54 protein-coding genes are annotated in these 53,096 nt (G+C 71.3%); 26 read left to right on the top strand and 28 right to left on the bottom strand.

What is annotated here, in order from left to right:
* Positions 1-92 precede the first annotated feature (92 nt).
* Positions 93-998, bottom strand: coding sequence for a branched-chain amino acid aminotransferase (locus WD341_RS03870; RefSeq protein ID WP_368424106.1), 906 nt, complete (start codon positions 996-998; stop codon positions 93-95).
* A 196-nt stretch (positions 999-1,194) separates the two neighbouring features.
* On the opposite strand from WD341_RS03870, the gene WD341_RS03865 reads away from it, so the two are divergent.
* The 5 genes from WD341_RS03865 to WD341_RS03845 all read left to right on the top strand — a co-directional run bounded on the left by WD341_RS03865 (position 1,195) and on the right by WD341_RS03845 (position 5,209).
* Entirely contained in the window at positions 1,195-1,716 is a 522-nt protein-coding gene (locus tag WD341_RS03865) for a MarR family winged helix-turn-helix transcriptional regulator (RefSeq protein ID WP_368424105.1), read from the top strand.
* 8 nt (positions 1,717-1,724) lie between these two features.
* A complete protein-coding gene (locus WD341_RS03860) occupies positions 1,725-2,435 on the top strand; it encodes a response regulator (RefSeq protein ID WP_368424104.1) in 711 nt (236 codons plus the stop codon).
* A gap of 36 nt (positions 2,436-2,471) precedes the next feature.
* Positions 2,472-3,923 (top strand): ATP-binding protein, encoded by a 1,452-nt coding sequence (locus WD341_RS03855; protein ID WP_368424103.1) that lies wholly within the window; start codon positions 2,472-2,474, stop codon positions 3,921-3,923.
* A gap of 222 nt (positions 3,924-4,145) precedes the next feature.
* Complete coding sequence (locus tag WD341_RS03850; protein ID WP_368424102.1) at positions 4,146-4,520, top strand: hypothetical protein; 375 nt, start codon at positions 4,146-4,148, stop codon at positions 4,518-4,520.
* Positions 4,521-4,630: 110 nt separating this feature from the next.
* Positions 4,631-5,209 carry a hypothetical protein gene (locus WD341_RS03845; RefSeq protein WP_368424101.1) on the top strand — a complete coding sequence of 193 codons (579 nt, stop codon included), beginning with the start codon at positions 4,631-4,633 and terminating at the stop codon, positions 5,207-5,209.
* Between the two features lie 22 nt (positions 5,210-5,231).
* Here WD341_RS03845 and WD341_RS03840 read toward each other — a convergent pair whose 3' ends face one another.
* The 7 genes from WD341_RS03840 to pdxH form a co-directional block, all read right to left on the bottom strand.
* Complete coding sequence (locus tag WD341_RS03840; protein ID WP_368424100.1) at positions 5,232-7,037, bottom strand: SLC13 family permease; 1,806 nt, start codon at positions 7,035-7,037, stop codon at positions 5,232-5,234.
* Between the two features lie 12 nt (positions 7,038-7,049).
* Positions 7,050-7,808, bottom strand: coding sequence for an SDR family NAD(P)-dependent oxidoreductase (locus WD341_RS03835; protein ID WP_368424099.1), 759 nt, complete (start codon positions 7,806-7,808; stop codon positions 7,050-7,052).
* Between the two features lie 67 nt (positions 7,809-7,875).
* On the bottom strand, positions 7,876-8,265 hold the full coding sequence (locus WD341_RS03830; RefSeq protein WP_368424098.1) for a hypothetical protein: 390 nt from the start codon (positions 8,263-8,265) through the stop codon (positions 7,876-7,878).
* Positions 8,262-8,582, bottom strand: coding sequence for a hypothetical protein (locus WD341_RS03825; RefSeq protein ID WP_368424097.1), 321 nt, complete (start codon positions 8,580-8,582; stop codon positions 8,262-8,264). Before WD341_RS03825 ends, WD341_RS03830 begins: the two co-directional genes overlap by 4 nt.
* A 65-nt stretch (positions 8,583-8,647) precedes the next feature.
* On the bottom strand, positions 8,648-9,517 hold the full coding sequence (locus tag WD341_RS03820) for a universal stress protein (RefSeq protein WP_368424096.1): 870 nt from the start codon (positions 9,515-9,517) through the stop codon (positions 8,648-8,650).
* A 150-nt stretch (positions 9,518-9,667) separates the two neighbouring features.
* Positions 9,668-10,618 (bottom strand): cation diffusion facilitator family transporter, encoded by a 951-nt coding sequence (locus tag WD341_RS03815; protein ID WP_368424095.1) that lies wholly within the window; start codon positions 10,616-10,618, stop codon positions 9,668-9,670.
* 42 nt (positions 10,619-10,660) lie between these two features.
* Positions 10,661-11,251, bottom strand: coding sequence for a pyridoxamine 5'-phosphate oxidase (gene pdxH, locus WD341_RS03810; RefSeq protein WP_368424094.1), 591 nt, complete (start codon positions 11,249-11,251; stop codon positions 10,661-10,663).
* A gap of 176 nt (positions 11,252-11,427) precedes the next feature.
* On the opposite strand from pdxH, the gene WD341_RS03805 reads away from it, so the two are divergent.
* From WD341_RS03805 to WD341_RS03795, 3 genes are all read left to right on the top strand, one after another.
* Positions 11,428-11,916 carry an RT0821/Lpp0805 family surface protein gene (locus tag WD341_RS03805; RefSeq protein ID WP_368424093.1) on the top strand — a complete coding sequence of 163 codons (489 nt, stop codon included), beginning with the start codon at positions 11,428-11,430 and terminating at the stop codon, positions 11,914-11,916.
* Between the two features lie 138 nt (positions 11,917-12,054).
* The gene (locus tag WD341_RS03800) at positions 12,055-12,975 is read left to right on the top strand and encodes a DnaJ C-terminal domain-containing protein (RefSeq protein ID WP_368424092.1); all 921 of its coding nucleotides are present in this window, start codon (positions 12,055-12,057) and stop codon (positions 12,973-12,975) included.
* A gap of 19 nt (positions 12,976-12,994) precedes the next feature.
* A complete protein-coding gene (locus tag WD341_RS03795) occupies positions 12,995-13,342 on the top strand; it encodes a chaperone modulator CbpM (protein ID WP_368424091.1) in 348 nt (115 codons plus the stop codon).
* A gap of 22 nt (positions 13,343-13,364) precedes the next feature.
* Here WD341_RS03795 and WD341_RS03790 read toward each other — a convergent pair whose 3' ends face one another.
* The gene (locus WD341_RS03790; protein WP_368424090.1) at positions 13,365-14,690 is read right to left on the bottom strand and encodes a YihY family inner membrane protein; all 1,326 of its coding nucleotides are present in this window, start codon (positions 14,688-14,690) and stop codon (positions 13,365-13,367) included.
* Between the two features lie 214 nt (positions 14,691-14,904).
* Between WD341_RS03790 and fabI the strand changes: the two genes are divergently transcribed.
* From fabI to WD341_RS03775, 3 genes are read left to right on the top strand one after another with little or no spacing between them, the layout of a single operon-like run.
* The gene (fabI, locus tag WD341_RS03785) at positions 14,905-15,744 is read left to right on the top strand and encodes an enoyl-ACP reductase FabI (protein WP_368424089.1); all 840 of its coding nucleotides are present in this window, start codon (positions 14,905-14,907) and stop codon (positions 15,742-15,744) included.
* A 5-nt stretch (positions 15,745-15,749) separates the two neighbouring features.
* Complete coding sequence (aroC, locus tag WD341_RS03780) at positions 15,750-16,841, top strand: chorismate synthase (protein ID WP_368424088.1); 1,092 nt, start codon at positions 15,750-15,752, stop codon at positions 16,839-16,841.
* 3 nt (positions 16,842-16,844) lie between these two features.
* Positions 16,845-17,327, top strand: a complete 483-nt coding sequence (locus WD341_RS03775) for an N-acetyltransferase family protein (protein ID WP_368424087.1) — start codon at positions 16,845-16,847, stop codon at positions 17,325-17,327.
* 3 nt (positions 17,328-17,330) lie between these two features.
* On the opposite strand, the gene WD341_RS03770 is transcribed toward WD341_RS03775, so the two are convergent.
* The 4 genes from WD341_RS03770 to WD341_RS03755 form a co-directional block, all read right to left on the bottom strand.
* Complete coding sequence (locus tag WD341_RS03770; RefSeq protein ID WP_368424086.1) at positions 17,331-18,644, bottom strand: class I SAM-dependent RNA methyltransferase; 1,314 nt, start codon at positions 18,642-18,644, stop codon at positions 17,331-17,333.
* Between the two features lie 63 nt (positions 18,645-18,707).
* The gene (locus WD341_RS03765) at positions 18,708-19,655 is read right to left on the bottom strand and encodes an ABC transporter permease (protein ID WP_368424085.1); all 948 of its coding nucleotides are present in this window, start codon (positions 19,653-19,655) and stop codon (positions 18,708-18,710) included.
* 24 nt (positions 19,656-19,679) lie between these two features.
* Positions 19,680-20,735, bottom strand: a complete 1,056-nt coding sequence (locus WD341_RS03760) for a glycine betaine/L-proline ABC transporter ATP-binding protein (RefSeq protein WP_368424084.1) — start codon at positions 20,733-20,735, stop codon at positions 19,680-19,682.
* A 51-nt stretch (positions 20,736-20,786) separates the two neighbouring features.
* On the bottom strand, positions 20,787-21,929 hold the full coding sequence (locus tag WD341_RS03755) for a TauD/TfdA family dioxygenase (protein WP_368424083.1): 1,143 nt from the start codon (positions 21,927-21,929) through the stop codon (positions 20,787-20,789).
* Positions 21,930-22,032: 103 nt separating this feature from the next.
* On the opposite strand from WD341_RS03755, the gene gcvA reads away from it, so the two are divergent.
* Positions 22,033-22,944: a transcriptional regulator GcvA gene (gene gcvA, locus WD341_RS03750; RefSeq protein WP_368424082.1), complete on the top strand. Its 912-nt coding sequence runs from the start codon at positions 22,033-22,035 to the stop codon at positions 22,942-22,944.
* A gap of 28 nt (positions 22,945-22,972) precedes the next feature.
* Here gcvA and proX read toward each other — a convergent pair whose 3' ends face one another.
* On the bottom strand, positions 22,973-23,995 hold the full coding sequence (gene proX, locus WD341_RS03745) for a glycine betaine/L-proline ABC transporter substrate-binding protein ProX (protein ID WP_368424081.1): 1,023 nt from the start codon (positions 23,993-23,995) through the stop codon (positions 22,973-22,975).
* Between the two features lie 268 nt (positions 23,996-24,263).
* Here proX and WD341_RS03740 point away from each other — a divergent pair, with 268 nt between their 5' ends.
* Positions 24,264-24,845, top strand: a complete 582-nt coding sequence (locus WD341_RS03740) for a peroxidase-related enzyme (protein WP_368424080.1) — start codon at positions 24,264-24,266, stop codon at positions 24,843-24,845.
* A gap of 17 nt (positions 24,846-24,862) precedes the next feature.
* The gene (gene sppA / locus WD341_RS03735) at positions 24,863-26,674 is read left to right on the top strand and encodes a signal peptide peptidase SppA (RefSeq protein WP_368424079.1); all 1,812 of its coding nucleotides are present in this window, start codon (positions 24,863-24,865) and stop codon (positions 26,672-26,674) included.
* Between the two features lie 3 nt (positions 26,675-26,677).
* On the opposite strand, the gene WD341_RS03730 is transcribed toward sppA, so the two are convergent.
* The 6 genes from WD341_RS03730 to WD341_RS03705 all read right to left on the bottom strand — a co-directional run bounded on the left by WD341_RS03730 (position 26,678) and on the right by WD341_RS03705 (position 33,343).
* On the bottom strand, positions 26,678-27,412 hold the full coding sequence (locus tag WD341_RS03730) for a TlyA family RNA methyltransferase (protein WP_368424078.1): 735 nt from the start codon (positions 27,410-27,412) through the stop codon (positions 26,678-26,680).
* 106 nt (positions 27,413-27,518) lie between these two features.
* On the bottom strand, positions 27,519-28,907 hold the full coding sequence (locus WD341_RS03725) for an MATE family efflux transporter (protein WP_368424077.1): 1,389 nt from the start codon (positions 28,905-28,907) through the stop codon (positions 27,519-27,521).
* A gap of 263 nt (positions 28,908-29,170) precedes the next feature.
* Positions 29,171-31,102: a 1-deoxy-D-xylulose-5-phosphate synthase gene (gene dxs, locus WD341_RS03720; RefSeq protein WP_368424076.1), complete on the bottom strand. Its 1,932-nt coding sequence runs from the start codon at positions 31,100-31,102 to the stop codon at positions 29,171-29,173.
* A gap of 80 nt (positions 31,103-31,182) precedes the next feature.
* A complete protein-coding gene (locus WD341_RS03715; protein ID WP_368424075.1) occupies positions 31,183-32,076 on the bottom strand; it encodes a polyprenyl synthetase family protein in 894 nt (297 codons plus the stop codon).
* 15 nt (positions 32,077-32,091) lie between these two features.
* Positions 32,092-32,349, bottom strand: coding sequence for an exodeoxyribonuclease VII small subunit (locus tag WD341_RS03710; RefSeq protein ID WP_368424074.1), 258 nt, complete (start codon positions 32,347-32,349; stop codon positions 32,092-32,094).
* 61 nt (positions 32,350-32,410) lie between these two features.
* A complete protein-coding gene (locus WD341_RS03705) occupies positions 32,411-33,343 on the bottom strand; it encodes a histone deacetylase family protein (protein WP_368424073.1) in 933 nt (310 codons plus the stop codon).
* A gap of 208 nt (positions 33,344-33,551) precedes the next feature.
* Between WD341_RS03705 and WD341_RS03700 the strand changes: the two genes are divergently transcribed.
* Positions 33,552-34,712 carry a 2'-deoxycytidine 5'-triphosphate deaminase gene (locus WD341_RS03700; protein WP_368424072.1) on the top strand — a complete coding sequence of 387 codons (1,161 nt, stop codon included), beginning with the start codon at positions 33,552-33,554 and terminating at the stop codon, positions 34,710-34,712.
* A 40-nt stretch (positions 34,713-34,752) separates the two neighbouring features.
* On the opposite strand, the gene WD341_RS03695 is transcribed toward WD341_RS03700, so the two are convergent.
* Together WD341_RS03695 and WD341_RS03690 are read right to left on the bottom strand one after the other, a co-directional pair.
* Complete coding sequence (locus WD341_RS03695; protein WP_368424071.1) at positions 34,753-34,980, bottom strand: sulfurtransferase TusA family protein; 228 nt, start codon at positions 34,978-34,980, stop codon at positions 34,753-34,755.
* Positions 34,977-35,399: a DUF423 domain-containing protein gene (locus WD341_RS03690; protein WP_368424070.1), complete on the bottom strand. Its 423-nt coding sequence runs from the start codon at positions 35,397-35,399 to the stop codon at positions 34,977-34,979. The genes WD341_RS03695 and WD341_RS03690 overlap by 4 nt, the downstream gene beginning before the upstream one ends.
* 272 nt (positions 35,400-35,671) lie before the next feature.
* Here WD341_RS03690 and WD341_RS03685 point away from each other — a divergent pair, with 272 nt between their 5' ends.
* Genes WD341_RS03685 through queG form a run of 5 tightly spaced genes read left to right on the top strand, consistent with a single transcriptional unit; the run spans position 35,672 to position 40,133 of the window.
* On the top strand, positions 35,672-36,028 hold the full coding sequence (locus tag WD341_RS03685) for a helix-turn-helix domain-containing protein (protein ID WP_368424069.1): 357 nt from the start codon (positions 35,672-35,674) through the stop codon (positions 36,026-36,028).
* 42 nt (positions 36,029-36,070) lie between these two features.
* A complete protein-coding gene (locus tag WD341_RS03680) occupies positions 36,071-36,733 on the top strand; it encodes a hypothetical protein (RefSeq protein ID WP_368424068.1) in 663 nt (220 codons plus the stop codon).
* Between the two features lie 40 nt (positions 36,734-36,773).
* Positions 36,774-37,829, top strand: coding sequence for a tRNA preQ1(34) S-adenosylmethionine ribosyltransferase-isomerase QueA (queA, locus tag WD341_RS03675; RefSeq protein WP_368424067.1), 1,056 nt, complete (start codon positions 36,774-36,776; stop codon positions 37,827-37,829).
* The gene (gene tgt / locus WD341_RS03670; RefSeq protein ID WP_368424066.1) at positions 37,826-38,989 is read left to right on the top strand and encodes a tRNA guanosine(34) transglycosylase Tgt; all 1,164 of its coding nucleotides are present in this window, start codon (positions 37,826-37,828) and stop codon (positions 38,987-38,989) included. Before queA ends, tgt begins: the two co-directional genes overlap by 4 nt.
* Positions 38,990-39,011: 22 nt before the next feature.
* Positions 39,012-40,133, top strand: a complete 1,122-nt coding sequence (gene queG / locus WD341_RS03665) for a tRNA epoxyqueuosine(34) reductase QueG (protein WP_368424065.1) — start codon at positions 39,012-39,014, stop codon at positions 40,131-40,133.
* Positions 40,134-40,142: 9 nt separating this feature from the next.
* On the opposite strand, the gene WD341_RS03660 is transcribed toward queG, so the two are convergent.
* From WD341_RS03660 to WD341_RS03650, 3 genes are all read right to left on the bottom strand, one after another.
* Entirely contained in the window at positions 40,143-40,463 is a 321-nt protein-coding gene (locus WD341_RS03660; protein WP_368424064.1) for a hypothetical protein, read from the bottom strand.
* Between the two features lie 73 nt (positions 40,464-40,536).
* Positions 40,537-40,914, bottom strand: a complete 378-nt coding sequence (locus tag WD341_RS03655; RefSeq protein ID WP_368424063.1) for a response regulator — start codon at positions 40,912-40,914, stop codon at positions 40,537-40,539.
* Positions 40,911-43,343, bottom strand: coding sequence for a PAS-domain containing protein (locus WD341_RS03650; protein ID WP_368424062.1), 2,433 nt, complete (start codon positions 43,341-43,343; stop codon positions 40,911-40,913). The genes WD341_RS03655 and WD341_RS03650 overlap by 4 nt, the downstream gene beginning before the upstream one ends.
* Positions 43,344-43,537: 194 nt before the next feature.
* Here WD341_RS03650 and WD341_RS03645 point away from each other — a divergent pair, with 194 nt between their 5' ends.
* Positions 43,538-43,885, top strand: a complete 348-nt coding sequence (locus WD341_RS03645; protein ID WP_368424061.1) for a DUF1491 family protein — start codon at positions 43,538-43,540, stop codon at positions 43,883-43,885.
* Between the two features lie 29 nt (positions 43,886-43,914).
* On the opposite strand, the gene WD341_RS03640 is transcribed toward WD341_RS03645, so the two are convergent.
* The 3 genes from WD341_RS03640 to WD341_RS03630 form a co-directional block, all read right to left on the bottom strand.
* Positions 43,915-45,135, bottom strand: coding sequence for a polyhydroxyalkanoate depolymerase (locus tag WD341_RS03640; protein WP_368424060.1), 1,221 nt, complete (start codon positions 45,133-45,135; stop codon positions 43,915-43,917).
* 261 nt (positions 45,136-45,396) lie between these two features.
* On the bottom strand, positions 45,397-46,194 hold the full coding sequence (locus WD341_RS03635) for an Asp/Glu racemase (RefSeq protein WP_368424059.1): 798 nt from the start codon (positions 46,192-46,194) through the stop codon (positions 45,397-45,399).
* A gap of 22 nt (positions 46,195-46,216) precedes the next feature.
* Entirely contained in the window at positions 46,217-47,476 is a 1,260-nt protein-coding gene (locus WD341_RS03630) for a D-amino acid dehydrogenase (RefSeq protein ID WP_368424058.1), read from the bottom strand.
* A gap of 219 nt (positions 47,477-47,695) precedes the next feature.
* On the opposite strand from WD341_RS03630, the gene WD341_RS03625 reads away from it, so the two are divergent.
* The 5 genes from WD341_RS03625 to WD341_RS03605 form a co-directional block, all read left to right on the top strand.
* On the top strand, positions 47,696-49,168 hold the full coding sequence (locus WD341_RS03625; protein WP_368424057.1) for a DegQ family serine endoprotease: 1,473 nt from the start codon (positions 47,696-47,698) through the stop codon (positions 49,166-49,168).
* A gap of 119 nt (positions 49,169-49,287) precedes the next feature.
* Positions 49,288-49,965 carry a winged helix-turn-helix domain-containing protein gene (locus WD341_RS03620; RefSeq protein ID WP_368424056.1) on the top strand — a complete coding sequence of 226 codons (678 nt, stop codon included), beginning with the start codon at positions 49,288-49,290 and terminating at the stop codon, positions 49,963-49,965.
* Positions 49,962-51,374, top strand: coding sequence for an ATP-binding protein (locus WD341_RS03615; protein ID WP_368424055.1), 1,413 nt, complete (start codon positions 49,962-49,964; stop codon positions 51,372-51,374). Before WD341_RS03620 ends, WD341_RS03615 begins: the two co-directional genes overlap by 4 nt.
* A 108-nt stretch (positions 51,375-51,482) precedes the next feature.
* Positions 51,483-52,841 (top strand): Re/Si-specific NAD(P)(+) transhydrogenase subunit alpha, encoded by a 1,359-nt coding sequence (locus tag WD341_RS03610; protein WP_368424054.1) that lies wholly within the window; start codon positions 51,483-51,485, stop codon positions 52,839-52,841.
* The coding region (locus WD341_RS03605; protein WP_368424053.1) for a proton-translocating transhydrogenase family protein at positions 52,831-53,096 on the top strand (266 nt) is incomplete at its 3' end. The genes WD341_RS03610 and WD341_RS03605, both read left to right, overlap by 11 nt.

Genomic DNA, 53,096 nt, shown 5'->3' with positions numbered 1-53,096 from the left:
TCTGAGTGTCCACCATGTCTCCGGACACCTGTCCACCATGTCTCCAGGCTGGACACTTGTCGAACCATGAAGCGCCACGGCGGTCGGGCGGGCTACGCCGCGCTGACCGCCGCCGCCGCCGCCTTCTTGTGGCTGCGCTTGACCAGGGCGTCGTAGGCCTCGACCAGGTCGAGCGTGATCTCGGCCGGCGTGAAGCGGTACTCGCCGATCTCGCGCACCGGCGTCACCTCGGCGGCGGTGCCGGTGATGAAGACCTCCTGGGTCTGGCCCAGCTCCTCCGGCTGGAGCGCCCGCTCGACGACCTCGTAGCCGTGCTGGCGGGCCAGCTCGATCACCGTGCGGCGGGTGATGCCGTCGAGGAAGCAGTCGGGCGTCGGCGTATGGATCCGGCCGTCCTGGACCAGGAAGACGTTGGCGCCGGTCGCCTCGGCGATCTGGCCGCGCCAGTCGAGCATCAGGGCGTCGTTGTAGCCCTGGGCCTCGGCGGCGTGCTTGGAGAGCGTGCAGATCATGTAGAGGCCGGCGGCCTTGGAATGGACCGGCGCCGTCCTGGGGTCGGGCCGGCGGTAGGGCGCGAACATCATGCGGATGCCCTGCATGCGCGCTTCCGGGGAGTAGTAGGCCGGCCACTCCCAGGTCGCGATCGCCAGGTGGATCGCGTTCTTCTGCGCCGACACGCCCATCATCTCGCTGCCGCGCCAGGCGATCGGGCGGACGTAGCCGTCGACGATGCCGTTGCGGGACAGCAGCTCGTCGGTCGCCCGGTCGATCTCCGCCACGCTGAAGGGAATCTCGAAGCCGAGGATGCGCGCAGAGCCGTGCAGCCGCTCGTGATGCTCGGTCATCTTGAAGACCGTGCCGTTGTAGGCGCGCTCGCCCTCGAACACGGCGCTGGCGTAGTGCAGGCCGTGAGTCAGGACATGGACCTTGGCGTCACGCCAAGGCACGAACTGGCCGTCCAGCCAGATGAGTCCGTCGCGGTCGTCGAAAGGAAGCATGGAATTGGCGGGTCCTCCGGCCCTATAAGTCTTTGCATCGTCTGGTCCGCGGACCGGCGACGCCGGGGTCAAGCTACGCGCTCGGGTCGGGCCAGGCCAGGAGTCTCCGCGGTTCGTTGCGAGAAAACGTCCAGGCTTGTAACTTTCTGTCCGATCCAGCCCGATGAACGTAACGACCTTAGCGAAATAAGTCAACATGACTGACATAAAAACCGCTGCCAATCCGCTTTTCCTGCGCGAGGAGGAACTGCGCCAGGGCATCGAGATGCTGTTTTTTGCCTACCGCGACTTCACCGCGGAGGCCGACCGGATCCTCGCCGAGTTCGACTTCGGGCGCGCCCACCACCGGGTCATCTATTTCGTCGGCCGCAACCCCGGGCTGGCCGTCAGCGAGCTGCTCGAGATCCTGCAGATCACCAAGCAGAGCCTCAGCCGCGTGCTCGGCCAACTGGTCCGCGAGGGCTTCGTCGAGCAGCGCGCCGGCACCGCCGACCGGCGCCGGCGCCACCTGCACCTGACCGCCCGAGGCTACGAGCTGGAGCGCCGCCTGACCGAGACCCAGGCCCTGCGCTTCGCGCACGCCTACCGGGCGGCCGGCGCCGAGGCGGTGGAGGGCTTCCGCACGGTCCTCCAGGGCCTGATCAACGAGCGCGACCGCAGCCGCTTCGAGAGCCGGACCGGCGAGCGCCCCGGCGCGCGGCGGCTCCGGGGCGGCTGAGCCAGCCGGTGCCCGAGGAAAGCCCCGCCCACATCCTGGTCGTCGACGACGACACGCGGCTGCGCGACCTGCTACGCCGCTTCCTGAGCGACCGCGGCTACCTGGTGCTGGAGGCCGCCGACGCAGCCGAGGCGCGGGCCCGCCTGGCCAGCTTCGAGGTCGACCTGATCGTGCTCGACATCATGATGCCCGGCGAGACCGGCCTGGAGCTCACCCAGTCGCTGCGCCAGGACCGGCAGGTGCCGATCCTGCTGCTGACCGCCATGGACGAGGTCGAGAGCCGCATCGCCGGCTTCGAGAGCGGTGCCGACGATTACCTGCCCAAGCCCTTCGAGCCGCGCGAGCTGCTGCTGCGCATCCAGGCGATCCTGCGCCGCACCGTAAGCCAGCCGCCGGCGGAGCCGCCGCGCCCGCAGAGCCTGCGCCTCGGCCGCTTCGTCTTCGACCTGGCGCGCGAGGAACTGCGCGAGGAGCGCAGCGACGGACCCCGCTACGTCCGCCTGACCGCCGCCGAAACCTTGCTCTTGAGCGCGCTGGCGCGACGGCCCAGAGTGGCCATCGGCCGGGAGGCCCTGGCCGCGGAGAGCCCGGACATCGGCAACCAGCGCACGATCGATGTGCAGATGACCAGGCTGCGCCGCAAGATCGAGGACGATCCCAAGTATCCGCGCTACTTGCAGACGGTGCGCGGCATCGGCTACGCGCTGATCCCCGACTAGCGGGCCCGAGCCCGCCATGAGGACCGAAACCCCGAGATGCCGAACGCCGAGGACAGGCTGCGCGAGGGCGAGCGAGGCGCCGACCGCCCGACAGACCGCTCGGCAGACCGCTCGGCGGACCGCCTCGGCGAGACGACGGGGCTGGCCGCCGACCTGCTGACCCTGCGCCCGCCGCGGCCCTGGCCGCGCCGCCTGCTGCCGCGCAGCCTGCTCGGCCGCTCGCTGCTGATCATCCTGCTGCCGCTGGTGTTCCTGCAGATCATCTCAAGTTGGATCTTCTACGACCGCCACTACGACCAGATCACCCGGCGACTGTCGCAGTACCTCGCCGGCGACGTGGGCGCGGTCGTGCAGATGATCCGTGAGGCGACCGACGAGAACGAACTCGAGGAGGTCTACGAGTTCGCCTACCGCCGGCTGTGGTTGCGGGTGCGCCTGCTCGACACCGACACCCTCAGCCAACCGAGCCGGCCCTGGATCCCGACGATTCTCGACGAGAAGCTGACCAACGCGCTGGAGGAGCGGCTCGACCACGCCTTCGTCATCGACACCCATAGCCTGCCACGCGACGTCTGGATCGAGGTCGACCTGGGCAACGACATCCTCTACGTGCTGGTCCCGCGCGAGCGGCTGTTCAGCGAGACCTCCTACATCTTCATCATGTGGATGGTCGGCACCTCGATCATCCTGTTCGTCGTCGCGCTGCTGTTCATGCGCAACCAGATCAAGCCGATCCGCCGCCTGGCCCAGGTCTCCGAGCTGTTCGGCAAGGGCATCGAGGTCAGCGACTTCAAGCCGGAGGGCGCCACCGAGGTCCGCCAGGCCTCGATCGCCTTCCTGCGCATGCGCGAGCGCATCCGCCGGCAGATCGAGCAGCGCACCGCGATGCTGGCCGGTGTCAGCCACGACCTGCGCACGCCCCTGACGCGGATGAAGCTGGAGCTGGCGCTGCTCGGCGAGGGCGGCGAGGTCGAGGCGCTGAACCACGACGTCGCCCAGATGGAGCGGATGATCGACGGCTATCTCGCCTTCGCCCGCGGCGAGAGCACCGAACAGCCGCGGCCGCTCGACCTGGGCGACCTGCTGCGCCAGGTCGCCGCCCAGGCTCGGCGCGACGGTGGCCGGGTTGACCTGCACGTCGAGGAACGGCTGCCGGCCGTACTGCGCCGCGAGGCCATGCGCCGCTGCCTGGCCAACCTGATCAACAACGCCCAGCGCTACGGCGGCGAGGTCACGGTCACCGCCGGCCGGCGGCGCGACGGCGTCGAGATTCTGGTCGACGACAACGGCGGGGGCATCCCGCCGGAGCTGCGCGAGGAGGTCTTCAAGCCCTTCTTCCGGATCGAGCGGTCGCGCAATCCCGAGACCGGCGGCACCGGCCTCGGCCTGACCATCGCCCGAGACGTGGTCCGCAGCCACGGCGGCGAGCTGACCCTGGAGGAAGCGCCCGCCGGCGGCCTGCGTGCCCGCATCTGGCTGCCGCAGTAGCGCCGGACGCCGCGGATCGCCCAGGCGACCTCGCGCAGGAGCCCTGCGAAAAACGCAGGACCAACACGCCGCAATCGCGCTGTTCGCGGACCCTCGCTCGGCGAAATCATCGCTCCTGAAGGACGGTGCGGGCGCCCGCCGCGGCGCGCGTTCCGGCCCGGCGGCACAGGCCGCCGGCCGCTCTGGAAGGGGCCCGGTCCTCGGGTGGAGTCCCGTCACGAGATGCTGCTCCTGTCCGGCGTGCTGCTCTTCTGCGGCGCCATGATCGCGCTCGTCTGGTCCTATGAGGTCAACCGGCGAGTGCCGATGCCCCGCTGGGCGCGTGTTGAATTGATCTGGGAGACCCTGCTGGCCACGGCGATCGGCGCGGCCATGGTCGGGATTCTGTTGCTGGTCAAGTACGTCCCGCGGCTGCGCGACCCCGCGGCCCTGGCGTCGCTCGAGCTGCTGGCGGCCCTGGTGGCGCTGGGCGCAACGATGGTCCTGGCCTGGTACCTGCTCCGCCCGCTTCGGCGCCGGCGCGCCGCGGCCCGGCAGCACGAGGCCCCTGCCCGGCCCGGAAACCTGCCCGGGCACCCGCCGCAGGCGGCCGCCTGAGCCCGCCGGCACCGGGCCGTTTCACGCCGACCTCGACGCCGGCTGGACTTGCCGGCCGCCGCTTCCTACCTTTCTGCAGTGGCGGGTGCACGCCCGAGAGGAAGCGGCAGATGTATCGCGACAACTCACTGATGCCGAGCGAGGCGGTCCGGCTGCTGGCGCTCGGCCTGCTCGCCGCCGGCCCGCGCAACTACGGGGCGCTGGCCAGCGAGATCCGCGACTTCGTCGGGCATCTGGTCGGGCCGTCGCTCGAGCTGGTCGCGCAGCCGCTCGAGCTGCTGCGCGTCGAGGGGCTGTGCGAGCCGCTCGACGCCCAGCTCGCGCCCGGCGACCAGCAGCTGCGAATCACCGAGAGCGGCCGCACGGAGCTGCGCCGTCTGCTCGGTTCCAACGTGCGTGCACAGGTCAACGACCTCAACAAGCTGATCGTCGCGATCAAGATGCGCTTCCTCTACCTCCTGCCGGAGGCCGAGCGCCAAGCCCAGGTCGAGATCCTGCTCGAGCTGTTCGAGCGCGAGCTGCTGCGCCTGGTCGAGCTGCGCCAGCAGCGCGACGGCGACCGCAGCGAGCTGGCGGCCTGGCTGGACCTGGAGATCGCCCAGACGCGCGCGCGCCTCGCCTGGTTCGACGAGCTGCGCGGCCGGGTCGCCGGCCGCGCCGGGGCCGAGGAACCGCCCCGGCGCGCCTGAGCCCCCTGCCTCGGCCGGGGCTTCAGAGCGGCCAGACCACCAGGATCGCGGGCACGGCGACGACGCAGATCAGCAGCTCGAGCGGCAGTCCCATGCGCCAGTAGTCGCCGAAGCGGTAGCCGCCCGGCCCCAGGATCAGCGCGTTGTTCTGGTGGCCGACCGGCGTCAGGAAGGCGCAGGAGGCGCCGACCGCGACGGCCATCAGGAAGGCGTCGGGATTGGTCTCCAGGCGCCCGGCCAGGGCGATGGCGACCGGGGCCATGACGATCGCCGTCGCCGCGTTGTTCAGGATGTCCGACAGGGTCATGGTGACGACCAGGACCAGGGTCAGCACCAGCCAGGGCGGCCAGCTGCCGCCGACCAGGAGGATCACGTCGGCGAGCGACCCGGTGGCGCCGGTCGTCTGCAGCGCCGCGCCGACCGGCATCAGCGCGCCCAGCAACACGATCACCGGCCAGTCGATGCCGTCGTAGAGGCGGCTCGGCGCGACCAGCCCCGACACCGCCATGGCGACGAGCGCGACCCCGAGCGTCACCGCGATCGGCGCGAGACCCAGGCTCGCCGCCAGCACCGCCGCGACGAAGAGGCCTACGACCCAGGGACCGTGGCCCTTCAGCCCGAAGGTCAGGCCGCGCTCCGCCAGCGGCAGCAGGCCGAGCTGCAGCTGGGCCTCGTCCAGGTCCGCCGTCGCGCCATGCAGCAGCAGCACGTCGCCGGCGCCGAAGCGGAAGTCGCGGACCCGGCCGCGATAGGCGCGGCCTTGGCGCGAGACGCCGAGCAGGTTGATCCGGTAGCGGGCGACAAAGCGCATCTGCGCTGCGCTGCGCCCGATGCAGCGGCTCCCGGTCTGGATCAGCGCTTCGCGCAGTTCGGTCTCGTCGCCCTCCAGCAGGCCCGCCTTGCCGCGGCCTTCGCCGAGCCTTAGGCCGAGCTTGTCGACTGCCTGGTCGATCGCCTCGGGGCCGCCTTCGACGAGCAGCCGGTCGGAGGCGCGGATGTCGGCCGAGCGCGGCACCGGCGACAGCCGCTTGCCCCGGCGCAGCCGGCCGACGACCAGCAGGTCGCTGTCGCCGAGAGCTTCGTAGAACTCTGCCAGCGTCATACCCGCGGCGGCGCTCTCCTTCGGCACCCGGACCTCGGACAGGTAGCTCTCCAGGTCGAAGAGGTCGCTGCCGCCGTTCGTGTCCGGCCGGTTCGGGACCAGCCGCCAGCCCAGGACCGCCACGAAGACGACGCCGACCAGCGCGACGATGCCGCCGACCGGGGTGAAATCGAACATCGAGAAGGGCGCGTCCAGATATTCCGCCCGGATGCCCGAGACGATCAGGTTGGGCGGGGTGCCGATCAGGGTCAGCAGGCCGCCCAGGATGGTCGCGAAGGACAGCGGCATCAGCACCGCGGCTACCGGCCGCTTCGCCTTCTTCGCCGTGTCGATCGCCATCGGCATGAGCAATGCCAGCGTGCCGACGTTGTTCATGAAGCCCGACAGCAGGGCCCCGACCGCCCCGAGCACGCCGACGTGGCTGCTGGTCCGCTTGGCGAAGCGCAGCACCGTGGCGGCGAGGGACTCGGTGGCACCGGTCGCTGCCAGCACGCGCGAGGCGACGAGAACCAGGGCGACGGTGATGGTGGCCGGGTGGCCGAAGCCGGCGAAGGCCTGGCCGGCCGGCACCAGTCCGAGCAGCACCGCGAGCATCAGAATGCCGAAGGCGACGATGTCGTAGCGGACCCGCCCCCAGACGAGCAGCGCGACCAGCAGGCCGAGCAGGCCGAACAGCAGAACCTGGTCGCCGGGCAAGGACAGGTCGGGCAAGGTGATCTCGGGCATCCTGGAGCGCGGCTAGAACAGGTGCTGGCCGCCGGTCACGAAGACCTCGGTGCCGGTCACGTAGCCGAAGTCCGGCGTGCAGAGCCGAAAGACGGCGCCGGCGACCTCCTCCGGCGTGCCCATTCGGCGCATCGGGATGCGCGGGATCAGGGCCTCGTACTCGGGGCCGATCATAGCCGTCTCGATCTCGCCCGGGGCGACCGCGTTCACGCGCACGCCGAACTCCGCGAACTCGACCGCCATCTCCCGGGTCAGCGCCGAAAGTGCCGCCTTCGAGGTCGAATAGGCCGATCCGGCGAAGGGGTGGATGGCGTGGCCGGCGATCGAAGTGATGTTGACGACCGATCCCTGGCCGCGGCGCAGCGGTACCGCGAAGCCGCGGGCGAGCGCCAGGGGCGCGAAGAAGTTCAGCTCGAAGACCTGCCGCCAGCCCTCGATCTCGCCGTTCAGGATGCCGAGCCGCTCCTTGTAGGGCGTCTTCAGCGAGATCGCCGCGTTGTTGACCAGGGCGTGCACGGGCTGCTCGCCGATGATGGCCAGGGCCTGGCTCACGAAATCCTCGACGCCGGCCGGATCGGCCAGGTCCACCGTGATGTGGTGGGTCCAGTTCGGGTCGGCCTTGCAGTGCGGCGGGATGCCCTCGCGCGAGCAGGTGATGATGCGCCAGCCCTCGTCGGAAAAGCGCTGCACGGTGGCGTGCCCGATTCCCCGGCTGGCGCCGGTCAGGATCACGGTCTGGCTCTGCTCGGTCGTCGGCACGTGGGCGGTCATGGCCGGCGCACTCTAGCGGATCGCGGGCGCCCCGTCGCGGTCGCTGCGAGCGCTTCGCAGGACTCTTCTAGCGCGGCAGCGGGTGCAGCTGCGCCGAACGCACGGCGACGACCTGGAAGGTATGGAGTTCACCCTCGGGCTCCTTGATCGAGACGTACTCGCCCTCGACGAACCTGTGCTTGTCGAAGCGATAGCCGGCCTCCAGCCCGTCCGGGTCGCCCTCGATGTCGTAATGAAAAGCCCAGGAGCCCCGCGTGTGCATAAGATGCCCGAACTCATCCTCCTCGCCCTCCCAGAAGCGCCAGACGCGGCACTCGTCGCGGCGCCGGCGGTATTCTTCCGCGTCGATGTGCCCCTCCGCGTCGAGCGGCGCGACGAACTCGTAGCCGTGCCGGTCGCTGCCAAGCGGGTGCTCGGGGGTGCGGGCCAGCTCGAGGCGGATGTTCCGAAGGGTCATGGGGCTCTCTTTGTCAGGGGCGAAGGCTGCCGACCCGCCACGGCGGGATACTTGTCGACAAGACCGGGATGGGTCCGGATGAAATGCCGCAGCACCATCCGAAGTTTCCACGCGTGCTCGCCGTCGCCGCGCGCTTCGGCGGCCGCGATGTCGTCGAGGATGATCCGCTTCAGGCAGGAGGCGCCGTCCGGGCAGCCCACGAGATACTGGGCCATCTCCACGGCGACGATCTCGGGCACGTGCTCGTGCTCCATGATCGCCTCGATCTCCTCCTCCGTGAGGTCGCAGAGGGCGATGCAGTCGTCCAGGGTCAGCATTGCGGTCTCCCTCCCCGGTCCGCCGTCGCCCAGACCGGGACGGGCCAGGGCGGGCGGGCCGGTTGTCAGTGGGCCAGCAGGACCGGCACCTCGGCGTTGGACAGCACCTCTCGCGTCGCCCCGCCGAGCACGAACTCGCGCAGGCGGCTATGCCCGTAGGCGCCCATGACCAGCAGGTCGGCGTCGAGCTCGGCGCACTGGGCGAGCAGCTCGTTGCCGGCGTGGCGCTGCGGCTCGACGCGCCGGACACGAGCCTCGATACCGTGCAGCAGCAGGTAGTCGGCCAGACGCGCCGGGTCCGGCGCGTTCCGGCCGGACTCGGCGAGCGACACAACGGTCACCGACTCGGCCCCGGCGAGCAGCGGCAGGGCGGCGCTGACCGCGCGGGTCGCCTCGCGGGTCGCGTTCCAGGCGATCGCGACCTTGCGGCCGGCGAAGCTCTCGCCGCCCGGCGGCACGACCAGCACGGGCCGGGCCGTCTCGAACAGGCCGGCCTCGAGCGCGGGCGCGTAGGCCCCATCCTGCCCCGGGTCGGGGCGGGCGACGACGATCAGGTCGGCGAGCAGGCCGCGCGCCGCCGTCTCGCTGTCCTCGCGCCCGACGAGGCTGCGCCAGGCGGCGCGGAAGCCGCCGGCGAGCGGCTTGTCACCGGCCTCGACCGGGGCCAGGTCGACCGCCCGGCAGGCCTCGTCGTAGAAGCGCCGGGCGCGATCGGCGTTGGCCTGGGCGCTGGCCTCGAGCTCGCGCGAGACATCGTCGATCAAGGCACCGGACATGCCCTCGCCGACCAGCGGCAGTGACATGTTCGGGTCGGGCTTGACGTGCAGGACCTCGAGATAGGCATCGTAGCGGCGGCCCAGCGCGAAGGCGGCGCGAAGCTGGCTCTCGCCGGCCGGCGTGCCGTCCAGGACGGCCAGGATCGAACGATAGGTCATCGGCGGGCTCCTCTCGCACCGTTTGGCGCCGTCATCATCGGTTATCGCCAAGGAACCACTATGACCTGCATCAAGTGCCCTTGCACGCGCCGACGATAGTCCCGCCGCAAGGCCGGCCGCGCAAGGGGGGCGCTGCGCCGGGCCGCGACGTCAGCTGTAGACCGGCGTATCCTCCGACAGTACGTAGGGGTCCTGGTGGATCGTCACCTCCGCGTGCGGGAAGGCGGTCTGCAGTTCGGCCTCGACCGCCTCGGCGATAGCGTGGGCGCGGTAGAGCTTCATGCCGCCGTCGACCTCCAGGTGTAGCTGGATGAAGGTCGTGCGCCCCGAAGCGCGGGTCTTGAGGTCGTGGACGCCCAGCACCTCGCTGTGCCGGCGCACCAGCTCGATGATGCGCTGCCGCTCCTCGTCGGGCAGCTCCCGGTCCATCAGCATGTTGTAGGCATCCAGGCCGATCCCGAAGGCGCTGCGCAGGATGTAGGCGGCGATCGCCAGGGCGAGCAGCGGGTCGGCGTAGGTCAGGCCGTAGCGGCTGGTCAGCACCAGGGCCAGGATGACCGCAGCGTTCATCATCAGATCGCTGAGGTAGTGCAGGGCATCGGCGCGGATCGCCACGGACCCGGTGCGGGCGACGACGTATTTCTGGAAGCGTGTCAGCGCGAAGGTTGCGACCAGCGAGACGAGCATCACGGCCACGCCCAGCTCGCCGTGCGAGATCGGCTCGGGATCGAACAGGCGGCGCCCCGCCTCAACGAGCAGAAAGAGCGCCGAGCCGGTGATCAGCCCGGCCTGAGCCAGGGCCGCGAGCGGCTCCGCCTTGCCGTGGCCGAAGCGGTGCTCCCGATCGGCCGGCACGAGCGACTGGCGGACCGCGAGCAGCATGACCAGGGAGGCCATCCCGTCGAGCAGCGAATCGACCAGGCTCGACAGCAGGGCGACCGAGTCGGTCAGCCCCCAGGCGACCAGCTTAAGCGCGATCAGAAGCAGCGCCGTGCCGCTCGAGGCGTAGGTCGCCCAGCGCATCAGGCGGCCGGCCTCGGCCGGACTGATCCGGCGCGGCGGGGCGGCCTCTGCCGCCGGATCTGGGCTTGCCCCGGCCATGACGGCCCTCCATCCTTGGCTCGCCGCCCTGAGGCGGGCGCCTCAGGGATAGAGGCGCTCGATGCGCCAGCCCTCGCCTTCGCGATGATAGACGAAGCGGTCGTGCAGCCGAAAGGCGCCGTCCTTCCAGAACTCCAGCAGCCGCGGTAGGATCCGGAAGCCGGACCAGTGCGGCGGCCGAGGCACGCTGCCAACCGCGTGCTTGGCGGCAAAGCGAGCGACCCGCTTCTCCAGGGCGTAGCGGCTTTCCAGGGGGCGCGACTGGTCGGAGGCCCAGGCGCCGATCTGGCTCTGCCGCGGCCGCGAGGCGAAGTAGGCCTCCGCCTCCTCGGCCGAGACCTGCTCGACCGGCCCCTCGATGCGCACCTGGCGGCGCAGCGACTTCCAGTGGAAGAGCAGGGCCGCCTTGGGATGGGCGAGGAGCTGGCGGCCCTTGCGGCTGTCGTAGTTCGTGTAGAAGACGAAGCCCGCGGCGTCGCAGCCCTTCAGCAGCACCATCCGTGCCGAGGGCATACCGTCCTCGCCGACGCTGGCCAGGACCATCGCGTCGGGATCGTTTGGCTCGCTGGCCCGAGCTTCCTCGAGCCACTCCTGGAAGAGGCTCAGGGGATCGGCTGGCGGAGAGTCGAACATGGAATCCTCTGGAGGTTTCGCCGAGGCGCCGGACGCGGCGGCCGGCTCTTGGCGCAGGCGGTGCGCGTCGCCACCTGTCCGGGTGCCTTCCGCGGCCTCGCGACGGCTGACGGAACAAAATGCGACGGAACCGCGCTCTTGATCCGTTGCAGGGGAAACTTATGGCGAGGAACGACATGAACACCAAGATCCTTCTGGCCGCTCTGTTCGCGGGCTTGCTCGCCGTCGCCGGCTGCGCGCAGGACGGCAGCGGTCCCGGCACCAAGCAGACCATCGGCGGCCTCGGCGGCGCCGCGCTCGGCGGCCTGCTCGGCTCGCAGTTCGGCGGCGGCACGGCGAACCTTGCCTTCACCGCCCTGGGCGCCGTCGCCGGCGGCCTGGTCGGCTCCGAGGTCGGGCGCGGCCTCGACGAGACCGATCGCATGAGGGCGCAGCAGGCGCAGCAGCAGGCGCGCTCCGCCCCGATCGGCGAGACCATCGCCTGGTCGAACCCCGACAGCGGCGTCCGGGGCAGCTACACCCCGACCCGGGACGGCTATCGCCAGGACGGCGCCTACTGCCGCGAGTTCCAGGAGACCGTGACCATCGACGGACGCCAGCAGAGCGCCTACGGCGTCGCCTGCCGGCAGCCGGACGGTTCCTGGCGCATCGTCGAGCAGAGCTGAGGCGGCGGGGCACCCGCTTCCTCCGGATAAAGTCCTGGCCGCCCGCGACGCGGGCCGGCAAGATCGGACGGACGGCGCGCGACGGCGGCTGAGGTCGTCGTCGCGCGCCGTCCGTCCACTCGTCTGACGGTTCACTGCATGAGCGATCTCTACAGCACTCTCGAGGTCTCACGCGATGCCAGCGCGGAGGACATCAAGCGCGCCTACCGCAAGCTCGCCAAGAAACTCCATCCCGACCTCAACCCCGGCGACAAGACGGTCGAGCAGCGCTTCAAGGAGATCAACCACGCCTACGCGCTGCTGTCCGATCCCGAGAAGCGCAAGCGCTACGACGCCGGCGAGATAGACGACAGCGGCCAGGAGCGGCCGTCGCGCGGCTTCTACCGCTCCTACGCCGACGCCGGGATGGGCGCCAAGTATCACGGCTTCGACGCCGAGGCGGCGGAAGACATCTTCTCCGACCTGTTCGGCGGCTTCGGCCGGTCCCGGCGCGCCGGCGGCGGGCGCACGCCGCACCAGCGCGGCGCCGATGTCTCCTACAGCGTCCACATCGACTTCCTGGAGGCCGCCAAGGGCGCGCGCAAGCGCATCCAGCTGGCCGACGGCAAGACCGTCGACGTCACGGTCCCGCCCGGCACCCGCGACCGCCAGACCCTGCGGCTGAAGGGTCAGGGTCTTCCGGGCCTGGGCGGCGCCGGTGCCGGCGACGCCTACGTCGAGGTCCACATCGAGCCGCACCGCTTCTTCACCCGCAAGGACAGCGACATCCACCTGGAGCTGCCGGTCGCCCTCAACGAGGCGGTGCTCGGCGCGACCATCTCGGTGCCGACGATCGAGGGGCCGGTATCGATGAAAGTGCCGTCTGGTGCCAACAGCGGCACGACGCTGAGGCTCAAGGGCCGCGGCGCGCTCGACCAGAAGTCGGGCGAGCGCGGCGACCAGTACGTCAAGCTCAAGGTCGTCCTGCCCGACCAGCCCGACGCCGAGCTGCAGCGCTTCATGGAGTCCTGGGCCAAGGAGCATGCCTACGATCCGCGCAAGAAAGCCGGGCTGGTTTAGCCGGGCCGGGGAGGAAACCATGCCGCTGTTCTCGCTCGTCGAGGTCGTCGCTGCGATCCGCGAAGAGGGGCTGCAGGTCCAGCAGGTCGAGGTCGAGAGCTTCGTCCAGCAGTCCTGGGTGATCCCGCTGCGGGAGGAGGGCGGCTACTTCTTCGACGAGGCCGACAAGGCGCGCATCGAGCTGATCGTCGAGCTGCGCTGCGACATGGCGGTCAACGACGAGGCCGTGCCGGTCATCCTGAACCTGCTCGACCAGCTCTACGGACTGCGCCGCACCCTCGGCGAGATCCGCGAGGCGGTGCGCGAGCTGCCGCCGGACTGGCGCGACGCTTTCGAGAAGCGCCTGGTCGGCTCGCTCGGCGAGTGAGCCGGGCGCCCGCCGCGGCAGCTCAGTCTACCGTCCCGGCCTCTTCCTGCTCGTCGAGCTTCAAGGGCGCGGCTCGCTCGACGGGACGCAGGCGCGCGGTCGATTCGAGCAGGTCGGGATCGTCGAGGAGGCTGGCCAGACTCGCCTTGCGGTAGCTGGCGTGCGCCTCGTCCAGCGCCTGGATGACGCGGCGCGGCGCCTCCGGCCAGGCGATGCTGGCGTGCAGGCGCAGGCCCAGGATCTCGAGCAGGCTCTCGAGATCGACCTGCGAGAGATCGCGGGCGAGCAGCATGCGGTCGCCGGAAGTGCGCTGGATCAGGTGCGCCCGACGCAGCCGGGACAGGGACTCGTCGAGCTCCGAGGGGGTCGCCGGCAGGCTGCGCAGCAGGCGCGCGCGCTGCACCGAGGCGCCGTCGCGATGCGCCTCGGCGAGCCGGCAGAGCACGGAGAGCGCCAGCGCAAGCCGGTTCGCCAGCCGCTCGGTGCCGCCGTCGCGGCGCGAGGTCACGCGCCATTCCGGCATCGCCGCGGCGATCTCCGCGCCGCCCAGAACGATCACCCAGAAGGCATACATCCAGAGCAGGAAGATCGGGATCGCCGCCAGGGCGCCGTAGACCAGGGCGTAGGACGAGAAGTTGGCGATGTATAGCCCGAACAGCGCCTTCAATCCCTCCAGCGCGACCGCCGCGGCGACGGCGCCGGTCAGCGCGTCGCGCAGAGCCACCGCGCGGTTCGGCACGATGAAGTAGACCAGCGCGAAGCCGACGGCGGCGAGCAGGATCGAGACCAGGCGCGACAGGCCTACGAAGCTGCCGATGACCTGCTCGCTGGCGGTCTGCGCCAGGGTGAAGGCGTAGCTCGACAGGGTCAGCGAGGCGCCGATCAGCAGCGGTCCCATGGTCAGCAGCGCCCAGTAGACGAGCACGCGGCTGGCGAGCGGCCGCGGCTGGGTGATTCGCCAGATGTGGTTGAGGGAGCCGTTGATGTTTGAAAGCAGCAGCAAGGCGATCACCGACAGGCCGACGACGCCCGGCGCGGTCAGGTTCGAGGCGTTGTCCAGGAAGCTCTGGAACTGGTCGTTGGCGGCGCTCGCCTGCTCGCTGGGCAGGATCTCGAAGATCGCGCCGCGCAGGCGCTCGCGCGCATCGTCGAAGGTCGGAAAGGCGGCCAGCACCGAGAGCGCGATCGCCAGCATCGGCACCAGCGCGAGCAGGGCCGTGTAGCTGAGCCCGGCGGCCAGATCGATCACGTTGTCGCGCAGGCTGCGCCGCAGCAGGAAGCCGGCGAAGCCGTAGCCGCGCTTCGCACCGGCCAGGAGACGCGCCTTCAAGCCCTTGCGTTTCGCCATCCGAGCGACCTCCTGCCGGTCCGTGACAATGGCGCAACCGGCGCGCGCGTCAAGCCGCCGACGCCCGCGGCCGGCAGGGCGCCGGGTCGACGCCCCCGGGGTCGGCGGAGGGTCGGCGGCTCGGTTTGACCGCCTTCCGGGTTGGTGTAGGATGCGCCCGCGCCGGCCGCCCTTCCGGCCCTCCCGATAAAAAGCGACAAATCGAGACCAGCTCATGAGTCAATCCGACGCCCTGATGTCCGGCAAGCGCGGCCTGATCATGGGGGTGGCCAACGACCGTTCCATCGCCTGGGGCATCGCCAAGGCGCTGCACGAGCACGGCGCCGAACTGGCCTTCACCTATCAGGGCGACGCGCTGGAGAAGCGGGTCCGGCCGCTCGCCGAGTCGGTCGCCAGCGACATCGTGCTGCCCTGCGACGTCACCGACGACGCCTCGATCGACGCCGTCTTCCGCGAGGTCGGCGAGCGCTGGGGCCGGCTCGACTACCTGGTCCACGCCATAGCCTATGCCGACAAGGACGAACTCAAGGGCAAGTTCCTGCGCACCAGCCGGGCCAACTTCGAGCGCTCCCTCGACATCTCCTGCTATTCCTTCACCGCCGTCGCCCAGCGCGCCGTGCCCTTAATGAGCGAAGGCGGCAGCCTGCTGACCCTGACCTACTACGGCGCCGAGCGGGTCATGCCGCACTACAACGTCATGGGCGTCGCCAAGGCCGCGCTGGAAGCCTCGGTGCGCTACCTGGCGGCCGACCTCGGCGAGCAGGACATCCGGGTCAACGCGATCTCGGCGGGCCCGATCCGCACCCTCGCGGCCTCGGGTATCGGCGACTTCCGCTACATCATGAAGTGGAACGAGTACAACTCGCCGCTGCGCCGCAACGTCACGCTCGATCAGGTCGGAGGCTCCGCGCTCTACCTGCTCTCCGATCTGTCGGCCGGCGTCACGGGCGAGATCCACCACGTCGATTCCGGCTACCACACGGTCGGCATGATGGCGGTCGATGCCGCCGCGCAGGTGCGCGAGCTGCTCGAAGGCTTCAAGACCCAGGGCTGAGCGGCATGCCGGGCAACGCCTTCGGCCAAGCCTTCCGGTTCGAGACCTGGGGCGAGAGCCACGGACCCGCGATCGGCTGCGTCGTCGACGGCGTGCCGCCGCTGATCCCGCTGAGCGAGGCCGAGCTCCAGGTCTGGCTCGACCGCCGCAGGCCGGGGCAGTCGCGTTTCACGACCCAGCGCCGCGAGCCCGACCAGGTGCGCATCCTCTCCGGCGTCTTCGAGGGCCTCACCACCGGCACGCCGCTCTCGCTGATGATCGAGAACCAGGACCAGCGGTCCAAGGACTACGGCGAGATCGCCGACAAGTTCCGGCCGGGCCACGCCGACTACACCTACTGGAAGAAGTACGGCATCCGCGACTACCGGGGCGGCGGGCGCTCGAGCGCCCGCGAGACGGCGATGCGGGTCGCCGCCGGCGGCGTCGCCCGCAAGGTGCTGGACCAGGTGCTCGGCGCCGGGCGGGTGACGATCCGCGGCGCCCTGGTCCAGGTCGGCAGCCACCGCATCGAGCGCACCAACTGGGACTGGAGCGCGGTCGACGACAACCCCTTCTTCTGCCCCGACCGCCAGGCCGCCCAGTCCTGGGAGGGCCTGCTCGACGCCACCCGCAAGGCCGGCTCCTCGCTCGGCGCCGTCATCGAGGTGGTCGCTGAGGGCGTGCCCGCCGGTCTCGGGGAGCCGATCTACGACAAGCTCGACGCCGACCTCGCCAAGGCGATGATGTCGATCAACGCGGTCAAGGCCGTGGAAATCGGCGCCGGCTTCGCGGCGGCCGAGCTTTCGGGCGAGGAGAACGCCGACGAGATGCACATGGCCGACGGCGAGGTCGCCTTCCTGGCCAACAACGCCGGCGGCGTGCTCGGCGGCATCTCCAGCGGCCAGGACATCGTCGTGCGCTTCGCGGTCAAGCCGACCTCCTCGATCCTCCAGCCGCGGCGCACTGTCGACCGCCACGGCCAGGAGACCGAGATCGTCACCAAGGGGCGCCACGACCCTTGCGTCGGCATCCGAGCGGTGCCGGTCGGCGAGGCGATGATGGCGATCGTGCTGGCCGACCATCTGCTGCGGCAGCGCGCGCAGGTCGGCGGGGTCTAGGGCGTGGCGCCGATCGCGTTGCGCCCCGTCGCGCCGGAGGACGTCGGCCGGCTGACCGTGCTGCTGATGGAGACCTACGCCTTCTACGGCGATCCCGACCCGATCCCGGCCTCCGAGGCGGCCGAGCGCCTGCGCCGCTACCTGGGCGCCCAGCCCGGCTACGAGGCGGTGCTGGCCTCCAGCGAAGGCATCGACATCGGCTATGCGATCTACGCGCCAGTGTTCTGGACCAGCGACTGCCGGATCGCGCTGTTCCTCAAGGAGATCTTCGTCCTGGAGCGGTGGCGCAACCGCGGCGTCGGGCGCGACCTGATGCGCTGCCTGGCCCAGGTCGCCCTGCAGCGCGACTGGCCGCGGATCGTGTGGACCGTCGACCGGCGCAACCGGCCCGCCCTGCGCTTCTACCGCACGATCCCCGGCGCCCGCGAGGTCAACAAGGACGTCTACGTGATCGGCAGCGAGTCCCTGCGGCGGCTCTCGAAGTAGCGCCTACCGGCGGAAGCCGGCGACCAGTTCCAGGTGCGCGGTCCAGGGGAACTGGTCGAGCGGCACGATCTGCTCCAGCCGATAGCCGCCCTCGACCAGGATGCGGGCGTCGCGCGCGAAGCTGACCGGATTGCAGGAGACCGCCACCACGCTGGGCACGCCGCTCGCCGCCAGGTGCTCGGCCTGCTCGCGCGCGCCGGCGCGCGGCGGGTCGAAGACGACCGCGTCGAAGCCGGCGAGCTCCTCGGGGCGGAGCGGCTGGCGGGCCAGGTCGCGCGGCGCGATGGCGAGCGGCCCGGCCAGGCCGGCCCGGCGGCCGGCCGCCCAGAGTGCCGCCAGCGCCGCCTCGTCGCCCTCGACCGCGAGCAGGCTGCCGGCCCGGGCCAGCAGCGCGAAGCTGAAGGTGCCGCAGCCGCAGTAGAGGTCGGCGATCCGGCCCAGACTGCCGTCCGGCAGCGCCGCCAGGACCGCCTCGCGCAGCGTCGTCTCGCCCTCGGCGGTCGGCTGCACGAAACCGCCGGGCGGCGGCGAGACCAGGATGCCGCCGCCGGGTCCGCCGAAGTTCAGGACCGGGGCCCGGCGCTGGCCGAGCGGCTCAGGCTCGCTCTCGCCGCGGATCTGCGCCGAGAGGCGCGCCAGGTCCTGGGCCTCGGCGAAGGCCGTCGCCGCCTCGCGGCCGGCGAGGTCCGGCGAGCGCGGCAGCAGCAGCAGCAGGTCGCAGCCGCTCTCGGTCAGGGTCGCCGTCGCCTCCGCCGTCTCGCCCTCGCGCAGCAGCAGGCCAAACAGGGCGCGCAGGGGCTCGAGCAGCGCGAAGAGCTCGGGGCGCAGCACGTGGCATTCGGCGAGATCGACGACGTGGCTGCTCATGCGCTCGTGGAAGCCGATCAGCACCTGCCGGCCGACCCGCGCGACCGCCAGGTTGGCCCGCCGGCGGCTGCGCGGTGCGACCCGCACCAGCGGCGCCACCTCCGCCGCCTCGATCTCCTGGCGCGCCAGGGCGTCGAGCAGCAGGCCGCGCTTCCAGTCGGCGTAGAGGCGGTCGTCGAGCTGCTGGACCTGGCAGGCGCCGCAGGGGCCGAAGTGCGCGCAGGGCGGCTCCTGCCGGCCCGGCCCTTCCTCGATCAGCTCGACCGGCTCGCCGCGCCAGCCGCCGGCCTTCTCGCCGGTCAGGCGAACCTTGAGGCGGTCGCCGGCGACCGTCTGGGCGACGAACACCGGCTTGCCGTCCCAGGTGGCGACGCCGTCGCCGCGCCCGCCGATCCCCTCGATGGTCACCTCGACCTGCCGGCCGCCGCCCGCTCGCGTGCGCCTGCGCATCCCATAATCCCATCTCGTCTGTTGCGCGGCCGGAACCGGTCTGCGGCGAAGCCGGGCCGGCGGTCACCTGGCACTTCCGATGCCGCGCGTACCGACGGCGCCCGAGACGAGGAAGCCGATCGGCCCGTGCTGGTACCAGCGGCGGTGCTGCCGCTGGCGGGCCGACCGCCCGAAGCCCTGCGAAATGCGGTCGACGAGGATCGCGACCAGCACGATGCCTAGCCCGCCCTGAGTCGCGAGGGCGACGTCCAGGCGACCAATCCCGCGGAGGACCATCTGACCGAGGCCGGTGACGGATATCATAGAGGCCACGACGGTCATGGCCAGCGACATCATGATCGTCTGGTTCACGCCGGTCATGACCGTCGGAAGGGCCAGCGGCATCTGGATCTTCAGGAGAATCTGGTTCGGGTTTCCGCCGAAGGCGCGGCCCGCCTCGACAAGGTCCGCCCGAACCTGTCGGATACCGAGGTTGGTCAGCCGGATGACCGGCGCGATGGCATAGAAGATCGTCACGATCACCCCTGGGACGTTGCCTATGCCGAACAGCATGACCACGGGCACCAGGTAGACGAACGAGGGGATCGTCTGCATGAAGTCCAGGACCGGCTTCAGCACCGCCTCGAAACGGTCGCTGCGGGCGCCGAGGATGCCGATCGGAATCCCGAACAGGATGCAGAAGCTGACGGCGGTCAGAATGATGGCGAGCGTCGTCATCGCCGGGGCCCAGGCGCCGATCAGGCCGATGCCCATGAGGCAGACGAAGGCCGTCGCGGCCGTCCGCACGCCGCCGCTCTGCCAGCCGAGCAGCGTGAAGAGAGCCATGATGAGCAGCGGCGGACTGTCCCTCAAGATCGCCTCGAAGGTGTTGAGCACGCTCGCCACCGGTTCCTTCATCGCCTGGAAGACCGGGCGGTGGTTGTCGACCAGCCAAGCGAGGAGGTTGGCCACCCACTCGCCCAGGGGCACGAGGGTCCCCTGGAAGGGGTCGAGGATCGCTGCGGGGTCCATACTGCGCCGTCTCCCTGGAAATGCTCAGCCGATGCGCGCGCGGATCGCCGACAGCAGCCCATCGGCCGTCACCGTCCCGAGCCGCCGCTCGCCGTCGCGCACCGCCAAGCCGCCCTCGGCACCTGCGATCACGTCCAGCAGTTCCGTCAGCGGCGTGTCTGGTCCGACAGCCCGCCCTGCTTCGGACTCCTCCCCGGCACCGTCGGGCCCGGCGGAGTCCCAGGTTTGCATCACCGCGGCTGCGGTCAGGAAGTGCAGATGTGAAACGCCTCGGACGAAGCGGGCGACGTAGTCGTCGGCCGGGCGGGTCAGGATCTCCTCCGGGCGGCCGACCTGGACGAAGGCACCGTCCTTCATGATGGCGACCCGATGGCCGACCTGGATCGCCTCCTCCAGATCGTGGGTGATGAACAGGACGGTCTTGTTCATCGCCTTGGCCAGCTCCGCGAACTGATCCTGGAGTTCGCGCCGAATCAGGGGGTCGAGGGCCGAGAAGGGCTCGTCCATCAGCAGGATGTCCGGGTTCGAGGCGAGCGCCCGCGCCAGCCCGACCCGCTGTTGCATGCCGCCCGACAGCTCGTCCGGATAGCGGCTCTCCCAGCCGCCGAGCTGGACCAGGTCCAGCGCACGCTCGGCCGCGGCCGAGCGCTCCCGCCGGCCGACGCCCCGGACCTCGAGACCGAAGCCCACGTTGTCCCGGATCGTCCGGTGTGGCCAGAGCGCCATGTGCTGGAATACCATGCCGATGCTGTCCGCGCGCAGCCGCTCGAGGTCGCGCGCCGAGAGCCGGGAGATGTCCTGGCCGTTGATCTCGACAGTGCCGCTCGACGGTTCGATCAGGCGGTTGACGTGACGCAGCAGAGTGGACTTGCCGCTGCCGGACAAGCCCATGATGCAGAAGGTCTCGCCGGCACCGACGTCGAAGCTGACGTCCTGCACCCCGACGACGCAATCAAAGCGCGTGCGCACCTCGTCCTTGGACAGGGGCGCCTCGCGCATCGCGGCCAGCGCCTCGTTCTCTCGCTCGCCGTAGATCTTCCAGACGTTGCGGCATTTTACCGGCACCGCCGTCGTTGCCATTCCCTCTCCTTCCTGCAATGCACCAGCGCACTGCCTTTCCAGCAGTCGTGGCTAGGCAGTCCGCGTGTCGCGGTCGTTGAGCTTCCGCTCGAGAAGCCGGATGCGGCTCATCACGACATCCATCTCCATGGATCCGATCTGCAAGTGGCGCCGCCCGCTGCTCGCGTTGAAGGCATCGCGGGCGTGCAGGACGCGATGGTTGTCCATGGCCAGGATCTGCCCCGGAGCGAGTCGGAAGTGTACCTGGTTCCCAGCGTCGTTCAGCAACTCGCTCAGGCGTCTGTATCCGCGATAGAAGGGCTCGACCAGATCGGGGTGGCAAACGAAGCTCCTGCGCGCCTGGTTCGAGAAGCGGATCATCTTGAACTCGCCCTCGGGGCCGGCGACGAGGATCGGCGAGGCCGCTCGAACGTCGTAGTCACGGTTGGAGATCTGGAATTCCACCTCCACGCGCGTCAGCGCGTCGAACGCCTCCCGGTCTTCGGCACGCAGATCGTTCGCCGCCGCCAAGCCGTCGACGAGCCGCGTCTCGCCGCCACTCGCTTCCTGGACGAGGCAGTGGAGGAACTGTACGCCCGGTGGCCACGCGTAGTTCGCGAGATCCGTGTGAGGCTTCACCACGTCGTCGGTGAAGGCAATGTTGTAGGCGGAGGGTTCGACCCGGATGTCGCGCAGCCTGCCGAAGCAGATCTCCCGGAGATAGCCCAGATGCCCCGCCAACCGCTCGACCTCCCCTTCCGCGGAGGGCGCCCCGGTGAGGAGGGAGAAGCCGTCTCGGACCAGCCCGCGAAGGAAGCGTAGCTGGATGGCCTCGCTCTCGACGACCTCACGATAATCGAAGAACGGCAGGTGCTCCACCATCTCTGCGCGCCAGGGCTCCCGCGCCGACCCCAGCCCGGTCCCGCGCCCGGGTGCATAGGTATGGGCGCGCAGCCATCCCCCGTCGTGGCGGGTTTCCCGTCGGTCCGACCAGACGACGCGGATGGTCTCCTCGCCTTCGAGCTCGGCCTCCAGCGGCCGCAGGTCCGGCTGAAGGGCGTGGAAGTCCACCACCCGCTCCCGCGTATCCGCATGCAGATCGCCGGCCGCGACGCCGTGGTCGCGGAGCCAGAGATGGTGAAACTCCTCGGCACCGCCATCGTCCCAGGTCACCCTCAGAGTGCGCTCCAGAACCTGAAGGGCTGTGATAGCCATCGTTGCTCTCCTGTCGCTCGTTTGACAATCGTTGCGCAACGCTAGGTTCCGCCTGAAAGCGACGCAACTTGCGAAATCTCCGCGCGTTGCGTAAGAAATTGTTATGCAGAGCTTGCGGGACAGACTGCCACCACCGAATGCACTGGTCGCTTTCGAAGCGGCTGCACGCCATCTCAGCTTCACGTCAGCCGCCGGCGAGCTCAACGTTACGCGCGTCGCCGTGAGCAGTCAGGTCAAGCAGCTCGAGGAGTTCCTGGGCACTGGACTGTTTCTTCGCCTGCACCGCGCGCTGCGCCTCACGCCAGCGGGCGAGATCCTCGGCCGCCGGCTCTCGGCGTCACTGGGCGACATTGCGGCGACCGTGGAATCGATCCGCGAGGACAATCGCAACCAGCGCCTGACGATCACCACCTCGACCGGATTCGTGACCTACTGGCTGCTGCCCAGGATCAGCGACTTTCGCCGGCAGCACCCCGACATCGATCTCCGCCTCCTGGTGTCGGACAGCTACCTCAATCTCAGCAGCGAAAGCGTCGACGTCGCCGTGCGCTACGGCAGTGGCGGATGGCAGGGCGTCGATGCCAGGCCCCTCGTCCAGGAAAGGATTTTTCCCGTCTGCAGTCCGGGATTCCTTGTCGAGCACGGCTGCTTCCAGCGCCCCGAGGAGCTGCTCAGCCAGCGGCTGCTCCATCTCGACGGCCCCTACGACGCGGAGACGCGCTGGGCGACCTGGTTCTCAGCGCAGGGGATCGACCCGGTGCCACCGCTGGGCGGCCTGTTCCTCAACACCTATACCAGCCTAGTGCAGGCGGCGCTGGACGGCCAGGGCATCGCCCTGCTCGGTCCGCCGCTGCTGGCCCGCGCCCTCGCCGACGGCTCGCTGGTCCGGCCGATCGAGGTGGCACCGACACTGCGGCGAACCTTCTGGCTGGTGTCACCGCAGCAGTCGGTGCCCTCACCCGCGGCGCAGACCTTTTGCACGTGGATCGCAGCGGCGATGTCCGCGGCCCCTTGAGGCAGGGGGCACCGCGCCCGACGACCGGCTAGTCGGCCGCTGCGGCGGCCTCCTCGACCCAGGCATCGAACTGCTGCTGGTGTTCGGACACCCAGGCCTCGGCATGTCCACGAATCTGCTCGATGTCGGTCTCGCCTTCGTGCTGCTTCAGGATCGCGGCGTTGACGTCCTCGAGCGGTATCTCCAGCACCTCGAACAGCCGCTCGGCGGCCGGATTCTCGTCGAGGAAGGCGGCGTTGGCCAGAATCCCGATGGTGTTCACCTGGAAGCCGGTGTTGCTGCCGTCCGGCTGCGCGGTGTCGGCATCCGCCTCCGAGCGGTCGCCGGGCAGGGCCGAGAATGGTACATCGAGCCAGTGCGTGTCTTCGCCAGGCTTCAGGACCGAGCTCACCCACAGAGGCGTCCAGGTGTAGTAGAGAATCGGCTCGCCCTGCCGGAACCGGGTGATGCCATCGGCGATCAGGGCGAAGTACTGGCCCTGGTTATGGCTGATGCGATCACGCAGGTCGAAGGCGTCCAGGTGGTGTTCGATCACCGCCTCGCAGCCCCAGCCTGGATTGCAGCCGAGCAGATCGGCCTTGCCGTCGCCGTCGCTGTCGAACAGCGCCGCGATCTCCGGATCCTGGAACTGTCCGAGGTCGGTGATGCCATGGGCTTCGGCTGTCTTCCTGTCGACGAGATAGCCCTGCACGGCGCCCTCGATCAGGCGGCCGACGCGTGCGAGGCGCTGATCGCCGCCGGCCTTCTCGTAGAAGGCTTCGTGGAGCGGGTTCCAGTGCACGGCGGTGTAGTCCGCATCGCCCTGCCCGATCGCCAGATGCATGGCCGGAAACTGCGCCTCGAGATGCGGTGCCACCTCGTATCCCAGTCGCTCGAGTCCGATCTGCACGATGAAGTGCTGGAAGTAGTGGTCAGCGCGCCCCGTCGTGATCGGCTGAACCGTCGTGCCGGCTCCCGGCCGCTCGACGGCACCAGCCTGCCCGGCGGTGATCGCCAGCGCCAACCCGGCGCCCACGACGCACAACGCAAGCCTTCGTGTCTCGGTAGCCATTAATCCCTTCCTGCCGGCGCGCAGCGTCTCGTGGCACGGGCCGACCTTGTCGATTGTTCGCGGAGATTGATGCCCCTAGCCTCTGGAGCAGGCGCCGGCGTGTAAACATTAGAAAGTATGACGGCTTGCGTAGCCTCTCGTTGCGGAGCCACCGTGCCTTCTTCCCGTGCGGGTCGGCGCGGGGGCTCCCGCCCCCTGGTGGCCGTCCTGCCGACGCGCCACGGACCACCGGCGCACCCCACGACGATCAGCAAGGAGAGACCACGACATGCCGCAGCCCGACCACGTGATGAAGCTTCCGGTGCCCGAGGAGGCGGGCCTGGACGAGGACCTGCAGAAGTACTTCCAGGTCTGCCGCGACAAGCTCGGCCTGGTGCCGAACGTGCTCAGGGCCTACGCCATCCGGCCGGAGAAGCTGCGCGCCTTCGGCAAGATGTACAACGACCTGATGCTCGGCGACTCGGGCCTGAGCAAGCTGGAGCGGGAGATGGTCGCGGTCGTCGTCTCCTCGGTCAACCGCTGCTACTACTGCCTGGTCGCCCACGGCGCCGCGGTGCGCGAGCTGTCCGGGGACCCGGAGCTGGGCGAGATGCTGGTCATGAACTACCGGGTCGCGGAACTCTCGCCGCGCCAGCGCGGCCTGCTCGACTTCGCCTGGAAGCTGACCGAGACGCCGCACCTGGTCGGCGAGGCGGACCGCGCCGCGCTGCGCGATCTCGGCCTGTCCGAGGCGGATCTCTTCGATCTCTGCAACGTCGTCGGCTTCTTCAACATGTCGAACCGTGTCGCCAGCGGCGTCGACATGATGCCGAACAGGGAGTACCACGCCCGGGCTCGTCCCCAGGGCTGAACGGCTAGGATCCCCCGATGCGGCTGCTGATCTTCCTGCTGAAGTGCCTCGTCGGCGTCCTCGCCACGCTCGGCCTCCTCGTCGTGCTCGGCGCGCTGGCCCTCGGCTTCGCCTGGCGCGACCTCCAGTCCTGGCAGCGCGCCGAGGACGAGCCGCCGCGGCCGGACCGGGCGGTGCTGGTGCTGGACCTCGCCGAGGGCCTGGTCGACGGACCGCCGGGTGCGGCCGCGGGGCTGGCCGGTTTGGGCGGCCTGGGCGGCGAAACCAACCTGCGCGAGCTCGTGCTCGGCCTCGAGGCGGCCGCCGCCGACCCCGGCGTCGGCGGCCTGCTGCTGCGCGTCGGCAACGGCAAGCTGGACATCGCGCGGGTCCAGGAGCTGCGCCGCGCGATCGCGGCCTTCCGGGCCGGCGGCAAGCCGGTCCAGGCCTTCTCCGCCTCCTTCGGCGAAGGCGGCGACGGCACTTTGCACTACTACCTTGCGGCGGCCGCCGACGCGATCACGCTGCAGCCCTCGGGCAACCTGGACCTGGTCGGCTTCACCCTCGAGCAGCCCTACGCCCGCGCCTTGCTCGACGACTGGGACGTGGAGGCGCGGATCTATCGCCGCGAGCAGTACAAGGGCGCGGCCGAGCCGCTGCTGCTGGAGGAGATGAGCGCGCCGGTCCGCCGCAACCTGCAGGCGCTGCTCGATTCCTGGTTCGCGCAACTGGCCGGCGACATCGCCGGGGATCGCGATCTCGAGCCGGCCGCGGTGCGGCGGCTGGTCGACGGCGGACCCTACCTTCCGGCCGAGGCGCTCGGGCAGGGGCTGGTCGACCGGCTCGGCTACGCCGACGAGGCCGCGGCGGCGATCCTGGAGGCCGCTGGCCCGCGTGCCGCGCTGCTGCCGGTGCGCCGCTACCTGGCCGACCTCGCCGAGCGGGGCCCTGCCGGAGACGACCCGCGGATCGCGGTCATTCACGGCCAGGGCGCCGTCATGCTGGGCGAGAGCGAGGGCGCCAGCCCGCTCGGCAGCGTCAGCATGGGCGCGGACACCCTGGTCGAGGCCTTCGCCGAGGCGGCCGCGGACCCGGAGGTGCGGGCGATCCTGTTCCGGGTCGACAGCCCCGGCGGCTCCTATGCCGCCTCCGACTCCATCTGGCGCGCGGTGCGCAGGGCGCAGGAGGCAGGCAAGCCGGTCGTCGTCTCGATGGGCGCGCTGGCCGCCAGCGGCGGGTATTTCGTCGCCGCCCCGGCCGACCGCATCATCGCCGAGCCCGGCACGGTGACCGGCTCGATCGGCGTGGTCTCGGGCAAGATCCTGACCGCCGGCCTGTGGCGCGAGCTCGGCGTCACCTGGAGCGGCGTGCAGGCCGGCGAGAACGCCGGTTTCTGGGACTCGACCCGCGACTTCACGCCCGAGCAGTGGCAGCGCTTCACCGGCTTCGTCGACGCCGCCTACCAGGACTTCCTGGACAAGGTGGCGAGCGGCCGCGATCTGCCGGAGGAGGAGGCCGCGGCGCTGGCCGGCGGCCGGGTGTGGAGCGGTGCCGACGCCGCCGAGCGCGGCCTGGTCGACGGCCTCGGCGGCTACCGGGCGGCGATCGAAGCGGCCAAGGCGCTGGCCGGCATCGAGGCCGGCCAGGCCGTCACCCTGGTCGACTACCCCGAGGTCGAGGACCAGCTGGAGCGCCTGCTGCGCAGCTTCTTCCTGGACGGACTGCTGGCGACCCGCCTGGCCGGCTCGCTGCGCGCCAGCGGCCTGCTGGCGCCGCTGGTCGAGGCCGGTGACAGGGCCCGGGTCCTGAGCGAGGATCCCCGCGCCGGCCTGCTGCGCCTCCCGGATTAGGGGTCACACCCGCTCGGCGGCCAGCAGGTACTCGACGTTGCCCTCCGGCCCGGCTATCGGGCTCTCGGTCATGCCGATCACCCGCCAGCCGGCCTGCTGCCCGAGCCAGAGCGAGACGCGATTGCAGGCCTCGCGGCGGGCCTCGGGGTGGCGCACCACGCCGCGCCGGTCGACGGCACCCGGCCCTAGCTCGAACTGCGGCTTGACCAGCGCCAGCAGGCGCCCGCCGGGAGCGACCAGCGAGAGCGGCGCCGGCAGCAGCACCGCCAGGGAGATGAAGCTGGCGTCGCAGACGAGCAGCTCGATCGCCTCGGGGACCAGCGCCGCGGTCAGGGCCCGGCCGTTGACGCCCTCCAGGGCGACCACGCGGGAATCGGCCGCCAGCCGCGGATGCAGCTGGCCGTGGCCGACGTCGACGGCGTAGACGCGCCGGGCGCCCTGCTGCAGCAGTACATCGGTGAAGCCGCCGGTCGAGGCCCCGAGGTCGAGGCAGACGCGGCCCGCGGGATCGAACCGGAAACGCTCGAGGCCGTGGGCCAACTTGACGCCGCCGCGCGAGACCCAGGGATGGTCGCGGCCCGTGACGACGAGCGGCGCGTCGGGCGGGAGCAGCTGGCCGGGCTTGGCGACGCGGCTGCCGGCGCTCTCGACCAGGCCGGCGGCGATCAGCGCCTGCGCGCGAGCCCGGCTCTCGGCCAAGCCGCGCACGACGAGCAGGCGGTCAACGCGCTGGCGCATGGGCGGCTCCGGATCGGCGGCGGATGCCGGAGCCTATTCCGGCTTCGCTGCGGGGCAAGACCGGGGCGCCGTCGAGACTGCCGTTGAGCGGCCACGAGGCATCTCGCTAGTCCGCCGCCTGCCGGACCGCCCGTCGCGACCGGACCTTCCCTGGCCTGGTCCAGAGCGGCTTGTGCTCGAGCAGGCCGAGGCGCCGGCGCAGCGCGAAGCGGGCGGTCATCGACAGGGCCACCACGGCGAGGCCGGTTGCCAGCCCGTACCAGACCCCGGCGCCGCCGAGTCCGGCCTCGAAGGCCAGCAGCCAGGCGGCGACGAAACCGATCCCCCAGTAGCCGGTCATCGCCAGGGCCATCGGCCAGGCCGTGTCGCACAGGCCGCGCAGCGAGCAGGCCATCACGACCTGGGCACCGTCGAAGATCTGGAACAGCGCCGCGATCAGCAGGAAGCTCACCGCGAGCCGGAAGACCGGGCCGTCCACCGGATCGGCAGGATCCAACACCAGGCCGATGATGGCCTCGGGCACCAGCCACATGGTCGCGGCGGTGCAGACCATGAAGCCGCAGCCGATGACCAGGGCCAGCCAGCCCGCGCGGCGCACCCCCTCGTGGTCGCCGGCGCCGAGATGCTGGCCGACCCGGACCTGCCCCGCCTGGCCGACGCCGAGCGGGATCATGAAGGCGACCGCCACCGCCTGCAGCGCCAGGGCGTGGGCGGCGACGTTGACGGTGCCAAGCCGCAGCATCAGCAGCTGCGCGGCAAGGAACAGGCCGCTCTCGGCCACGACCGTCACGCCGACCGGGAGGCCGACACGCCAGAGCTCGCCGTAGCGCTGCCAGTCGGGTTTCCAGAAGCGCGCGAAGACGTGATAGCGCCGGAACTGCCGGTCGCGCAGCACGAAGGCGAGCAGGACCAGGAACAGGCCGACCTGGATCGCCGCCGTCGCCCAGGCGGCACCGGCCACGCCGAGCGCCGGGAAGCCGAAGTGCCCGAAGATCAGCAGGTAGTCGAGCAGGACGTTGAGCAGCGCGCCGCCGAGCAGCGCGACCATGACGATCTTCGGCCGGGACAGGGCCGAGACGAAGTAGCGCAGCACCAGGAAGCCGAAGGAGAAGGGCAGCCCCCAGACCACGGCCTGCAGGTAGTCGCGGGTGTGCTCGGCGACGGCGGCGCCGCGCCCCGCCCAGAGCAGCAGATGGTGGCCGTTCCAGACCAGCACCATGGCCGGCACGGCGAGCGTCAGCGCGACCCAAAAGGCTTGGCGCACGCTGCGCCGCACGCCCCGGTAGTCGCGCCCGCCGTAGGCCTGCGCGACCACCGAGGCGCTGGCGATAAGGATGCCGAGGCAGAACAGCCAGACGTTGAAGTAGACCGCGAAGCCCAGCGATCCCGCCGCCAGGAAGGCCGGCCCGAGCTGCGCCAGCATGATGACGTCGGTCGTCTGCATGGCGATCAGGCCGAGCTGGCTGGCGACGATCGGCAGGGCCAGCCGGACCAAGGCGCGCGCCTCCGTGACCCAAGGGCCCGGACCCTTCGAGGTCTCTAGCGTGCCGATAGCTGCAAGCGGCCTTGATGAAGCGACAGTCCCCATGACGCGAGCCACTATGCGCGTTTTGAGGGCACTGGCAAGGGCGTGCGGACTAAATCCAGGTTGCAGCTCGCCGGACCGGGGCCGGCGCTGCGCCGGCAGCCCCGCAGGCGCGATGGGCAAGGGCCTGAACGGCTCTCCGAGTGCCGTCCCCGGAGGGCTGCGGCGGCACCCTAGGCGCGCACGGGGCGGGTCGCGTCGGCGTCGTTGTAGCCGAGCGCGGTCAGCGCCGTCACCACCATGTCGGGTGCGCCCAGGCCGGCCCAGGCGATCTGCTCGTCCTGCTTGCCGTGGTCGATGAAGCGGTCGGGCAGGTACATCGGCCGGAACTTGAGGCCGTGGTCGAGCAGCCCCTGGCGCGCCAGCTCCTGCATCACCTGGCTGGCAAAGCCGCCGATGGCGCCTTCCTCGATGGTGATCAGCACCTCGTGCTCGGCCGCCAAGCGACGCACGAGATCGCCGTCGAGCGGCTTGGCGAAACGGGCGTCGGCGACCGTCGTCGAGAGGCCCTTGGCGCCGAGTTCCTCGGCCGCCTTGAGCGCGTCCTTGAGGCGCGTGCCGTACGACAGGATGGCGATCTTGGTGCCTTCCCGCAGCACCCGCCCCTTGCCGACCTCCAGGGCCGTGCCGTGCTTCGGCAGCTCGAGGCCCAGGCCCTCGCCGCGCGGGTAGCGCAGCGCCGAGGGCCGGTCGTCGATGGCGACCTGGGTCGCGACCATGTGCACGAGCTCGAGCTCGTCGGCCGGGGCCATCAGCACGAAGCCGGGAAGGCAGCCGAGATAGGCGATGTCGAAGGAGCCCTGGTGGGTGACGCCGTCGGCGCCGACCATGCCGGCGCGGTCGAGCACGAAGCGCACCGGCAGCTGCTGGATGGCGACGTCGTGGACGACCTGGTCGTAGGCGCGCTGCAGGAAGGTCGAGTAGATCGCGGCAAAGGGCTTCATGCCCTCGCAGGCCAGGCCCGCGCAGAAGGTCACGCCGTGCTGCTCGGCGATGCCGACGTCGAAGGTCCGCGCGGGAAAGCGCTCGCCGAACTTGTTGAGGCCGGTGCCGGAGGGCATGGCCGCGGTCACCGCCACGATCCGCTCGTCGCGCTCGGCCTCGTCGATCAGCGCGCTGGCGAAGACCGAGGTGTACTGCGGCGCCGTCGGCGTCGGCTTGGCCTGCTTGCCGGTGACGACGTCGAACTTGACGACGCCGTGGTACTTGTCGGCGGCCTCCTCGGCCGGGCCATAGCCCTTACCCTTCTGGGTCACGGCATGGATCAGCACCGGCCCCTCGTAGTCGCCGTCGCGGACGTTCTTGAGCACCGGCAGCAGGTGGTCGAGGTTATGGCCGTCGATCGGGCCGATGTAGAAGAAGCCCAGCTCCTCGAACAGGGTGCCGCCGGTCAGCAGGCCGCGCGCGTACTCCTCGGCGCGCTCCGCCGCCTTGCGGAAGGGGCGCGGGAAGTGCTCGGCCATGTGCTTGCCGAGGTGGCGCACCGACTGGTAGGGCTTGGAGGAGATCAGCTGCGAGAGGTAGGCGCTCATGGCGCCGACCGGCGGCGCGATCGACATGTCGTTGTCGTTCAGGATGACGATCAGGCGGGACTTGCGCGCGCCGGCGTTGTTCATCGCCTCGTAGGCCATGCCGGCCGACATCGCGCCGTCGCCGATCACGCAGACCACGTTGAAGTCGTCGCCCTTGAGGTCGCGCGCCACGGCATAGCCGAGCCCGGCCGAGATCGAGGTCGAGGAGTGCGCGGCGCCGAAGGGGTCGTAGGGGCTCTCGCGGCGGCTGGTGAAGCCGGACAGGCCGCCGGTCTGGCGCAGGGTGCGGATGCGGTCGCGCCGGTCGGTCAGGATCTTGTGCGGGTAGCACTGGTGCCCGACGTCCCAGATCAGCTTGTCCTTGGGCGTATCGAAGACGTGATGGATCGCCACCGTCAGCTCGACGACGCCGAGGCCGGCGCCCAGGTGGCCGCCGGTTACCGAGACCGCGTCGATCAGCTCGGAACGCAGTTCAGAGGCGATCTGGGGCAGCTTGTCTTCGGGCAGGGCGCGCAGTTGGGCGGGAGTGGACACTTTGTCCAGAAGGGGGGTCTTGCTCCCTCGATCAGCCATATTGCCTATCCGTCGCTTTCGAAATAGGGAAGGCTGCGGCTGCCGCGCCCCTCGCCTGCGCAGCCGCAGCAGTCCCGGTGTTACGACCGTCGCGCGAGCACGAAATCGATCGTTCGGCGCAGAGCATCGGCATTCTCGCCGAAAGAATCAAGGCGGCTGCGCGCCTCCTCGGCCAGCTGCGCCGCCCGCTCGCGCGCGCCCTCGACCCCGAGGTGGAGGACGAAGGTCGCCTTGCCGAGTTCCGCGTCCTGCCGCGCCGGCTTACCCAGCTCCTCGGTCGTACCCTCGACATCGAGCAGGTCGTCGACGATCTGGAACGCCAGGCCGAGCAGGCGGGCGTAGTCGAGCAGCGCGCGGCGCTGGTCCGGCACGGCCTCGCCGAGCAGCGCCCCGGCCTCGCAGGCGTAGGCGATCAGGGCCCCGGTCTTGAGCGCCTGCAGCCGCTCGATGCCGGCCAGGGACAGGTCGTGCCGCTCGGCCGACAGGTCGATCGCCTGGCCCCCGACCATGCCCTCCGAGCCGGCGGCCCGCGCCAGGCCCGCGACCAGGCGGCAGCGGACGGCGGCGTCCGGGTGGGTCGCAGGCTCGGCCAGCACCCCGAAGGCTTCGGTCAACAGCGCATCGCCGGCGAGCACCGCCGTGGCGTCGTCGAAGGCCTTGTGCACGGTCGGCCGGCCGCGCCGCAGGTCGGAATCGTCCATCGCCGGCAGGTCGTCGTGGATCAGCGAGTAGCAATGCACCATCTCGAGCGCGGCGGCGGCGCGCAGAGCGCGCTCGCGGGGCACGTCGAAGAGGCCGGCCGAGCGCACGACCAGGAAGGGGCGCAGGCGCTTGCCGCCGTTCAGCGAGCCGTGCCGCATCGCGGCGCGCAGCCGCCCGATCGGCCCGGCGGCATCGGGCATCAGCTGCTCGAGCAGCGCCTCGACCTCGCCGGCGACCTCGGCCAGCGACTCCTGCAGGGAGGCATCCGTCATGCCTGGGAGGATCCCCTAGTTCTCGCGATCGAAGGGCTCGGCGTGCGGCACGCCGTCGGGGCCGAGGCCGATGCGCTCGATCTTGGCCTGCGCCTCCTTGAGCTTGGCCTCGCAATGGGCCTTGAGGCGCGCGCCGCGCTCGTAGGCCTCGATCGCGTCGTCGAGCCGGCCCTCGCCGCGCTCGAGCCGGCCGACGATCTGCTTCAGCTCCTCGAGCGCCTCCTCGAAGGACAGCTCGGCGATCTCCCGAGGCGCCTGGTTCGCGTCAGCCATGGCCGTCTCCACTTCCCTGCTCGTCCTTTCGCGCCCGCTCGTCTCCTCGCCCCCGCGCCGGCTAGTCGGCCGCCATCAGCGCGCCGACGTGCGCCGCGACGCTGCGTCCGAGGGCGTCCAGGTCATAGCCGCCTTCGAGCGCCGACACCACCCGGCCCCGGCAGGCGTGGTCGGCGACCCGGCAGATCTCCTCGGTCGCCCAGGCGAAATCCTCGTCCTCGAACGCGAGGCCCGCGAGCGGGTCGCCGGCGTGGGCGTCGAAGCCCGCCGAGATCAGGATCAGCTGCGGCTCGAAGGCCGCCAGACGGGGCAGGATGCGCTCGCTCATCGCGCGGCGGAAGACCGCCGAGCCGCTGCCCGGCGCCAGCGGCACGTTGAGAATGTTGTTGTGGGTCCCCTGCTCGGCGGCCGCGCCGGTGCCGGGATAGAGCGGCATCTGGTGCGTCGAGGCGAACAGCAGGTCCTGGTCGTCCCAGAAGGCGGCCTGCGTGCCGTTGCCGTGGTGGACATCGAAGTCGATCACGGCGATCCGCTGCAGCCGGTGAACGGCGCGCGCCTGCAGGGCGCCGAGCGCGACGTTGGAGAACAGACAGAAGCCCATCGCCCGGTCCGGCTCGGCGTGGTGGCCCGGCGGCCGCACGGCGCAGAAGGCGTTGGTCGCCTCGCCGCCGACGACGGCGTCGACGGCCGCGCAGACGGCGCCGGCGGCGCGCAGCGCGGCCTCGCCTGAGCCGGCGGAGACCGTCGTGTCGGCATCGACGGCGGCGTGGCCCTGCGCGGGGATGCTCGACAGCACGAAGTCGACGTAGTCGGCTGGATGCACGCGCTCGAGCTGCTCGCGCGTCGCCGCCGGCGCCTCGCGGCGCTCAAGGCCGGCGAAGCCTGGCGCCGAAAGGGCGTCCAGCACCGCCGCCAGCCGCGCCGGCGCCTCGGGATGGAACCGGCCCGGGTCGTGCTGCAGGCACGCCGGGTGGGTGAACAGCAGAGTGCTCAAGGAGTGGGGCGCTCCCTCGGGAGTCCGCTCGACGGCGGACAGCGCCCTTCCTAGACCAGCGCGCCCGCCGCCGCCAACCCCCAGCGCGAATTGCATGGCCGCCGGGGCGGGTGAGGAGCGGTCGGGCCGGCGGTGGCGGGGGCGAATCCCTTTGCCGCAGCCGGGCCGGCTTGCTACCAACCGGGCGCGGAACCGAAGAGGCGGAAGGGTGGCGAAAGTCGGAGAAACCGAGCCGGCGCAGGCGGCCGCGGCGGCTGCCGCGCGATCCGGCATCCTGCCGTGCCAGGCGATTGCCGAGCTGATCGCGGCCGGGGAGATCCGTGCCGCCGAGGACGGCCTGCAGGAGCTGGTGCAGCCGGCCAGCCTGGACCTGCGGCTCGGCCCGCGCGCCTATCGGGTACGCGCCAGCTTCCTGCCCGGCCGGGGCCGGCCGGTCGCCGAGCGGATCGCCGAGTTCTCGATGCACGAGATCGACCTGTCCGGCGGTGCCCTGCTGGAGGTCGGCTGCGTCTACATCGTGCCGCTGGTCGAGAGCCTCGCGCTCGGACCGCAGGTCTCGGGCATGGCCAATCCGAAATCCTCGACGGGACGGCTCAATGTCTTCACGCGGCTGATCGTGGACGGCGCGGAGCAGTTCGACGTCGTTCCCGCCGGCTACCGCGGCCCGCTCTACGCCGAGATCGCGCCCAACGCCTTCTCGATCCTGGCGCGCAGCGGCGGGTGCGTGAACCAGCTGCGGTTCCGGCGCGGCCGGCCCGGCATGGCCGACAGTGCGCTGCAGCGCCTGCACCGCGAGGTCGGCCTGGTCGGCGAGGCCGCCGGCACCGGCGACACCGCCCAGATCCGCAAGGGCCTGGTCTTCACCGTCGACCTCCGCGGCATCGGCGGCGGGCGGCTCGCCGGCTTCAAGGCCAAGCGCCATGCCGACGTCATCGACCTTTCGCGCATCGGCCACTACGACCCCGCCGAGTTCTGGGACCCGATCCCGGCCAGCGCGCGCGGCGAGCTGATCCTCGACCCCAACGAGTTCTACATCCTGGCCTCGCGCGAAACGGTGCGAATCCCGCCCGACTACGCCGCCGAGATGGTGCCCTACGACACCCAGATCGGCGAGTTCCGCGTGCACTACGCCGGCTTCTTCGACCCCGGCTTCGGCTGGGACCCGGACAAGGAGGTCGGCACGCGCGCCGTCCTGGAGGTGCGCTCCCACGACGTCCCCTTCCTGCTGCAGGACGGCCAGCCGGTCGGACGCCTGGAGTACCACCCCCTCGCCGCGAGGCCGGACCGGCTCTACGGCGCCGGCATCGGCTCGCACTACCACGGCCAGACACTGACCCTCTCGAAGCACTTCAAGCCCTGGGGCAACTGATCCGCGGCCTTCCGCGGCAGCGACCCGAAGCGGCCGGAGGTCAGCCGGCCTTGCGGATCCGGAAGCGGTAGATTCCCTCCGCCTCGCCGCTGTCGAGCAGCTCGTGGCCTGCGGTCTCGCAGAAGCTCGCGAAGTCCTGGACCGCGCCAGGGTCGGTCGCCTCGACGCTCAGGACCGCGCCAGCCGCCAGCGGCTTCAGCGCCTTGCGGGCCTTGAGCACCGGCAAGGGGCACTTCAGGCCCTTGGCGTCGAGGAGATGCTCGCTCATCGGGATCCCTCCGTGGTTTCGGGCCGCCTCGGCCGCTTCAGCGCGAAGGCCAGCAGCGCGCCCCAGCCGGCCAGGTAGGACAGGCCGCCCAGCGGCACCAGCGCGCCGAGCCAGCGCGGCGCCCCCAGGCCCATGGCGTAGAGCAGCCCGGAGAAGACCAGCAGCCCCCCGACGAAGGCGATGCCGGCGCCTTCGAGCAGGCGCCCGGGCCTCGCCCCGCCCAGCAGGCCGACCGCGAGCAGCGCCACGCTGTGCAGCATCTGGTAGCGCAGCGCGATGTCGATCCAGCCGGCGCGCTCCTCCGGCAGGCCGGCCAGCCCATGGCTGGCGAAGGCGCCAAAGGCGACGGCGAGCAGCCCGCTCAGCGCCCCCGCCGCCAGCCAGCGGCGGGCCCGCGGTTTCTCTTCGATCGGCGTCATGACGGCTGCAATCTAGGCGCTTTCGCGTGGCGAGAAAAGATCGGCCGCCGCAGCGGTGAAAACGCAAACAACCCTTTACCCTGACGCAATTCGGCCCTAGGTTCAATTCAACCATTTGGCGTGGGGCCCGGCCGCTCAGGCGCCGGGGCCGGTGGGCGGCAGGAGGCTGCCGTAATTGGGGGGGCACCGTGTCTGGGCAATCCGGCGCGCAGGGTATCCATTCGTTCGACCGGGACCGCGAGGGACCGAATCCCATCGACCTGCATGTCGGCATGCGCTTGAGGCAGCGGCGGGTCGGAGTCGGCATGACGCAGGAAGGTCTGGCGCGGGTCATCGGCATCACCTTCCAGCAGGTCCAGAAGTACGAGCGCGGCACCAACCGCATCGTCGCCAGCCGGCTGCTGGACCTGGCGCGCTCGCTCGGCGTGACGGTCGACTACTTCTTCGAGGACCTGCCGGACCATGCCCTCCGGGGCGAGCACTGCCCCGGACCCGGCGAGGGCGCCGACCTGCCGGCGCTGATGGCCGAGCGCGACACCCTGATCCTGGTGCGCGCCTACCACCGCATCGCCGATCCGGACGTGCGGCGCCGCCTGATCGACCTGGTCAAGTCGCTGGGCACGACCTGACGCGCCTTGCGGCGGCTCGCGCCGGGCCCATCTTTGCGGGCCATGAAGACCCTCGACCTGCCGGACGTGCCGAGGCCGCGGCCGGACCCGGCCCTGCTGGCGCAAGCCCTCGAGGCACTGGCGCGCCCCGGGCGCGGCGCCGTCTCCCTGCCCTGGCTCGACGCAGAGCGCCTGACGGGCCTGCAGCGCTCGGCCGCCCGCCTGCGCTTTCGGTCGGCCCGGCCTGAGGTCGGAACGTCGGAGCGCAGGGTTCGCCAGGACTTCGAGATCGCGCGGGAGGTGCCGCCGGGGGGTCGCCTGGCAGGCCTCGCGCGGGAGCTGGAGGGCGACCTCGCCGCCGCGCTCGGCGCGCTTGCCGAGCCGCCGATCGCCCCGCCGTGCTTCAACGACCTCGTCGTGCAACGCTACGCCGTCGGCTCGGCCGGCATCTCCGCCCACCGCGACAACCTGCGCTACCGCGACCTGGTGGTGCTGCTGACCCTTTCGGGCCAGGCCCGGCTGCTGGTCTGCGACGACCGGAGCGGCAGCGGCGCCGAGCCGGTCGACATCGCGCCGGGCCGCCTGCTGCTGATGCGCGCCCCTGGCTTCGCCGGCCTCGAGGAGCGGCCTTTCCACTTCCTGGAGAGGGTCGCGGCGCGCCGCTACGGCATCGGCCTGCGTCACGACCGGACGCTGCAGGCCGGCGCGGCCGCCGCGGGCCGGTAAGGCTTTCCGGAGCCCGGCACAGGGTGTAGGAAGCGCCGCCATGCTGCTTTCCGATTTCGATTTCGACCTGCCCCAGGCGCTGATCGCGCAGCAGCCCGTGGAGCCGCGCGACGCCGCCCGGCTGCTGCACGTCGGCCGCGGCGCCCTGGAGGACCGGCAGGTCCGCGACCTGCCGGGACTGCTGCGGCCCGGCGACCTGCTGGTCGTCAACGACACCCGCGTGCTGCCGGCGCGCCTGACCGGCCGGCGCGGCGAGGCAGGCATCGAGGTGACGCTGCACAAGGCCGAGGGGCCGGCGCGCTGGCGCGCCTTCGCGCGGCCGGGCAAGCGCCTGAAGCTGGGGGACCGCATCGTCTTCGCCCGCGAGGAAGGCCGCGAGTTCGCCGCCGAGGTCGTCGAGAAGCAGGAAGGTGGCGAGGTCCTGCTTGCCTTCACCGCGAGCGGGCCGGCCCTGATCGAAGCCCTAGAGCGTCACGGCGCCATGCCGCTGCCGCCCTACATCAAGCGGCCGGACGGCGCCGACCCGCTCGACCGGCGCGCCTACCAGACGGTCTTCGCCCGGCAGAGCGGCGCCGTCGCCGCGCCGACCGCCGGCCTGCACTTCACCGAGGCGCTGCTCGAGGCCCTGGAGGCGCGCGGCGTCGAGCGCGCGACCCTGACCCTGCACGTCGGCGCCGGCACCTTCCTGCCGGTCCGGCACGAGCGGGTCGAGGACCACAGCATGCACGCCGAGTGGGCCTCGCTGGGCGCCGCAGCCGCGGAGGCCGTAGCTCGGACCCGGGCGCGCGGCGGCCGGGTCGTCGCGGTCGGCACCACCGCGCTGCGCACTCTGGAGAGCGCCGTGCGCCCGGGTCCGGGCGAGGGCACGGTGGTGCCCTTCGAGGGCGAGACCAGCCTGTTCATCCTGCCCGGCTACCGCTTCAAGGCGGTCGACCTGCTAGTCACGAACTTCCACCTGCCGCGCTCGACGCTGTTCATGCTGGTCTCGGCCTTCAGCGGGCTGGAGCGGATGCGCGCGGCCTACGCCCACGCGATCGCCGAGGGCTATCGCTTCTTCTCCTACGGCGACGCCTGCCTGCTGGAGCGCCAGGCTTGAGCGGCGCTGCGCTCAATCTCGAGAACGGCCTGGGCTTCACGCTGCTGGCGCGCGACGGCGCGGCGCGGCGCGGCCGTTTGGTGACCGCGCACGGCACCGTCGAGACGCCCGCCTTCATGCCGGTCGGCACGGTCGCCACGGTCAAGGGCATGCTGCCCGAGCAGGTCGCGGCGACCGGTGCCGAGATCCTGCTCGGCAACACCTACCACCTGATGCTGCGGCCGGGCGCCGAGCGCGTGGCACGCCAGGGCGGCCTGCACCGCTTCATGAACTGGCCGCGGCCGATCCTGACCGATTCCGGCGGCTTCCAGGTCATGAGCCTGGCCAAGCTGCGCAAGCTCGACGCCGAGGGCGTGACCTTCAAGTCGCACATCGACGGCTCGCCGCACCGCCTGAACCCCGAGCGCGCCGTCGAGATCCAGGAGCTGCTCGACAGCGACGTCGCCATGGTGCTCGACGAATGCACGCCCTTCCCGGCGAGCCAGGAGCAGGCGGCGGCCTCGATGCGCCTGTCGATGCGCTGGGCCGAACGCTGCAGGGCCGCCTTCCGCGACCGCCCCGGCTACGGGCTGTTCGGCATCGTCCAGGGCGGCGTCCATCCGTCCCTGCGCCGGGAGTCGGCGGCGGCGCTGGCCGCGATCGGCTTCGACGGCTACGCGGTCGGCGGCCTGGCCGTCGGCGAGCCGCCCGAGACCATGCTGGCGGTGCTCGAGGAGACCGTGCCGGCGCTGCCGGCCGAGCGGCCGCGCTATCTGATGGGCGTCGGCCGCCCCCAGGACCTGGTCGAGAGCGTGCGCCGCGGCATCGACATGTTCGACTGCGTGCTGCCGACGCGCAGCGGCCGCACCGGGCGCGCCTACACCGGGCGCGGCGAGCTCAACCTCAAGAACGCCCGGCACCGCGACGATCCGCGACCGCTCGACGCCGCCTGCGGCTGCGCGGTCTGCAGCGGCTACGGCCGGGCCTACCTGCACCACCTGTTCCGTGCCGGCGAGATGCTCGGGCCGATCCTGCTGACCCTGCACAACCTGACCTTCTACCAGGTCCTGATGCGCGACTTGCGCGCCGCCATCGAGGCCGGCAGCCTTGAGACTGTCGCGGCGGGCTTCCTGGAGGCCTACGGCCGCGGCGACCTGGCGGAACTCGCCGGTGCACCGTGAACCGCCGGGCGGGCGGGAGACCATGTCCGACCTCAAGGCCGCGATCCGCGACCGGGCCCTCGCCGAGGGCTTCGACGCCGTCGGCTTCGCCCCGGCGGCGACCGGCGCGGCCGCCAAGGCCGCCTTCCGCGCCTTCCTCGACCAGGGCCTCTACGGCGACATGGGCTGGCTGGCCGAGACGGCCGAGCGCCGCAGCGATCCCCGCAGCCTCTGGCCCGAGGCGCGCAGCGTCGTCGTGCTCGGCCAGAACTACGGGCCGGAGGGCGACCCGCTGGCCCTGCTCGCCGAGCCGGAGCGGGCCAACGTCTCGGTCTACGCGCGCAACCGCGACTACCACGACACGGTCAAAAAGCGCCTGAAGCGGGTGGCGCGCTGGCTGGTCGCGGAGGCGCCCTGCCAGGTCAAGGTCTTCGTCGACACCGCGCCGGTGCTGGAGAAGCCCCTGGCCCAGGCCGGCGGCCTCGGCTGGCAGGGGAAGCACAGCAACCTGCTGAGCCGCGACTGGGGCAACTGGCTGTTCCTGGGCGAGATCTTCACCGACCTGGAGCTGCCGCCCGACGCCCCGGAGGTCGACCACTGCGGCAGCTGCCGGCGCTGTCTCGACGCCTGTCCGACCGCCGCCTTCCCGGCGCCCTACCGGCTCGACGCGACGCGCTGCATCTCCTACCTGACGATCGAGCACAAGGGGCCGATTCCCCGGGAGTTCCGGGTCGCGATCGGCAACCGCATCTACGGCTGCGACGACTGCCTGGCGGTCTGCCCCTGGAACAAGTTCGCCGCGGCGACCGCAGAGGCGGCCTTCCAGCCGCGCGCCGCCCTGCAGGCGCCCCTGCTGGCCGAGCTGGCGGCGCTCGACGACGCCGGCTTTCGCGCCTTCTTCTCGGGCAGCCCGATCAAGCGGATCGGGCGCAACCGCTTCCTGCGCAACGTGCTGATCGCCATCGGCAATTCCGCGGAGCCGGCCCTGCTGGCCAGCCTGCGCCCGCACCTGGAAGACCCCGCCGCCCTGGTGCGCGGCGCCGCCGCCTGGGCCTTCCGCCGCCTGGCGACGCCCGAGGCCGCCGCTGCCGAGGCCGCGCGGGCTCTTGCGCGCGAAACCGAGCCCGCGGTGCGCGCCGAATGGACCGAGCCGCTCGAGCCCTGAAAAGGGCCCCTACTCCGCCGGGTAGCAGAGGTAGGTGGCGCGCACCGGCTGGAGCAGCGGACAGGGCGTCAGGACCGCGTCCTCGCCGTAGAAGACCAGCCGGCCGCCGCGCTCCGTACAGGCCTCGCCGGCCTCGTAGGCGAGCTGCTCGGGCGTGTTGATCAGGCGGCTGTAGCAGTACGACAGCACCGTCGGCTGCGGCGCCGGTGTGCGGCCCTCGACCAGCGCCTGCTGCCGGGCGCGCTGGATCGGCTGGACCAGCTCCTTGGGGCCGGCCGAGGGGGCGGGATCGGTCGTGCAGCCGGCCAGGGCCAGCAATCCGGCCAGCAATCCGGCAAGCAATCCGGCAAGCGGCCCGGCCGCCCAGCCGGCAGCCCTCCGGCCGCCGCTGCCCGCCCCGACGTCAGGCCGGGGCATGGCCGGCAAGCACGTTCTTGATGAACTGTCCGAGGGTGCGCAGCGGAATCGGCTTCTCGATCACGGCGAAGGCGCCGAGCTCGCTCTCGTTGGCTTCGCGCACACGGTTCATGTAGCCCGACATCAGGATGATCTTGGCATGGGAATCCTGCTCGCGCATCCAGCGAAAGGCCTCCACGCCGTCGATTTTCGGCATGTTCATGTCGAGCAGCACGATCCGGGGACGCAGCTCCTGGAACAGGCGCTTGGCCTCGCCGCCGTCGGCGGCTTCGGCATGGGTGATGCCCAGACGGTCGAGGAACTCCGCGATCTCCCGCCGCTGGCTCTCATCATCGTCGGCGATGACGACCGCCACCTCGGTCATGCCTCGAACCCCTCTGCTCCGATCAGAGCGGCTTCCTCGATAGTCCCATCTTCGACCGCCGGCAAGAGAATCTCGAACTGAGCACCACCTTCGATATTCCAGACGTTGATGTGGCCGCCCATGCCGGCGATCGCGCGGTAGCAGATCGACAGCCCCAGGCCCATGCCCTTGCCGAGCTCCTTGGTCGTGAAGAAGGGATCGAAGATCCGGGGCAGGTGTCCCTCGGGGATGCCGCCGCCGGTGTCGGAGATGCGGATGGACAGGTTCGACCGGCCCGGGCGGTCGAGCAGCGCGACCTCGATGCGACCGCGCGGCCCGGATCGCTTGCCCTCGGCGGGCGGGCCGCTCTCGATGATGGCGTCGCGGGCGTTGGTGATGAAGTTCAGGATCACCTGCTCGATCTCGAAGGGCCGGCCGCGGATCCGACGGGAGCTCGCCGGCACCTCGTCGAGCAGCTCGATCCTGTCGAGCGCGATCTGGTTCTTCGAGAGCATCAGCGCGCCGCGCACCACCGCGGCCAGCTCGACCTCCTCGAGCCCCGGCAGGTCGGCGCGGTTGAAGCGGCGCAGATGGTCGACGATCTTGGCCATGCGCTCGCTCTGCTGGCGCACCGTCTCCAGCTTGTCGCGCATGTAGCCGAGCGCCTCGACGCCGTCGGCATCGTAGGCCATCAGCGCGTTCTCCGAGGCCATCGAAAGAGCGTTGAGCGGCTGCGCGATCTCGTGGGCGAGGCCGGCGACCACCTGGCCCAGCGAGGCCAGCTTGGCAAGGTGGAGCGCCTGCTCCTGGGCCGCGCGCAGCTCCGAGATGTCGCGCCCGACGCCCTGGATCTCGGCGACCTCGCGGTTCTCGTCGAGGATCGCGCGGTAGGTCCATTCGACCCAGGCGACCTCGCCGTCGGCCTTGTCGACGCGGTAGGCCAGGGTCAGGGTCGGGTTGTCGGGGGTGATCCTGGCCAGCTCGCGCTCCACGGCGCCGCGGTCGAGCGGATCGATCGGCTCGAACTCCTGATGGCCGATCAGCTCCTCCCGTCGGCGCTTAAGGAAGCGGCAGATCGCCTCGTTGACGAAGGTGCAGGTGCGGTCCGGCGTCATCCGCACGATGAACTCGCGCTGGTTCTCGACCACGGCGCGGTAGCGGGCCTCCGAGGCCTGCAGCAGGGCCTCGGCGCGCCGCCGCTCGGTGATGTCGAGATAGGTGCGCACGACGCCGCCGGTCGCCAGCTCGTGCTGGCGGACCTCCAGGACGGTGCCGTCGGCGGTCACCTCCTCGAAGTTGTAGCTGCCGGAGAAGCGCAGCCGCTTGACCTCGGCCTCCACGCTTTCCGCCGGCTCGCGGCTGCCGAAATCGCCACGCAGGGCGCGGTACTCCAGCAGGGCGGTCGCCTCGGCGTCGGCCCGCAGCAGGCCGCGCGGGTAGCCGACGGCGCGGCGGAAGTTCTCGTTCCACCCGACCAGCCGCAGGTCGCTGTCCCAGACGCTGACGCCGTGGTCGATGGTGTCGAACACGACCTCGAGCATGCCGGCGTTGGCGGCCAGCTCCTCGTTCGCCCGGGCCAGGGCCGCGGTGCGCTCTGCCATCACGCCGTGAGCGCCCTTCAGGCGCTCGGCCATCCACCAGAGCAGCCCGCCGACGATCGCCAGCAGGACGGCCAGCGGCGGCCCGAGCCGCAGCAGCAGGCGCTCGCCCGGCTGCGCCGGACGCCAGGCCAGCTGGCCGACCGGGCTGCCGTCGGCCCCGGCGAGCGGCCGGACGGCCACGCCGTCGGGCGGCACGGCGGCGGCCGGCAGCACCCGCAACTCGTCGAGCAGGGGGCTGACGTCGAGCTCGCGGCGCAGCTCGCGCTCCAGCGGCACGGCGATCAGCAGCACCGGGCCCGAGGCCGAGGCGCTGGTGCCGGCCATGCCGCCGGGTTCGGCGATGACGGTCGCCGCGGCGGCATAGGTGGTTCCCTGGATCGCGACCAGGCCGACGGCGCGACCGGTCAGCTGGTCATCCTGCCGGGGAACCTGCAGAAGCAGGGCGCCAAGGCCGCCCTCCAGCTGCACCGCCCCGGTCGCCTCGAGCGGCGCGTCCTCGCTCAGCACGCCCAGGATCCTGCCGTCGCCGCCGATCAGGAAGGCCAGGGGCACGTCGTGTTCGACTTGCAGCCGGTCCGCGAGCCGCTGTTTCGGCGGGCTGGCTCCCGGCGACAGCAGCGCCCGCAGGCTCTCGGCGCTCCAGACGCTGTACTCCGCGGCGATCGCCCGCAGCCGGCTGTCGACCCGCTCCAGGCCCTGCTCGACCGCGGTCTGCGCCTCCTGGCGCGCCAGATCGTTCTGGATCCAGGCGCTGTAGCCGAGCAGGCCGCCGGCGACGCCGACGAACAGCAGGAACAGCGCCATGAAGGGCGCGAAGAAGCCGGTGCTCGATCTGGGCGGCTTGCTCACGCCGCTTGCCTGTGCCATGGCCTCGCCCGCTGGATCTCCCGTATGAGTTCATCCGCCCAGGTGGATTTGATCCCAGAGGTGGATTTGATCCCAGGGGTGGCAGGAAAGGCAATGGCGCCTGCCGCCTTGCGGCAGCATAGCAGAGCGATCCACGGCGGCGCCGGGGCGGCAAAGGGCATGGGACGGGAGCGGCAATGAGCGAAGAACGTCTGCCGACGGAAGTCTGGGTCATGGCCCAGGTGCGGCGCTGCCACCAGGAGGGCCGTCCGGCCTTCGTGCTGCGCAAGGGCGACCTGCGCGGCGGCCTCGTCCTGCTGAAGGTCAACCGGCTCGACGGCACCGCCCTCGTGCTGACCCAGCAGCGGGACCTGGAGGGCCGCCTGGGCTGGATGGTCGCGGTCGGCAAGGGCCCCGTCGCCGAGGCCGAGGCCGACGCCTACCTGGAGCGCGCGACGGGGCGCGACCCGGATCTCTGGCTGGTCGAGGTCGAGGACCGCCGGGGCGAGCCGCCGTTCGAGGGCCCGCTGATCACCCTCGGCTGACCCGCCGGCAGCGCCGGCTCCGGCCGGGCTCAGGCGTGAGTGCGGATGAAGGCCGCGATCTGCGGGCAGATCCGCTCGCGCCAGCGGCGGCCGTTGAAGATGCCGTAGTGTCCGACTCCCTTCTGCAGCAGGTCCTCCTGCTTGTCGGCCGCCAGGCCGCTGCACAGGCGGTGCGCAGCGATGGTCTGCCCGGGCGCCGAGATGTCATCCAGCTCGCCCTCCACGGTCAGCAGCGCCGTGGTCTCGATGGCCTTGGGCTCGACCGGGATGCCGCGCCATTCGAGCTTGCCGCGGGCCAGCAGGTGGCGCTGGAAGACGCGATCCACAGTCTCGATGTAGTACTCGGCCGGCACGTCCATCACGGCGAGGTACTCGTCGTAGAACCGGCGATGCTGGTCCGCCGAGTCGCCGTCGCCGCGGACCAGGTGCCGGAAGTACTGGACGTGCGCGTCGACGTGCCGCGAGGGGTTCATCGAGATGAAGCCGCCAAGCTGCAGGAAGCCGGGGTAGACCTCGCGGCCGGCGCCGGGATAGATCGCGGGAACCTTCGTCAGGAGGTTCTTCTGGAACCAGGACAGCGGGCGCGACTCGGCGAAGCGGGTGACCTCGGTCGGCGCCGCGCTCGCGTCGACCGGGCCGCCCATCAGGGTCATGGTCCGCGGCTGCGCCGGATCCTCGGCCTGAGCGAGCAGGGAGACCGCAGCGAGCACCAGCGGCGCCGGCTGGCAGACCGCGATCACGTGAACGTCCGGCCCCAGCTTGCGCATGAAGGCCAGCAGGTAGTCGAGGTAGGCGTCGACGCCGAAGGCGCCGGCCTCGGCGGGCACGTCGCGTGCGTCGGTCCAGTCGGTGATCCAGACGTCGTGCTCGGCGAGCAGCGCCTGCACCGTGCCGCGCAGCAGCGTCGCGTGATGGCCGGACATGGGTGCCGCGACCAGGACCCGCGGCTGCGCCGCCCGCGGCCCCTGCTTGGCAAAATGCAGCAGACGGCAGAAGGGCAGGTCCATCTCGACGCGAGCCTCGACCGCCACCTCCCGCTCGCCGACCTTGACGCTGTCGATGCGCCACTCGGGCTTGGGCCGACGCAGGGTCGCCGAATCGACGACGTCGATCCCGGCGACGATGGATTTGCCGAGATGAGTGTAAGACGCCGGCACCCAGGGATGGGTCAGGACTTCCCGCGTGAGGCCCGAGAAAAGGCGCCACGGCATCAGCGCCGTGTGTTGAAACTCATAGAGGCTGTAGAGCATTCGGCTGTCTTTTCATGGCTGTTGCGCGTGCCTCGACCGCACTGCGCATGTGCGATGCCTGACACAGCCTTGCATGACAATGATTAACGGAAAACTTCGTTCCCTGGGCTTCTGTACCCCGACTCGGGGGTGGCGACGGCAGGATCGGGATTGGAGCGCGAAACATGCTTTCGCGCAAGCCCGCCCGGGAGAAGGGAAAATTCTGCCCGCACCCCGTAACCGGACGCTTTCGGACAAGTCCCGCAGCGCAGCGAAGAACAGCTATGCCAGAGGCGCGTGGAACAGCCGGCCGTAGCCCGGCACGCCGTCCTCGATTCCGGCGAGACGCAGGCAATGCCAGATCAGGGCGTGGTTGCTCGAGGTCACCGGCTTGCCCAGGCGCGCCTCCAGCCGCTCGGCGACGGCGACCAGACGCAGCGAGGTGCAGGACACGAAGACGCCGTCGACACTCGGATCCGACCCCAGCTCGAGCGCCGCCGCCTCGATCGAGTCGAGCGAGATGCGCGCCGCCTCGTTGTCGTTCTCCTCGGTGAAGGAGCCCATCACCGGCACGGGCACGCCGCGCTCCTCGAAGTAGCGGCGCATCCACTGGTTGATCGAGTCGACGTAGGGCGTCAGCAGGGCGATGCGCTTCATGCCGAGCGCCTGGAAGGCCGCCCGGGCGGCGGTCACCGGCGTCGTCGTGGCGACTCCCGGCCGGCTCTCCCGGATGCGGTCGCCTACCGCCTCCTCGCCGATCACCATGGAGGCCGAGGTGCAGCCGTAGCCGACGACGTCGAGCGGCAGCCCCGGCAGGATCAGGTCGGCCGCCTCCGCGAGTCGCGCCTCCATCAGGGCCAGGGTCTCCGGCGTGATCCGCGGGTCGTTGCGGACCCGGCTGCCATAGACCGCGACGCCCTCCAGGCCGCCGAGGACCCGGTGGAACTCGTGCTCGATCGTATGGTCGGAGGCCAGCACGATCAGGCCGATCCGCGCCCGTCCGGCGAGGCCGGGGTCGAGGCTGTGCGGCAGGTGCTGACGGGACAGCGGCGGGTCGCGCTCGAGCTGCTGGGCGGTCATGGAACCTCCTCGGTGGATCGGGTCAGGCAAGGGGCAGGCCCGGCAGGGTCATGCCTTCGGTGTCGATCGCCGGCCGCCGCCCGGCGATCGCGTCGGCGACGATCTCGGCGGTGCCGCAGGCCATCGTCCAGCCCATGTGGCCATGGCCGGTGTTGAGGAACAGGTTGCGCTGCCGGCTGCGTCCGAGGATCGGGATTCCCGTGGGCGTCATCGGGCGCAGGCAGGCCCAGAAGTCGGGCTGCTCGTAGTCGCCGGCCTCGGGGAAGAGCTCGCGCGCCAGCCGCAGCATGGCGGCGAAGTCCTCGGGCCGGTGGCTGGTGTCGTAGCCGGCGAACTCTGCGGTCGCGGTGATGCGCAGCCGCCCGTCCAGTGGGCAGTAGGCCACCAGGTTGTCCTCATCGACGCCGCCGATGCGCGGCGCGGTGCCGCCGGGGTCGGTAGGGATCGTCACCGAGTAGCCCTTGACCGGATAGATCGGCAGGTCGAGCCCGAGATCGCGGGTCAGGTGCGGGCTGTAGACGCCGAGCGCCAGGACGTAGGCCTCGGCCTGCAGCTCGCCGCGGTCGGTGACGACCCGGGCGACGCTGTCGCCCTCCACGGCCAGGCGGCGCACCGTCTCGCCCCAGCGGAACTGCACGCCGAGCCCGGCGCAGACCTCGGCCAGGCCCAGGGTGAAGCGCCGCGCGTCGCCGCTCTCGTCGCCCGGGGCGTAGAGCGCGCCGGCCAGGTTCCCGGAGACCGGCGCCAGCGCCGGGTCGAGGGCGGCGACCGCTGCCGGGTCCAGCGCCTGTAGCTCGATGCCCTCGTCGGTCAGGACCGACATCTTGGCTACCGCGGCCTCGAAGCTGGACTCCTTGCGGTAGAGATAGAGCAGGCCGCCGTCGCGGCCCTCGTAGCCGACGCCGGTCTCTGCGACCACCGCCTTGAGGCAGTCCTGGGCATAGCGGCACAGCCGGACCTTGGTCGTGGTGTTGATGCGCGCCCGCTCCGAGGTGCACTGCGCGAGGAACTTCAGGGTCCAGCGCCAGAGCGCCGGGTCGAGGGCCGGCCGGAAGCGCAGCGCCTGGTCGTTGCGCCACAGCGAGCGCAGCAGCATCCCCGGCGCCCGCGGCGAGGACCAGGCGTAGGCATGGCCGGGCGCGACCAGGCCGGCGTTGGCGAAGGAGGTGAAGTTCGCCGCGCCCTCGCCGCGATCGACGACGACGACCTCGTGGCCGTCCCGGGCCAGGCGATAGGCCGAAGTGACGCCGGCGAGGCCCGCGCCGAGAACCGCGATACGCAAGGCCTCCCCCTCCTCCCGGCTGCGCCTCGGCCGCGAGCTTACACAGGCGCCGCGCCGCGCCCAAGCCCGTTGCGGCAGACTCCACAGACCGCCGGCCCGGCGATGATGGACAAGTGTTAAGGCGCCGGACAGAGCGCGGTAAGGCGGTCCTTCCCATCTTTCGGAGCGACGCCGGCCTGCGCTGCCGGTCCGTTTTTGAACGTATTAGGAGACACATCGATGCACAGCCAGACCACGACGCGACAGGCGCTCGGGCGGCCGCTGCGCTGGGCCGGCGCCGCGCTGGCCGGAAGCCTGCTTGTCTGGACCCAGGTGGCGGCCGCCGCGCCGGCGCCCGAGTCCTTCTCCGGCCTCGTCAAGGAGGTCAGCCCCGCGGTCGTGCTGATCACCTCCGAGCAGAAGGCCGCGGAGCGCCCGGATGGCGCCCCGCAGATGCGCGGCAACCCCTTCGAGGGCACGCCCTTCGAAAAATTCTTCGAGCGCTTCGGCGAGATCCCGGGCCAGCCCGGCCCCGGCGGACCCAAGGCCCCCCTGCGCGGTCTCGGGTCCGGCTTCGTGATCGACGCCGAGGGCTACGTCGTGACCAACAACCACGTGGTCGCGCAGGCCGACACGGTCCGGGTCAAGCTGAGCGACGGCCGCGAGCTCGACGCCAAGGTCCTGGGCACCGACCCCAAGACCGACCTGGCGCTGCTCAAGGTCGAGTCCGACGACCCGCTGCCGGCCCTGTCCTGGGGCGACTCCGACGCCATGGAGGTCGGCGACTGGGTGATGGCCATCGGCAATCCCTTCGGCCTGGGCGGCACGGTCACCGCCGGCATCGTCTCGGCCCGCGGCCGCGATATCGGCGCCGGTCCCTACGACGACTTCATCCAGACCGACGCCGCCATCAACCGCGGCAACTCCGGCGGCCCGATGTTCAACCTCGACGGCAAGGTCATCGGCATCAACTCGGCGATCTACTCGCCGAACGGCGGCTCGATCGGCATCGGCTTCGCTATTCCCTCGAACCTGGCCCGCAACGTGATCGCGCAGCTGCGCGACAGCGGCTCGGTCGAGCGCGGCTGGTTGGGCGTGCAGATCCAGCAGGTGACGCCGGAGCTGGCCGAAGCCTTCGGCCTGGCCGAGAATGAGGGCGCGCTGGTCTCCGACGTCATCGGGGACTCGCCCGCCAAGGCCGCCGGCTTCCGCGCCGGTGACGTAATCACCTCCTTCGACGGCAAGAAGATCTCGACGATGCGCGACCTGCCGCGCCTCGTTGCCTCGGTCGAGCCGGGCAGCGAGGTCGAGGTCGGGGTCCTGCGCCACGGCCAGGAGGAGACGCTGGAGGTCGAGATCGCGCGCCTCGAGCCGCAGCAGACCGCGGCGATCGACCAGCCGGCCGAGAGCGAGTCGGGCAAGCTCGGCGCCACGCTGTCGGCGCTGACGCCCGAGCTGCGCGAGCGGATGAGCCTGGACAGGGAGGCCGAGGGCGTCGTCGTGACGGACCTTGCCCCGGACGGACGGGCCGCGCGCCAGGGCCTGGAGGTCGGCGACCTGATCGCCGAGGCCGACGGCAAGGCCGTCGACAGCCCCGCCGCCTTGGAGAGCGTGCTCGACGAGGCGCGCGAGGCCGACAAGGCGGCCGTCGCCCTGCTGGTCAAGCGCGGCGGCAATGCGCTCTACCTCGGGCTGCGCCTGGCCGACGCCTGAGATCCTTCGTCCCGTCGGCCGGGGCGTGAAGGGCCGGCCGCTTCAGAGCGGCCGGCCCTTTCTTTTGCGCCAGGGTCAGCTAGAACGCACAATCGAGAGCAAGGGGGGAAAGGTTCGCGATGCGCATCCTGATCGTCGAGGACGACGCCAAGACCGCAGACTACCTGGCCAAGGGCCTGGACGAGGCCGGCCACACGGTCGACTGCGCCGCCGACGGACGCGAGGGCCTGTTCCTGGCCTCCGGCAGCGATTACGACGCGGTCGTCCTCGACCGCATGCTGCCGAAGCTCGACGGGCTCGCGGTGCTGCAGGCGCTGCGTGCCGCCCAGATCCAGACGCCGGTGCTGATCCTGTCCGCCGTCGGCCACGTCGACGAGCGGGTCAAGGGCCTGAAGGCCGGCGGCGACGACTACGTGGTCAAGCCCTTCGCCTTTTCCGAGCTGCTCGCCCGCATCGAGGCGCTGTCGCGCCGCCGTACCGCCGTCGCCGCCCAGACGCGGCTGAACGTCGCCGACCTGGAGATGGACCTGCTGGCGCGTCGCGTGACGCGCTCGGGCAAGGCCATCGACCTGCAGCCGCGCGAGTTCAAGCTGCTGGAGTACCTGCTGCGCCACAGCGGCCAGACCGTGACCCGAACGATGCTGCTGGAGGGCGTCTGGGACTACCACTTCGATCCCCAGACCAACGTCATCGACGTCCATGTCAGCCGCCTGCGCCAGAAGATCGACCGGGACTTCGGCCTCCCGCTGATCCACACGGTGCGCGGCGTCGGCTATCGGCTGGCGGAGGAGGCGTGAGCGCAGCGCGCCGCTGGTGGCGCGGCGCGAGCTTCCGCTTCGCGGTCCTCTATGCCCTGTTGTTCGCGACCTCCATGGCCGCGCTCGGCGGCTTCGTCTACTGGTCGAGCGTCGACGTCATCGAGCGGCAGGTCGGCGACACCGTCCAGGCCGAGCTGCGCGGCCTCGCCGAGCAGTACGCCGAGCGCGGCCTTCCGCGCCTTCTCGAGGTCATCGAGCAGCGCAGCGCGCCCGGCGGCGACACCGACAACGTCTACCTGCTGGTCGCGCCGTCCGGCCAGCATCTGGCCGGCAACCTGCGCAGTTGGCCCGAGGCTGCGCAGCCCGACGGCGAGTGGCTGCGGCTGAGGCTGTTCCGCACGCTCGAGCATACCGAGCCGGTCACCGTCGGCGCGCGCGCCTTCGAGCTGCGCGGCGGCTTCCGCCTGCTGGTCGGGCGCGACATGGGCGCGCGCGAAAGCCTGCGCCGGACGATCCTGGAGGCGATCGGCTGGGGCCTGGGGGCGGCCCTGCTGCTGGGCGCCTTCGGCGGCTGGCTGCTCGGCCGCTACCTGCTGAGCCGGGTCGAGACGGTCAGCCGGATCAGTCGCCGGATCGTCGACGGCGACCTCAGCCAGCGGGTGCCGCTGAGCGGCACCGGCGACGCCTTCGACCGGCTCGCCGAGAACCTGAACCGCATGCTTGCGCGCATCGAGACGCTGATGACCGGCATGCGCGTCGTCACCGACAGCCTCGCCCATGACCTGCGCAGCCCGCTGACGCGCCTGCGCAGCCGCATCGAGATGGCCCTGCGCGAGCAGGAGGCGCTGCATCCCGACGGATCCGGCACCGGGCAGGAGGCAGCGGATCGCCAGGTGCTGGAGCAGGCCCTGGCCGAGGTCGAGACGATCCGCGGCACCTTCGATTCCCTGATCGCCATCGCCGAGGCCGAAGCCGGACTGACCCGGGTCGCCTTCGACAGGGTCGACCTGGCCGAGCTGGTCGCGGAGCTCGCCGAGCTCTACGAGCCGCTGGCCGAGGAATCCCACTGCCGCCTGAGAGTCGCGCTCGACGGGCCGGCGGCGGTCCCCGGCCACCGCCAGCTGCTCGCCCAGGCGTTGTCGAACCTGCTGGACAACGCCCTCAAGTACGGCTGCCAGGGCGGCGAGATCGCGATCGCGCTCGAGCGGACGGGGGGCGAGGCCCTGCTCAGCGTCTCGGACCGCGGCCCCGGCATCCCGGCCGCGGCGCGCGAGGAGGTGCTCAAGCGCTTCGTGCGCCTGGACGAGAGCCGCAGCCTGCCCGGCAGCGGCCTGGGCCTGTCCCTGGCCGCCGCGGTCGCCACCCTCCACGACAGCCGCCTGGAGCTGCAGGACAACGCTCCCGGCCTCAAGGTGGTCTGGCGCTTCGCCCTCGCCGCCGACGGCTGACCTCCCGGCGCCCTGGCGAGGCCCCTGGGGGCAGCACCCTTGCGGGCGGGACCTCGTCGCGGCATGGTAGCCCCCGCTAGGGGAATCGGTACGAACGGCGGAACGCCCATGAAGATCGCCATCCTGAAGGAGCGGCGCCCGGGAGAGGCCCGCGTGGCCGCAACGCCCGAGGTCGTGAAGAAGTACCTTGGGCTCGGCTTCGAGGTCGTCGTGGAGTCCGGCGCCGGCGCTGGCGCCAGCCTGCCCGACACGCTCTACGAGCAGGCCGGCGCCGCGCTCGCCGCGGACGCCGGCGCCGCGCTCGCCGGGGCCGGCATCGTGCTCAAGGTGCAGCGGCCGACCGCCGAGGAGGCCAAGGCCTTCGACCGGGGCGCGCTGCTGCTGTCCCTGATCGACCCCTACCGCGCGGGCTCCGAGCTCCAGGCCCTGGCCGAGGCCGGCATCACCGGCTTCGCCATGGAGTTCATTCCGCGAATCACCCGGGCGCAGTCGATGGACGTGCTGTCGAGCCAGGCGAACCTCGCCGGCTACAAGGCGGTGATCGACGCGGCGGCCGAGTACGGCCGGGCCTTCCCGCTGATGATGACGGCGGCCGGGCGGGTCAACCCGGCCCAGGTCCTGGTCATGGGCGCCGGCGTCGCCGGCCTGCAGGCGATCGCGACCGCCAAGCGGCTGGGCGCGGTCGTCCATGCCACCGACGTGCGCCCGGCGGCCAAGGAGCAGGTCGAATCCCTGGGCGGCAAGTTCGTCGCCGTCGAGGACGAGGAGTTCCGGCAGGCCGAGACCGCGGGCGGCTATGCCAAGGAAATGAGCGAGGCCTACCGGCAGAAGCAGTCCGAGCTGATCGCCCAGACCATCACGAAGATGGACGTGGTCATCACCACGGCCCTGATTCCCGGCCGACCGGCGCCGAAGCTGATCTCGGCCGAGATGGTCAAGTCGATGAAGCCGGGCTCGGTGATCGTCGACCTCGCCGTCGAGAACGGCGGCAACTGCGCGCTGTCGGAGCCCGACCGGATCGCGGTCAAGCACGGCGTCAAGATCATCGGCCACCGCAACCTGCCGGCGCGTCTGGCGACCGACACCTCCCAGCTTTATGCGACCAACCTGTTCAACCTGGTCTCGCTGCTCTGGGACAAGGCCGAGAAGCAGCTGGCGATCGACTGGGAGGACGAGATCGTCAAGGGCACCCTGGTGACCCGCGACGGCGACATCGTCCACCCGAGCCTGGAGCAGGTGAAGGCCGAGCTCGCCAAGGGCGGCGGCGACGCGCCGGCCGGGACCGCGGACAATTCCCAGGCGGGCAAGCCCCCGGCCGGCAAGTCCGGCACCGCGAAGAAGGCGCCGGCGAAGCGCGCCGCGCGCGCCGGCAAGGCTGAGGGCGCCGAGGGCAAGGCGGCCGGAAGCGAGCAGAAGGCCGAAGGCGCGGCCGCGGCGACCGAGGAGGCCGGCAAGAATGGCAAGTGATGTCGTGATCGAGCGGCTGCGGGAAGCGGCGGGCGACGCCGGCGAGCTGGCCCGCGAGCTGGGCGTGCTGGCGGACGAGGCGGCGCGCGGCGTCGGCAGCGCGGCGTCGGGCGCCGCCGCCGAGCAGGGCGCCTCGCCCCTGGTCGTCGGCCTGACGGTCTTCGTGCTGGCGGTCTTCGTCGGCTACCACGTCGTCTGGCGCGTGACGCCGGCGCTGCACTCGCCGCTGATGGGCGTCACCAACGCCATCTCCTC

The organism is Tistlia sp., assembly GCF_040905785.1.
Lineage (GTDB): Bacteria > Pseudomonadota > Alphaproteobacteria > Kiloniellales > DSM-21159 > Tistlia.
Note: the sequence above shows the minus strand (reverse complement) of the source record. Positions and strands in the feature narration are given on the sequence as shown.

Bases quoted from the DNA above. Each gene is read 5' to 3' on its own strand.
- WD341_RS03870 (WP_368424106.1), bottom strand. From the start codon at position 998: ATGCTTCCTTTCGACGACCGCGACGGACTCATCTGGCTGGACGGCCAG.
- WD341_RS03865 (WP_368424105.1), top strand. From the start codon at position 1,195: ATGACTGACATAAAAACCGCTGCCAATCCGCTTTTCCTGCGCGAGGAG.
- WD341_RS03855 (WP_368424103.1), top strand. From the start codon at position 2,472: ATGCCGAACGCCGAGGACAGGCTGCGCGAGGGCGAGCGAGGCGCCGAC.
- WD341_RS03850 (WP_368424102.1), top strand. From the start codon at position 4,146: ATGCTGCTCCTGTCCGGCGTGCTGCTCTTCTGCGGCGCCATGATCGCG.
- WD341_RS03845 (WP_368424101.1), top strand. From the start codon at position 4,631: ATGTATCGCGACAACTCACTGATGCCGAGCGAGGCGGTCCGGCTGCTG.
- WD341_RS03840 (WP_368424100.1), bottom strand. From the start codon at position 7,037: ATGCCCGAGATCACCTTGCCCGACCTGTCCTTGCCCGGCGACCAGGTT.
- WD341_RS03835 (WP_368424099.1), bottom strand. From the start codon at position 7,808: ATGACCGCCCACGTGCCGACGACCGAGCAGAGCCAGACCGTGATCCTG.
- WD341_RS03830 (WP_368424098.1), bottom strand. From the start codon at position 8,265: ATGACCCTTCGGAACATCCGCCTCGAGCTGGCCCGCACCCCCGAGCAC.
- WD341_RS03825 (WP_368424097.1), bottom strand. From the start codon at position 8,582: ATGCTGACCCTGGACGACTGCATCGCCCTCTGCGACCTCACGGAGGAG.
- WD341_RS03820 (WP_368424096.1), bottom strand. From the start codon at position 9,517: ATGACCTATCGTTCGATCCTGGCCGTCCTGGACGGCACGCCGGCCGGC.
- WD341_RS03815 (WP_368424095.1), bottom strand. From the start codon at position 10,618: ATGGCCGGGGCAAGCCCAGATCCGGCGGCAGAGGCCGCCCCGCCGCGC.
- pdxH (WP_368424094.1), bottom strand. From the start codon at position 11,251: ATGTTCGACTCTCCGCCAGCCGATCCCCTGAGCCTCTTCCAGGAGTGG.
- WD341_RS03805 (WP_368424093.1), top strand. From the start codon at position 11,428: ATGAACACCAAGATCCTTCTGGCCGCTCTGTTCGCGGGCTTGCTCGCC.
- WD341_RS03800 (WP_368424092.1), top strand. From the start codon at position 12,055: ATGAGCGATCTCTACAGCACTCTCGAGGTCTCACGCGATGCCAGCGCG.
- WD341_RS03795 (WP_368424091.1), top strand. From the start codon at position 12,995: ATGCCGCTGTTCTCGCTCGTCGAGGTCGTCGCTGCGATCCGCGAAGAG.
- WD341_RS03790 (WP_368424090.1), bottom strand. From the start codon at position 14,690: ATGGCGAAACGCAAGGGCTTGAAGGCGCGTCTCCTGGCCGGTGCGAAG.
- fabI (WP_368424089.1), top strand. From the start codon at position 14,905: ATGAGTCAATCCGACGCCCTGATGTCCGGCAAGCGCGGCCTGATCATG.
- aroC (WP_368424088.1), top strand. From the start codon at position 15,750: ATGCCGGGCAACGCCTTCGGCCAAGCCTTCCGGTTCGAGACCTGGGGC.
- WD341_RS03770 (WP_368424086.1), bottom strand. From the start codon at position 18,644: ATGCGCAGGCGCACGCGAGCGGGCGGCGGCCGGCAGGTCGAGGTGACC.
- WD341_RS03765 (WP_368424085.1), bottom strand. From the start codon at position 19,655: ATGGACCCCGCAGCGATCCTCGACCCCTTCCAGGGGACCCTCGTGCCC.
- WD341_RS03760 (WP_368424084.1), bottom strand. From the start codon at position 20,735: ATGGCAACGACGGCGGTGCCGGTAAAATGCCGCAACGTCTGGAAGATC.
- WD341_RS03755 (WP_368424083.1), bottom strand. From the start codon at position 21,929: ATGGCTATCACAGCCCTTCAGGTTCTGGAGCGCACTCTGAGGGTGACC.
- gcvA (WP_368424082.1), top strand. From the start codon at position 22,033: ATGCAGAGCTTGCGGGACAGACTGCCACCACCGAATGCACTGGTCGCT.
- proX (WP_368424081.1), bottom strand. From the start codon at position 23,995: ATGGCTACCGAGACACGAAGGCTTGCGTTGTGCGTCGTGGGCGCCGGG.
- WD341_RS03740 (WP_368424080.1), top strand. From the start codon at position 24,264: ATGCCGCAGCCCGACCACGTGATGAAGCTTCCGGTGCCCGAGGAGGCG.
- sppA (WP_368424079.1), top strand. From the start codon at position 24,863: ATGCGGCTGCTGATCTTCCTGCTGAAGTGCCTCGTCGGCGTCCTCGCC.
- WD341_RS03730 (WP_368424078.1), bottom strand. From the start codon at position 27,412: ATGCGCCAGCGCGTTGACCGCCTGCTCGTCGTGCGCGGCTTGGCCGAG.
- dxs (WP_368424076.1), bottom strand. From the start codon at position 31,102: ATGGCTGATCGAGGGAGCAAGACCCCCCTTCTGGACAAAGTGTCCACT.
- WD341_RS03715 (WP_368424075.1), bottom strand. From the start codon at position 32,076: ATGACGGATGCCTCCCTGCAGGAGTCGCTGGCCGAGGTCGCCGGCGAG.
- WD341_RS03710 (WP_368424074.1), bottom strand. From the start codon at position 32,349: ATGGCTGACGCGAACCAGGCGCCTCGGGAGATCGCCGAGCTGTCCTTC.
- WD341_RS03695 (WP_368424071.1), bottom strand. From the start codon at position 34,980: ATGAGCGAGCATCTCCTCGACGCCAAGGGCCTGAAGTGCCCCTTGCCG.
- WD341_RS03690 (WP_368424070.1), bottom strand. From the start codon at position 35,399: ATGACGCCGATCGAAGAGAAACCGCGGGCCCGCCGCTGGCTGGCGGCG.
- WD341_RS03685 (WP_368424069.1), top strand. From the start codon at position 35,672: ATGCGCTTGAGGCAGCGGCGGGTCGGAGTCGGCATGACGCAGGAAGGT.
- WD341_RS03680 (WP_368424068.1), top strand. From the start codon at position 36,071: ATGAAGACCCTCGACCTGCCGGACGTGCCGAGGCCGCGGCCGGACCCG.
- queA (WP_368424067.1), top strand. From the start codon at position 36,774: ATGCTGCTTTCCGATTTCGATTTCGACCTGCCCCAGGCGCTGATCGCG.
- queG (WP_368424065.1), top strand. From the start codon at position 39,012: ATGTCCGACCTCAAGGCCGCGATCCGCGACCGGGCCCTCGCCGAGGGC.
- WD341_RS03655 (WP_368424063.1), bottom strand. From the start codon at position 40,914: ATGACCGAGGTGGCGGTCGTCATCGCCGACGATGATGAGAGCCAGCGG.
- WD341_RS03645 (WP_368424061.1), top strand. From the start codon at position 43,538: ATGAGCGAAGAACGTCTGCCGACGGAAGTCTGGGTCATGGCCCAGGTG.
- WD341_RS03640 (WP_368424060.1), bottom strand. From the start codon at position 45,135: ATGCTCTACAGCCTCTATGAGTTTCAACACACGGCGCTGATGCCGTGG.
- WD341_RS03635 (WP_368424059.1), bottom strand. From the start codon at position 46,194: ATGACCGCCCAGCAGCTCGAGCGCGACCCGCCGCTGTCCCGTCAGCAC.
- WD341_RS03625 (WP_368424057.1), top strand. From the start codon at position 47,696: ATGCACAGCCAGACCACGACGCGACAGGCGCTCGGGCGGCCGCTGCGC.
- WD341_RS03620 (WP_368424056.1), top strand. From the start codon at position 49,288: ATGCGCATCCTGATCGTCGAGGACGACGCCAAGACCGCAGACTACCTG.
- WD341_RS03610 (WP_368424054.1), top strand. From the start codon at position 51,483: ATGAAGATCGCCATCCTGAAGGAGCGGCGCCCGGGAGAGGCCCGCGTG.